We start from the raw sequence: 49555 nt of genomic DNA on the forward strand, positions 1-49555 counted from the left end.
AGCCGCGCCAATGGGATCTGCCGTCCGTCTTCCACTTTGCGGGCTGATCCTCGTCGCGCCGCTGGTTGCAGCGGCGTGGTGCGAGGCCCCCAAGAAGCTGGAGCAAGTCGCCGCTGACGACTTCCATGCCGGCCTCAGCCGCTGGCGGCTGGAGGCCGAGGACACGCGCGCCGTCGTCACCGCCGCGGGCGGTGTGCTGGACATCGCCACACCTGCGGGCCTGAGCTTGTGGTGGCGCGAGCCGCTGTCTGGCGACTACGCCGTGCGCTTCACGGCAGTGGCCCTGCCCGCACCGGCCAGCGCCGGGCCGCACGCGGGCCGCATCTCCGACCTGAACATGTTCTGGAATGCGCTCGAAGCCGACGGCAGCGAGCCCTATCCACGCACCGGCAAGTTCGCTGGCTACGACACGCTGCCCACCTACTACGTGGGCTTCGGCGCTAACGCCAACACCACCACGCGGCTGCGCCACTACACCGGCAGCGAGCGCCGGCTGCTGGCGGGCTTCGCCGACGGTTCAAGCGCCGAGCCCGGCGAACAGCCGATGACGCGCGCGACCCGGTTGCGAACGGCCCAACCGATCAGCATCGAGATTGTTTCGCGTCAACCCACGGCCAGCGACTCCGTTCACCTGCGCTGGCGGGCTGACAGCAACGAACTCTTTACACGCGCCGACGCCAATCCACGCCTGCACGGCCACTTCGCGCTGAGGACAACAGCCAGCCGTTTGCAGATCAGAGATTTCCAAATCCTTCGCTGCCAATGATGAAACATCTGCTCCCCGCCCTCAGCCTCGCGCTCAGTTCCCTGACCCCGATCGCTGCGCAGGCGGTGGAGCCGGTGAAGCTGGACATCCAGGCCGACCAACCTGGCCCCGTCATCGCGCGGCAGATCTACGGCCAGTTCGCCGAGCACCTCGGCAGCGGCATCTACGGCGGCCTGTGGGTAGGCACGGACAGCAAGATCCCCAACGTGCGCGGCTGGCGCAGCGACGTCGTCAACGCGCTGAAGGCCGTCAAGGTGCCGGTGCTGCGCTGGCCCGGCGGCTGCTTCGCCGACGAGTACCACTGGCGCGACGGCATCGGCCCCCAAGCCCAGCGTCCGCCGCGCGTGAACACCAGCTGGGGTGGCGTCATCGAGCCCAACACGGTAGGCACGCACGAATTCATGGACCTGGCCGACCAGCTGGGCACCGAGGTCTACATCAACGCCAACCTGGGCTCCGGCACCGTGCAGGAGATGGCGCAGTGGCTGGAATACCTGACGGCCGAGGGCGACACCGCGCTGGCCCGCGAGCGCCGCGCCAACGGCCGCGACAAGCCCTGGCGCGTGCAGTACTGGGGCATCGGCAACGAAAGCTGGGGCTGTGGCGGCAACATGAAGCCCAGCTACTACGCCGACCTCTACAAGCACTGGGCCACCTTCGCCAAGGCGCCGCGCGGCAACCGCCCCAAGCTCGTCGCCAGCGGCGGCCAGGAGCTGGAGCTGCACTGGACCGAGACGCTCAGTGCCGAGATCAAACAGATGAGCGCCATCACGCACCATCAGTACTCGCTGCCCACGCGTGACTGGAAGAAGAAGGGCGCAGCTGTGGGCTTCCCCGAGGCCGAGTGGATCTCCACGCTGGCCGTGCCCCAGACCATCGACAACTACCTCGCCAAGCACCGCGAGATCCTGGACCGCAACGATCCGGCCAAGAAGTTCGCCATCTACTTCGACGAGTGGGGCAGCTGGTACGACCCCGAGCCCGGCACCGACCCTGGCTTCCTCGTCCAGCGCAACACGCTGCGCGACGCGGTGCTGGCGGCGCTGCACTTCCATGTGTTCCACCGCCATGCTGAGCGCGTGAAGATGGCCAACATGGCCCAGATGGTCAACGTGCTGCAGGCCATGATCGTCACGGACAAGGAACGCATGGTGCTGACGCCGACCTACCACGCGTTCGCGATGCACCTGCCCTTCATGGATGCCACCTCGCTGCCTGTGCAGGTGGCCGGCGTGCCGGAGTACACCTTGGCCAAGCCCGGGCTGCCCAAGGTGCCAGTGCTCACCGGCGTGCCCATCTATAGCCAGGGCGACTACCGCATGCCTGCGCTCAGCGCCAGCGCAGCACGCTCGAGCGACGGCAAGCTCATCCTGAGCCTCGCCAACGTCAACCCGCGCCAGGACCTGCCCGTGCAACTCGCCGTCGGCGGCAAGGGCGTGCGCGCCGTGAGTGGCCAGCTGATGACGGCTGCCGCGATGGACGCCCAGAACTGGTTCGACGCGCCGGACCGCGTCAAGCCCCAGCCCTTCAAGGCCGAAGCGAAGAACGGCACGCTGGCGCTGACGCTGCCGGCCAAGTCGGTGCTGGTCATCGAGGTGCAGCAGTGATCCGCCGCGCCCTCGCGCTGCTGGCGCTGATCGCCTCGCCCGCCTTCGCCGCTGACAACCTGCGCCCGCCGCTGCTCCTGACCGGCCAGCGCGCCGACGTGCAGGACCTCTCCGGCCGCTGGACCTACTCCAAGGACTACTACCGCACCGGCCTCACCGACATCAACGGCTGGGTCGCCAAGAGCCGCATGCAGCGCCACCGTGACGTGGACATCGCGGCCGAGGAGGCCAAGCCCGGCACCGGCTTCTTCGAGTTCGACCTGGACCGCGCGCCTGGCATGCAGATCCCCGGCGCCTGGAACGCCGCCGAGCCCGAGCTGCGCTGGTACGACGGGCTGATCTGGTTCCAGCGGCGCTTTGACGTGAAGCCGCCGCTGGCCGGTGAGCGCAGCTTCCTGCGCTTCGAGGGCGTCAACTACCGCGCCCACGTCTACGTGAACGGCAAGGAAGTCGGCCGGCACGAGGGCGGCTTCACGCCCTTCGTGCTGGAGGTCACCGACGCGCTGCGCGCCAGCGGCAACCGCCTCGTTGTCGGCGTGAACGCCAAGCACGACGCGCAGAGCATCCCCGGCGAGATCACCGACTGGGATCTCTACGGCGGCATCACACGCCCCGTGACGCTGATCCGCGCGCCCGCCACCTTCATCGACGACGCGACGCTGCGCCTCACTGACGCCGGCCGCCTGGTGGGCAGCGTGCAGCTCAACGGCGCACAGGCCGCCGGCCAGGCCGTGAGCCTGCAGATCGCCGCACTGGGCCTGAAGGCGCAGGCGACGACCGGCGCCGACGGCGAGGCGCGCTTTGACCTCCCCGCACCGGCCACGCTGAAGCGCTGGTCGCCGGAGTCGCCGCAGCTGTACGCGGTGCGCTTCGCGGCCGGTACTGACGCCGTGAACGAGCGCATGGGCTTTCGCACGCTGGCCGTCAAGGGCGCTGACATCTTGCTCAATGGCAAGCCCATCACGCTGCGCGGCGTGTCCATCCACGAGGAAGAGCTGGGCGCCAATCCGGCCCGCCGCATGACCGAATCGGCCGCACGCGCGCTGCTGAGCGAGGTGAAGACCGGCTTGAACGGCAACTACGTGCGCCTGTCCCACTACCCGCACAACGAGACCATGCTGCGCGTGGCCGACGAGCTGGGCCTGATCGTCTGGAGCGAGATCCCCGTCTACTGGACCGTGGATTGGGACAACCCCGCCGTGCTGCTGAAGGCCCGCCGCATGCAGGCCGAGACCATCTACCGCGACCGCAACCGCGCAGCACTCGCGCTGTGGAGCGTGGGCAACGAGACGCCGGTGGCCGACAACCGCACGCGCTTCCATGCCGCGCTCGCCGCCACCGTGCGCGCGCTGGACCCCAGCCGCCTCATCAGCGCCGCGCTGCTGGTGGAGCGCGAGGGCGACACGGTGAAGATCGCTGACCCGTTGCTGCCGCATCTGGATGTGATGGCCGTCAACACCTATGCGGGCTGGTATGGCAACGACACGCTGCAAGACCTGGCACGGCTGAAGTGGGCACTGCCGACGGACAAGCCGCTGATCGCCTCCGAGTTCGGCGCCGACGCGCTGGCCGGGCATCACGACGGCAACGCCATGCCGAAGAAGTGGAGCGAAGAATTCCAGGCCGCCTACTACCGCGAGACGCTGAAGATGCTGGCCGGGATTCCCAACCTGCGCGGCCTCTCGCCCTGGGTGCTGAAGGACTTCCAGTCCCCGCGCCGCGAGCACCCCATCTTCCAGAACGGCTGGAACCGCAAGGGGCTGCTCTCCGAGACGGGGCAGCGCAAGCTGGCCTTCGACGTGCTGGCCGAGCACTACCGCAGCCTGAAGTGAAAACCCACCCCGTAGGGCGGGTCGCGACCCGCCGCTGGGTTGAGCAGCACCCCACCACCAAACGGCGGGTCATGACCCGCCCTACACCGTCAAGGTTCCCATGAAGCTGACTCCGTTCTCCCGCCGTGGCTTCCTGCAGACAACGGCCACCGCCTCCCTGGCCTCGTCGCTGCCTGTCTCCCAAGCGGCTACGGCCAACCTGCCCGGAGCGGCCACGCCCGTTGCCGACACCCAGCTGCGCTGGCTGGACGGCCAGGCCCCCGCACGCTTCGAAGGCGCCACCTTCGGCGTGCCCTGGCCGCGCGGTCAGGTGCGCTCGGCCGCTAAGGCGCTGGACTTCAAGCTGGGCACGCACCCGATTCAATCCTGGCCGCTGGCCTACTGGCCCGATGGCTCGCTGAAGTGGACGGCCCACGCGCTCGCCGGCGGCGTACCTGCCGGTGAGCTGAAGCTGGAGAGCGGCAAACCAGCAGCGGGCGGGCTGACCGTCAAACAAACCGCCACGCAGATCATCATCAGCGCCGGTGACCTGAGCTGGACCGTGCCCACAGGCGGCGAGGCGCTGATCGCCGAGGCCACGCGCGCCGGCCGCGTCACGCTGAAGAACATGCGCCTCGTCGCGCTCCGCCAGGATGGCGCCGAGCCCGAGCTGGACGGCAAGACCGCCCGCCAGGCCTTCAGCAGCAAGGTCAACACGGTGACCGTCGAACAGCAGGGCCCCGTGCGCGCCGTCCTCAAGCTGGACGGCACCCACACCAGCAACGGCCGCGACTGGCTGCCCTTCTCCGTACGCCTGTACTTCTACGCCGGCGCCGAGAGCGTGCGCATCGTCCACACCTTCGTCTTCGACGGCGAGCCTGCCAAGGACTTCATCGCCGGCCTGGGCGTGACGGCACAGGTGCCGATGACCAATGCCACCCACGACCGCCACATCCGCTTCTCCGGCGAGGGCGTGGGCGTGTGGGGTGAGGCCGTGCGGCCCATCACGGGCCTGCGCCGCGACCCCGGCAAGGCCTACCGGGACGCGCAGATCGCCGGCCAGGCGCTACCGCCCTTGAGCGGCATGGCCAAGACCGTGCAGGACGGGCTGAAGTGGATTCCAGAATGGAGCGACTTCTCGCTATCGCAGCACGGCGCCGACGGCTTCACGCTGAAAAAGCGCACGGCGCCCGGCCATGCCTGGATCGACAGCAACAGCGGCGGCCGCAGCAAGGGACTGGTCTACGCAGGCGGGGCGGCGGGCGGCGTGGTGCTGGGCTTCAAGGACTTCTGGCAGCGCGCGCCGGTGCGGCTGGACGTGCGCGGCGCGGCCGGTGACATGGCCGACGTGACGGCCTGGCTGTACTCTCCCTCGGCACCGGCGATGGACATGCGCTCCTACCGCTCGGCCGGCGAGATGGACACGCATGCCGAGGAGATCGAAGGCCTCAACATCACGTATGAGGACTACGAGGCCGGCTGGGACACGTCCGTCGGCGTGGCCCGCACCAGCGAGCTGCAGCTGTGGGTGCTGGCTGCCACGCCGTCGCACCAGACGTTCTCCGACATGGCCGAGCAGGTGGCCAACCCGGCACGGCCGGTGCTCACACCGCAGCGCCTGCATGCGGCCGCCGTGTTTGGCGACTGGGACGTGGTGGACACGCGCACGCCGGCACGCAAGCTCATCGAAGACCGCATGACGGTGCAGCTGGACCAGTACCTCAAGGAGATCGAGCAGCACCGCTGGTACGGCTTCTGGCACTACGGCGACGTCATGCACGCCTACGACGCCGACCGCCACATGTGGCGCTACGACATTGGCGGCTACGCCTGGGACAACTCGGAGCTGTCGACCGACCTGTGGCTCTGGTACAGCTATCTGCGCACAGGCCGTGCCGACGTGTTCAAGATGGCCGAGGCCATGACCCGCCACACCGGAGAGGTGGACGTCTATCACCTGGGCCGCTTCAAGGGGTTCGGCACTCGCCATGGCGTGCAGCACTGGTCTGACTCGTCCAAGCAGCCGCGCGTCTCCAACGCCGCCTACCGTCGCATCTACTTCTACCTGACCGCTGATGAGCGCTGCGGCGACCTGATCCGCGAGCTGCTGGAGTCCGACGCCGACATCGACAAGGTCGACATCTCGCGCAAGCTGCCCAAGGACCCCTCGCGCGAGCCGGCACCTGGACAGCCCAACGCGTCCTTCGGCACCACCTGGGGCTCATGGATCGCCGCCTGGTTGACCGAATGGGAGCGCACCGGCGACAAGCGCTGGCGCGACAAGCTGGTCAACGGCATGCAGAGCATCGGTGACCTGAAGCGCCGTTGGTTCGCCGGCGGCGCACCCTACGACGCCAAGACCGGCAAGTTTGCCGGGCCGGGCGACCATGTCTCCATCTCGCACCTGAACGGCGTGTTCGGCGTCATCGAGATGAGTTCCGAGCTGCTGACGCTGGTGGACGTGCCGGCCTACCGCAAGGCCTGGCTGGAGTACTGCCGTTACTACAACGCGCCCCGCACGGAGCTGACCACGCTGCTGGGCAAGGACCCCGGCAAGCTCAACCTGGCCGACACCGGCTCGCGCATGACGGCCTATGCCGCCTTCCACGAGGGTGACCGCGCGCTGGCGCTGCGGGCCTGGCGGGAGTTCTTCTCGTCGAGCGCGCTCAAGGGCGACGGCCGCATCCGGCGCATCGCCGGCGTGAACGTGCTGCGGCCTCTGGACGAGCAGTCGGGCATCAGCACCAACGGCTCGGCGCAATGGGGGCTGGCGGCCATCCAGAACCTGGCGCTGGTGGGCGATTCACTGGACGAGGCGGCCAAGGCGGCCGGTCTGGTGCCATGAAGCTAAGCCGCCGCGCCCTGCTGGCGGCCGGTGCCGCGGCAGCCACCGGCAGCACGCTGGTCGGCTGCGCCGTGCCGGGGGCCCGGCCGCTGGCCACCAAGCGTGTGCCGGTCGGGTCCACGCCCTTCGACATGCCGGCGCTGACGCTGCCGGACTTCACCGGCCGACCGCGCTTCGCGATCACCGATTTCGGCGCCCGCGTCGACAGCCAGGCCGCCACGTCCGCCGCGCTGGCTGCTGCCATTGCCGCCGCGCATGGCGCCGGTGGCGGCACCGTCATCGTGCCGCCCGGTCGCTGGCCCACCGGGCCGGTGCACCTGAAGAGCCGTGTCGAACTGCACCTGCAGCCGGGCGCCACCCTGCGCTTTTCCTCCGACCCGGCCGACTATCTGCCTGCCGTGCAGGCCAGCTGGGAAGGGCTGGAGTGCATGCTGCATTCGCCACTGGTCTACGCCTTCGACTGCGAGGACATCGCCATCACCGGTGCCGGCACGCTGGAAGCCGGCATGGATGTCTGGACGCAGTGGTTCACGCGGCCCAAGTCACACATGGATGCGTTGGTGGCGCTGTACCGCATGTCCGTCGACGGCGTGCCCGCCACCGAGCGGCGCATGACGGACGAGGCCTTCATGCCCGGCGCGCGGCTACGCCCGCCCTTCTTGCACTTCAACCGCTGCAAGCGCGTGCGGCTGGAGGGCGTGAGCATCGTCAACAGTCCGTTCTGGACGGTGCATCCCTTCCTCTGCGAGGACGTGTTGATCCGCGGCATCAGCATCCGCGCCCACGGCCACAACAACGACGGCATCGACCCCGAGATGAGCCAACGCGTGCTGATCGAGGACTGCACGTTCGACCAAGGCGACGACGCCATCTCCGTCAAGTCCGGCCGCGAACGCGACGGCTGGCGGCTGGCCACACCGTCGCGGCACATTGTCGTGCGGCGCTGTCGCGTGCTGAACGGACACCAGCTGATGGCCATCGGCAGCGAGCTGGCGGGTGGCGTGTCGGAGGTGCTGGTGGAGGACTGCGAGGTCGACAACCGCGCCAGCACGCACAAGGTGCAACTGTTCAACCTGCTGTTCGTGAAGACCAACGAGCGCCGCGGCGGGCACGTGCGCAACATCCACCTGCGCCGCGTGAAGGCGCACCGGCTGGTAGGCAGCGTGCTGGACGTGGACATGGACGTGCTCTACCAGTGGCGCACGCTGATGCCAACCCTGGAGAAGCGCCTCACGCCCATCGAGGGCCTGCAGGTGTCGGAGGTCGAGGTGGCCGAGGCCAAGCATGTGAGCCGGCTGCGCGGGGAGGCCGCGCTGCCGGTGCGGGGCGTGACGCTGAAGGGCGTGAAGGTCGAGCGCCTGCTGGCGCAGGCACATGACCATCAGCATGCGGTTGACGTGCGGGTGTCGTGAATCGTTGCGCTTGGATGCGCCCCCATGCCGGGAGTTCGCCCCGGCCTGGGTCTCCCAATAAAACCAAAGCCACGAGACAACCCATGAAGTACCTCCTGCTCATCGCTGCCCTGTTCGCCATGCAAACGGCTGATGCCGCCCGCGAGACCTACAACTTCAACCCCGGCTGGCGCCTGCACGTCGGCGACGCCCCCGGCGCCGAAGCCCCCGCCTTCGACGACAAAGCCTGGAAACCCGTCACCCTCCCCCGCGCCTGGAACGAGGACGACGCCTTCGCCAAGGACATCGTCGACCACAGCACCGGCATCGCCTGGTATCGCAAGCGCTTCACGCTCCCCAGCGACATTGCCAACCGCAAGGTCTTCATCGAGTTCGAGGGTGCAAGACAAGCCGCCGAGGTCTGGGTCAACGGCCAGCGCGTCGGTCTGCACGAGAACGGCGTGACGGCCTTCGGCTTCGACCTGAGCAAGGTCGTGAAACCGGGCGACAACATCATCGCCGTGCGCACCGACAACCGCTGGGACTACCGCGAGCAGGCCACCAACCAGCGCTACCAGTGGGCCGACCGCAACTTCAACGCCAACTACGGCGGCCTGCCCAAGCACCTGCGGCTGCACATCACCGACAAGCTGTACCAGACGCTGCCGCTGTTCTCCAACCTCGGCACCACCGGCGTCTACGTTCACGCGGCGAACTTCGACCACCAGGCGGGCAAGGCGACCATCACCGCCGAGGCGCAGGTGCGCAACGAGAACAGGGCCGCGCAGCGCTTCGGTTTTGACGTGACGCTGCGCGACGCGCAGGGCAAGACTATCGCCACCTTCAAGGCCCCAGCACAAACCGTCGCCGCCGGCGCCACCACCACCGTCTCCGCCAAGGCGCCAGTCAGCGGCCTGCAGTTCTGGAGCTGGGGGCATGGCGCGCTGTACGACGTGCACACCACGCTGACCGTCAACGGCAAACCGACCGACACCGTCGTCACCCGCACCGGCTTTCGCCAGACCGAGTTCGCCAACGGCATGGTCAAGCTCAACGGCCGCGTCATCCAGTTCAAGGGCTATGCACAGCGCACGTCCAACGAGTGGCCGGCCATCGGCCTCTCCGTCCCGGCCTGGCTGAGCGACTACAGCAACGGCCAGATGCTGGCCAGCAACGCCAACCTCGTGCGCTGGATGCACACCGCGCCGTGGAAGCAGGACGTGGATTCTCTGGACCGCGTCGGCCTGATGCAGGCCATGCCGGCGGGCGACTCCGAGGCGGACGTCACCGGCCGGCGCTGGGAGCAGCGCATGGAGGCCATGCGCGACGCCCTCATCTACTTCCGCAACAGCCCCAGCATCGTGATGATTGAGGCCGGCAACCGCGGCGTCAGCGCCGAGCACATGGCCGAGGTCAAGGCCATCCGTGACCGCTACGACCCGCACGGTGGCCGTGCGGCCGGCAGCCGCGAGATGCTGTCCAAGGCGCTGCAGGACGTGGCCGAGTACGGCGGCGAGATGCTCTACATCAACAAGAGCGCGCGCCGCCCGCTGTGGGCCACGGAGTACTCACGCGACGAAGGCGCCCGCAAGTTCTGGGATGAACTCTCCCCGCCCTTCCACAAGAACGGCGACGGCCCGCCGCACAAGGGCCAGCCCGCGCCCAGCTACAACCACAACCAGGACAGCCACGCGCTGGAGAACGTGCGCCGCTGGGTGGATTACTGGCGCGAGCGGCCCGGCACTGGCACGCGCGTGTCGTCCGGTGGCGTCAACATCATCTTCAGCGACAGCAACACCCACCATCGCGGCGCCGAGAACTACCGCCGCAGCGGCGAGGTGGATGCGATGCGCATCCCGAAGGACGGCTTTTTCGCGCATCAGGTGATGTGGGACGGCTGGGTGGACGTGGAGCGACCGCGCGCCCATCTCATTGGCCACTGGAATTACGCGCCCGGCACGGTGAAGACGGTCACGGTGATCTCCAGCGCGGCCCGCGTGCTGCTGACACTGAACGGCAAGCCGCTGGGCGCGGCCGATGCGAGCGAACCCTTCGTCTTCCGCTTCGACGACGTGGCCTTCGAGCCCGGCGAGCTGCGCGCCATCGGCCTGGACAAGGGTGGCCGCAAGGTCTGCGAGGACCTCCGCATCACCGCCGGCACGCCGGCTGCGCTGAAGCTCACCGCGCAGACCCACCCGCAAGGCCTGCAGGCCGACGGTGCCGACCTGGCGCTGGTGCAGGTGGAGGTCGTCGACGCCCAGGGCCGCCGCAACCCCATTGCACTGGACACGGTGACCTTCACGCTGGACGGGCCCGCCGAGTGGCGCGGCGGCATCGCGCAAGGGCCGGGCAACCACGTGCTGGCGCGCGAGCTGCCGGTCGAGGGCGGCGTCAACCGCGTGCTGGTGCGCAGCACCACAGAGGCGGGCGTCGTCCGCCTGAAGGCCGAGGCGCCCGGCCTGGCGCCGGCCCAGCTTGAACTGCCGTCCCGATCGGTGACGGTTCGCAGCGGCCTGTCCACGCGCGCGGCCGATGCGGGCGTGGCGCCGCAGTCCCTGCGCGGCCCCACCCCTGCGACACCGTCGTTCACCGTCAGCCGGGTGGCCGTGCCCGTCACGTCGGCAGCGGCCGCCGGCGGCAACGCAGCCCTGGCATTCGACGACGACGAAACCACCGCGTGGACCAGTGAATCCGGCCAGGGTGCCATCCAGTTCACCCTTGGGCACCCCGCCACGCTGAGCGAGATCACGCTGAAGCTGGGCGGCTGGCGCGAGCGCCAGTACCCGCTGGCCATCCGCGTGGACGGCACGGAAGTCTGGCGCGGCCTGACGCCACGCAGCCTCGGCTACGTCACGTTGCCCCTGAAGGCGCAGCACGGTCAGACGGTCAGCATCGAGCTGACCGGCGACGCCCAGGGCGGCGCCGTCACGGCCAACACCGAGGTGGCCAACCAGAAGATCGTCGACACCGGTGCCAGCCGCCTGGGTCGCGGTGTCTTGTCTATCGTCGAAGCCGAGTTCTACAAGCTGCCATGACCCACATCACTTCGCGTCGCTCCTGGCTCCAGCAACAGCTGATGCAGGCCGGCCTGCTGCGCTTCGGCGCGCCGCTGTTGGCCGCACCGGCTGCGCAAGCGCAGACCGAGACCCCCCAACCGCTGCGCCTCTGGTACCGCCGCCCCGCCGACGAATGGGTGCAGGCGCTGCCGGTAGGCAACGGTCGACTGGGCGCCATGGTGTTCGGCGGCACGCACATGGAGCGGCTGCAACTCAACGAGAACAGCTTCTTCTCCGGCGGCCCCTACGACACCACCAACCCGAAGGCGCGCGAAGGCCTGCCCAAGGTGCGCGAGCTGGTGTTTGCCGGCCGCTACGCCGAGGCCGAAAAGCTGGCCAACGAGACGCTGCTGGGCACGCCCAACCGCCAGATGAGCTACCAGCCGCTGGCTGAGCTGCTGATGGTCTTCCCCGGTCTGGACGGCGTGCGCGACTACGAACGCAGCCTGGACCTGGACGAGGCTGTCGCTACCACGCGTTTTCGTGCTGGCAGCGCGACGTTGACACGCGAGGTCTACGCATCGGCAGCCGACCAGCTCATCGTCGTGCGCCTGTCTGCCGACAAGCCCAAATGGATCACCGCCGACTTCACGCTGACCGCGCCGCACCAGAAGTCCAGTGGCGGTGAAGGCAACCACACCCTGTGGGTGGCCGGCACCAGCCCCACGGTGGGCGGCATCGAAGGCCGGCTGCCATTCGAGTGCCGGCTGCAGGTCATCGCGCGCGGCGGCAAGGTCTCGGCGCGCAACGGCGGCCTGGCCGTGCAAGGGGCCGACGAGGTGTTCATCCTCATCGCCGGCGCCACCGGCTACAAACGCTTCGACGACATCTCCGGCGACCCTGCGGCGCTCAACCAGCAGACATTGGCCGCTGCCGTCGCCCGCGGGCCGCAAGCCATGCGCGACACCCATCGTGACGACCACCAGAAGCTGTTCAAGCGCGTGGCCATCGATCTCGGCAGCGGCCCCAACGGCGCCCTGCCCACCGACGAGCGCATCGCCCGCTTCGCCGAGGGGCGCGACCCCGGCCTGGCCGCGCTTTACCTGCAGTACGGCCGCTACCTGCTGCTGGCCAGCTCGCGCCCGGGCTCGCGCTTCCCGGCCAACCTGCAGGGGCTGTGGAACGAGAAGACCAACCCGTCGTGGGGGTCCAAGTGGACCATCAACATCAACACGGAGATGAACTACTGGCCGGCCGAGCTGTGCAACCTCGGCGAGACCGTGGAGCCGCTGTTCGCGATGGTGGAGGATCTGGCCATCACCGGCGCGGGCGTGGCGCAGAAGATGTTCGGCGCCCCGGGCTGGGTGGCCTTCCACAACACCGACGGCTGGCGCGTGGCCGCACCGACCGACGGCGCCAAGTGGGGCCTGTGGCCCATGGGTGGCGTGTGGTTGGTGAACACGCTGTGGGAGAGCTGGCTGTTCCGGCGTGACCCGGCGCTGCTGCGGCGCCTGTACCCGCTGCTGAAGGGCGCCGCCGAGTTCCAGCTCGCCACACTGGTGAAGGACCCGAAGAGCGGCTTCATGGTCACCAACCCCAGCGTCTCGCCCGAGAACAGCCACCCGCACGGCTCCTCCGTCTGCGCCGGCCCGGCCATGGACAGCCAGTTGCTGCGCGACCTGTTCGCCTACGCCGCCGAGGCCGCGCGCGAGCTACGCACCGACCGGCCCTTCGCCCGCGACTGCCTGGCCATGCGCGACCGCCTGCCGCCCGACCGTGTCGGCCAGGCCGGCCAGTTGCAGGAATGGATGGAGGACTGGGACCTGCAGGCCCCGGAGCTGCAGCACCGCCATGTGTCCCACCTGTATGCGCTGTACCCCTCGACACAGATCACGCCCGAGGACACGCCCGCGCTGGCTGCCGCCGCCCGCAACGTGATGGTGCGCCGCGGTGACGACACCACCGGCTGGGGCATAGGCTGGCGCATCAACCTGTGGGCGCGCCTTCAGGACGGCGAGCAGGCCTACGCGACGCTGAACCGCCTGCTGCACCCCAAGCGCAGCTACCCCAACCTGTTCGACGCGCACCCGCCCTTCCAGATCGACGGCAACTTCGGCGGTGCGGCCGGCATTGCCGAGCTGCTGCTGCAGTCGCACCGGGGGCGCATCAAGCTACTGCCCGCGCTGCCTTCGGCGTGGCCCGGCGGCGCTGTACGAGGCTTGCGCGCGCGCGGTGGCTACGAGCTGGCTTTCGACTGGTGGGGCGGCGAGCTGCAGACACTGAGCATCACCAGCAAGAATGGCGGCAGTACCGAACTGCACTGGCACGGGGGCAAACTGCCCCTGAAACTCGCGGCCGGCCAGACCGCCCGCTTCGAACGCCGCGACGGCCGGCTGCAACGCCTCTGAGACCCATGACCCACGCACTGAACCGACGCCATCTGCTGGCCGCTGCCCTGCTCACGCCTGCCCTGCCCGCGCTCGCGCAGGCGCCCGCCGCGCCCGCCCCGGCCCCCCTGCCCTGGCCCAATCCGTTGTTCACCCAGCGCGCCGACCCGCAGATCCTGCGCCACGACGGCTGGTACTACCTGATGGCCACCGTGCCCGCCTACGACCTGCTGGAACTGCGCCGTGCCCGCAGCATTGCTGGCCTCGCCACGGCCGAAGCCAAGGTCATCTGGCGCAAGCACGACAGCGGCCCCATGAGCCGCCACATCTGGGCGCCTGAGCTGGCCTTCCTGGACGGCCGCTGGTTCATCCACTTCAGCGCCGGTGAAGCGAAGGAGCCCTGGAAGATCCGCCTGTGGACGCTGGAGAACACGTCCGCCGACCCGATGCAAGGCGCGTGGGTGGAGCGTGGCCAGGTCAAGACCGCGTGGGACACGTTCACGCTGGACGCCACCGTCTTCGAACACCGCGGCCAGCGCTACATGGCCTGGGCACAGACCGACCCGGCCAAGAAGAACCACAGCACCGACATCTTCATCTCGCGCATGAAGAGCCCTACCGAGCTCGAAGGGCCACAGGTGCGCCTGACCCAGCCCGAATATGCATGGGAGAAGGTACGCCACCAGGTCAACGAGGCGCCGGCCGTGCTGGTTCGCGGCGGCCGCGTGTTCATGACCTACTCCGCCGCCGGCACAGGCGCCGAGTACTGCCTGGGCCTGCTCTGGGCCGACGCGAACGCCGACCTGATGAACCCGGCGAGCTGGCACAAGTCGCCCGGCCCGGTGTTCGCCACCAGCGACGAGAACAGCCAGTACGGCCCCGGCCACAACAGCTTCCTCGTCGAGCCCGACGGCACGGTGCTCAATGTCTTCCACGCCCGCAACTACCGCGACGTGAAGGGCGACCCGCTGAAGGACACCGGCCGCGCCACCCGCGTGCAGCCGCTCGCGTTCACGGCTGATGGCATGCCCGACTTCGGCCAGCCGCTGAAGGAGACGCAGCGATGAGCGCCGTGATCGCCCTGACCGACGGCATCCCCAATACCTTCGACGGCAGCTCGCCGGACCGCATCTGCCGCCGCCCCACGCGCGCCGAGCTGCACGCCTACCCGTCCCCCACACCACCGCGGGGCCGCGCCCTGGTCTACGCCGGTGGCGGCTACCTGCAGCTGATGCACGACAAGGAAGGCGTGGAGGTCGCGCAGTGGCTGAACACGCTGGGGCTGGACGCCTACGTGCTGGTGCACCGCCTGCCCGGCCAGGACGGCCACCCCTTCGACGTCGCGCTGCAGGACGGCCTGCGCGCGCTGGACGTGCTGGCCGCGCTGCCGCCGCTGCCGCTGCTGCACGTGGGCCTGTCCTCCGGCGGCCACCTGGCCGGCGTGATGGCTTGCCAGCGTGACAGTGCCGGCGCCGTCATTGCCTACGCGCCGCTGAACGCCAACCACCGCGACCACAAGTTCCCGCCAGGCAAGCCCGACTTCCCGCCGCCCGAGAAGCAGGCCTTCTACGACGCCTGGCCCATCGGCATCGCCACCGAGCCTCACGGTCTGCCCAGATGCCCGGTATTCCTGGCCTATGCGCTGCACGACGCAGTAGTGCCGGTGCAACACGCGCTCAACCTCATCGTCGCGGCGCAGCAGCACCAACTGGATGTGGAGGCGCACGTCTTCCCGCAAGCCGAACACGGCTTCGCGCTGCGCGGGCTGGACGGCACGCAGGATCAGTGGCCGGGGCTGGTGGCGCGATGGATGCAGCGCCTGCTGGCAGTCTGAGCAACGACCTCAGCGGCCGAGCGAACCCGTGCACAACTGCTGCTCGCAAGGTACGCCGTCGTGATTGCCGTCCATCTGCGTTCCGGGGCAGTGGTTGATGAACCACGTTGCCTCGGCGCAGGATTTCATCTGCGAGCAGTGGGTGCGCCCATCGCAACGAAAGCCCGCATCCGCAGCGGCCGCCGGTTGGGGCGCCACGCTGGCGAGTTGGTCTTCCAGGTGACGGCGGTGGCTCTGAGCCTCGAACCAGCGATAGCCCCAGGCACCAACCCCGGCCAGCACTGCCAGCCCCAGCACGCCGGACAGCAGCGTGGACAGCCGCCCACTGGAACCACCTCGTGGCCGCCCCCCCAGGCGCCGCGCCGGCGGCGGCGGCGTGCCGACCGCCAGCCGAACCACACGGACAGCGCGCGGACGCCCGTCCTCGCCGCGACCCAACTCGTAGCGCAGCGTCTCACCGACCACCGGCCGACTGCCATCACGCGGCAAGTCACCAATGTGGACAAAGATCTCTGCACCGCCCTGGCTGGGTGCGATGAAGCCGAACCCCTTGTCGTCGTGCCAGGTCCGTAACTTTCCAATCAAAGGCATTGTCTTGAGTCTCCCTGTCCAGACGAACTATGCCCGTGGCGGCGGTGTCCAGCGCCAGACACAGACCGCTGTGTTGATGATGCTGATCGGTCTGTGCCTCGTGCTAACGATGGGCAGCGCAATCGCCGGCGCGGCGACCCTGGGCATCACGCCGGCACCGCAGTCCAACAACGTCAGCCCCGACACCCCGCTGCGCATCCGCTTTGACAGGCCGCCCGCGCTGGGCACGGCCGGTCTGATCCGCATCCACGACGCTGACAGTGGCGCGCTGGTGGACACGCTGGACCTGGCCATCCCGGCCTCGCCCAACCGCCGCATGACGCCTGCCGAGGCCACCGCCGACGCGGCCGTGAACCGCTACCAGTCCACGCGCATTGCCGGACGCGACTGGCACTTCCGGCCGGTCATCGTGCGCGGCCACGTGGCGACGATCACGCCGCACCACGGCGTGCTGACCTACGGCCGGCGCTATCGCGTGACGGTCGATGCCGGCGTCCTGCACGCCGAGCCCATCACCTGGGTCTTCGCCACACGCGCCGCGGCGCCGGCGGCGGACAGCACCCGCCTCGTCGTCGCAGCCGATGGCAGCGGCGACTTCGCCACCGTGCAGGGCGCCGTCGACTTCGTGCCCGACAAGCCGGCAACGCGCACGACGATCTTCATCCGCAACGGTGACTACGAAGAGATCGTGTCGCTCAACGCCAAACGGGACCTCACGCTGCGGGGCGAAAGCCGCGACGGCGTCGTCGTGCACTATGCCAACAGCAGTGCGTTCAACCCGGGCGGGCGTGCGCGATGGGCGTTTTCCATCGTCGACGGGCAGGATCTCCAGCTGTCCGGCTTCACGATCAACAACACCGCCATCGGCCAGGCCGAAGCGCTGATGACGCGCGGCGAGCGCATCGTGCTGAGCGACATGACGCTCAACGGCAGCGGCGACGCGCTGACCACCTACGGCACGCTGTACGTGCAGGACAGCAAGCTCACCGGCCACGGCGACACCATCCTCGGCTACGCGGCGGCCTACTTCCTGCGCACCGAGCTGGTCTCCATCGGCCCCTTCAGCTGGACGCGCACGCCGGCTGGCCAGCATGGCAACGTGTTCGTGGACTGCACGTTCAGGGCCAGCGATGCGCCGCCGCCCTGGACTGCGGCCGCGTCGGCCCCGGTGGCCAACCCGGCGGCGGTGTTCGCCCGCCTGCCGCGCAACAACTCGGCCACGCGCACGGCCACCAACTTCCCGCATGCCGAGATGGTGCTCATCGACTCGCGGCTGCAGGGCATCGCACCCGAGGGCTGGGGCCCGGTGGAAGAGGCGCCCGGCTTCGACAGCTCACAGGTGCGCTTCCTCGAGTTCAACTCGCGCGACCTGCAGGGTCGGCCCGTGGACGTGAGCCGGCGCCACCCGGTGTCGCGCCAGCTGACGATGGACAGAGACGCCGAGACGATTGCCAACTACCGCCGCCCCGCCTTCGTGCTGGGCGGCTGGACCCCGAAGGTGGAGTGATGACGCGACTGCTGCAGACCCTGGGCCTGATCTGGCTGGCCCTGTGCACCGCCCTGGCCGCGGCCGAGCCCGCTGGCACCGAGCGCATCGAGAGCACCGAACAATGGGGAATGCACGAGATCGCGCTGAAAGGCCCGGCCGATGGCAACCCGTTCACCGAAGTGCAGCTCAGCGCCCGCTTCAGCAACGGCAAGCAGACCCTGGACGTGGACGGCTTCTACGACGGTGAAGGCGTCTACCGCGTGCGCTTCATGCCGCCGCACGCCGGCCGCTGGACCTGGGTGACGCACAGCAACCGCTGGCCACTGACCAACAAGCAGGGCGCGTTCACCGCCACGCCACCCAGGCCGGGCAACCATGGCCCGGTGGGCGTGCGCCACCAACACCACTTCGGCTACGCGGACGGCACGCCCTACAAGCCCGTGGGCACCACCATGTACAGCTGGGCCCACCGCGGCGATGCGATGGAGGCGCAGACGCTGAAGGCCCTGGCCGCTGCGCCCTTCAACAAGGTGCGCATGCTGGTGTTCCCCCAGACGGCCGGCATAGAGCGGCATCCGCCGATGTTCTGGCCCTTCGCGAGCCGCAGCGGCACGCCGCCATCCGACCCGGACTACACGCGCTTCAACCCCGCCTTCTTCCGCCACCTGGAGCAACGCGTGGGCCAGCTGCGCGAGCTCGGCATCGAGGCCGACCTCATCCTGCTGCACCCCTACGACGACAAGCGCGCTTGGGGGCTGGACACGATGACGCGCGAGCAGGACGAGCGCTATGTGCGCTACCTCGTCGCGCGGCTGGCGGCCTACCGCAACGTGTGGTGGTCACTGGCCAACGAGTTCGATTTCGTGCGCACCAAGACCGATGCCGACTGGCGGCACCTGGGCGAGCTGCTGCAGCGCATCGACCCCTACGGCCACCTGCGCTCCATCCACAACGGCAAGCGCCTCTACAACCAGACCGAGGACTGGATCACCCACGTCAGCCTGCAGCACGGCATGGCCGCGGCCGAGGCAAGCCGTGCCGTGCTGTTCCGCGAGGCCTGGCGCAAGCCGGTGGTCTTCGACGAGCTGAAGTACGAAGGCCGGCACGACCGCCGGTGGGCGCAGCTGACTGGCCGGCAGATGGTGCATGCCTTCTGGGCCACAACCATCGCCGGCAGCTATGGCGGCCACAGCGAGTTCATCCCGGATGCAGACGGCCTGATCTGGCTGGCGCAAGGCGTGGCGCTGCGCGGCGAGAGCCCGCCGCGGCTGGCCTTCCTGAAGCAAATCCTCGACGCGGCGCCGGCCGAAGGCATCGACCCCATCGACACCTTCGAGGACCTCACCATCGCCGGCCAGCCCGGGCGCTACTACCTCGTCTACTTCGGCCAGCAGGCGCCCAGCGAATGGGCGCCCAAGCTCTACCTGACCGGCCTGCGCGACGGCCAGCGCTTCAAGGCGGAGATCATCGACACCTGGGCGATGACGGTCACGCCGGTGAAGGAAGCCTTGCAGTTCAGGCCGCAGGGCCGCTACGACTTCGTCGCCAGCACACCCATCAAGCTGCCCGGCAAGCCCGGCATCGCCTTGCGCCTGACCGCGCTGGACACACCCGCCGGCCTCGGCGCCCGACCCGCCCAAGACGACTGATACCCGGCTGCCACCTGACGCTCTCAAAGGCTGCATCGACTGCCCGGTGGCTCGCAATGCTTTGGCACTGCGAACCGGGGCTTGCTTGGACGAAGCGCTTGCCTTCCGTCGCTTGATGGCGCCCTAAGATCAGTTCGACGGGTCGCAGTCAAGCCGCTGCGCCGGCCCAGCGAAAATTACGCGGCCGCGACCGACCAACGTCCGAGACGTCGCCCTCCGCTCCTTCCGATCCTGCAAAGGCACACCGCATGTATATCGACAAAATCAAGCTGCACAACCTCAAAGGTTTCGAGCGCTTGGATTTCGATCTTGCGCGCCCTGATGGCACCTATGCCGGCTGGACGGTTTTCACCGGTGACAACGGCGCAGGCAAGAGCACGCTGCTCAAGGCAGTGGCCCTGGGCCTCGTGGGGCGCGAGGTCGCGCGCTCCCTGCAGCCGAATCTGCAGCGCTGGGTGAGAGAAGGGCAGGCCGAGGGCTGCATCACGCTGACGCTGCAGCCCCAGCAGGGGATCGACGAGTACCTAAAAAAGGGGGGGACTTCCTACAAGAAGTTCGATGCTGCGCTGAGCTTGAAGGCACTGGGCGACCACGTTGTCCTTGAAGACGGGCAGAAGACCTCGCCGGCCGCGCGCGGCCCCTGGTCGGGGCAGGCCTCGGGCTGGTTCTCATGCGGCTATGGCCCGTTCCGCCGTGTGTTTGGGGCGTCCTCAGACGCCACCGAGCTGATGGTGGCGCCCATCACCGAGCGCTACGTCACCATGTTTCAGGAGGCCGCGTCGCTGCTGGCCGTCGACAGGTGGTTACGCGATCTCAGTCACAAAAAGCTGGAAAAGCGCGAAGCCGAAACACGGCTGCTGTCCCTCATCATCGACGTGCTTCAGGACGATCTGATGCCCAACCAGATCACGGTGGACGCCGTAGATTCAGGCGGCCTGTGGCTGCGGGATCGCAACGGATTGCGCCTGGCCTGGCCCGATATGAGCGACGGCTATCGATCGGCCCTGGCCTTGCTGGTTGACATTCTGCGACACCTCGTCAAGACCTATGGCTTCGACGGGCTGACCGAACATGATGCGCAAGGAAGGCTGACCGTTGCACGGAGCGGCGTGGTGATGATCGACGAGATCGATGCCCATCTTCACCCGGAGTGGCAACAGAAGATCGGCTTCTGGCTCAAGCGGCACTTTCCGAATATCCAGTTCCTGGTCACCACACACAGCCCGATCATCTGCCAGGCCGCAGATCCGAACGGCTTGTTCGTGCTGCCCGAGCCTGGCAGCAGTGATGCTGCCCGCGCACTGACCAAGGCCGAATACCAGCAGATCATTGCCGCCAGACCGGACGAGATCCTGCGAACACCAGCCTTTGGCCTACAGAACACCCGCTCGCCCAAGGCGGTCGCTGCACGCGCCCAGTACAGCGCGCTGAAGGCCAAACAGAATGCCGGCGCCTCGCTCACCCGCGAAGAGCAGGCCGAGTTCAGCCAGTTGAAACTCTTCGTGACGCCCGAGGAAAAGTGACCGGCCATGCGACGTGTTCAACGCCCCGCGGCCCCCGCCCGCCTCAAGACCTATCTGAGCAAGAAGGAAGCAGTCGTGAAGGCGGCTCAGCAGGCCGGGCGTCTGGACATCGAGAAAACCTGGAAGTCAGCGCGGCAGACCAAATTGCTTGGGACTACCGCATTGAAGCTGCTTCAAGGCGCCATGGGCCAGCGCGAGCGCTGCATGTACTGCCTGGATGCCCACGGCACGGATATCGAGCACTTCTGGCCGAAAGCGCGCTACCCCGCTCGCGCGTTCATCTGGGCCAACTGGCTGCTGTGCTGCACCGAGTGCGGGCGCATCAAGGGCAGCAAATTTCCCCTTGCAGGCAGCGGCCGCCCTCTGCTGGTCAATCCCTGCGCCGAGGATCCCTGGCAACACCTCGATTTCGACGCTGACACGGGCAATCTGATGGCGCGCTACGACAACGCGAGCGGCGCTCCCAGCCCGAAGGGTTTGGCGACCGTCCAGGCGCTTGAACTCGATCAGCGCGAAGCGCTATCTGAAGGGTATCGACGTACCCACAGACGACTGACAGACGTTGTTGAGAACGCGCTCCGGGGGAATCCCGTTGATGGTGCAGCCCTTCTTGCCAAGCTGCTGGAGCTTGATGATCACGGCCTGCTGCCTTGGTGTTTTCATTGGGCGGGGCAGAACGAGCCGACGTTTGTCCGCCTGAAGGTCGATCATCAGGCCGCCTGGCATGTATGCGCCGCTGGGGTGTCGTAGCCACGATCGAGACGGTATTGCCTTGTCGGCGTCGTTGACGCATCTGCCGCCAACTGCCTGCCAAAGCCCTGTCAACCCACAGCCAACAGCATCACCATGCGCAAGATCGCGTCCTTTACCCCAACCGCCGCCGCCTTGCTGCTTGCCGCCTGCGCGAACGCCCCGACCACACCCTCACCATTGCCCTCTGCCTTGCCCGCCTTCCCCGGCGCCGAAGGCGAAGGCGCTGTTTCTCAGGGCGGCCGCGGCGGCCGGGCGATCTACGTGACGACGCTGGCCGACGACGGCCCAGGCTCCCTGCGTGCCGCCGTCGAAGCTGGCGGCCCGCGCACCGTCGTGTTCGCCGTGTCCGGCACCATCGCGCTTAAAAAACCGCTGCGCATCACCGAAGGCCGCATCACCATCGCCGGCCAGACCGCGCCGGGCGACGGCATCACGCTGCGCGACCACCCGCTGATGATCGACGCGGACGATGTCGTCGTGCGCTTCATCCGCTCGCGGCTGGGTGACGAGGCCAACGCGGACGATGACGCGATCAGCGTCGGCTCGGGCCAGCGCATCATCCTGGATCATGTGTCCACCAGTTGGTCCAGCGACGAGTCGCTGTCGGTCTCGGTCGCGCGGTCGGACCTGGGCCGGCCGGCCTACCAGCACGTCACCGTGCAGTGGAGCCTGATCGGCGAATCGCTGAACTGCAACACCGCAAAGAAGGGCGCCTGCCACGGCTTCGGCAGCCTGCTGCGCGGCGCACACGGCACGCGGCTGTCCATGCACCACAACCTCTGGGCCCACCACCAGGACCGCATGCCCCGCCCGGGCAACTACCTCACGCCGGACAAGGACAAGCTGGGCGGCTTCTACGACCTGCGCGCCAACGTCTTCTACAACTGGGGCACCGAGCGCTCGGGCTACAACCTGGACCGCCATGGCGAGCGCGCCAGCTACAACTTCGTCGGCAATGTCTACCTGCGCGGGCCCAGCTCCAAAGGTGCATTCGCGTTCGAGGAGAGCAACCCCGGCGCCCGCGCCTTCTTCGCGTGGAACAGCATGGACGGCCAGTTGCCAGCCGACCCGTGGGCGCTGGTGCGCGCCCACAAGGGCCACCTGCCCGCCGGCCTGCCGCTGGGCTACCAGCAGCCGGGCCCGTTCCGCCTGGCGCCGGTCACCGTCGAGGCCCCCAACCGGACGCTGGCCCGCGTGCTGGACGGCGTGGGCGCCTCGCTGGTGCGTGACGCGGTGGACCTGCGCATCATCGAAGACGTGCGCCAGCGCCGCGGCAAGCTCATCAACAGCCAGACCGAGGTGGGCGGCTGGCCGGTGCTGCAGAGCCGGCCCGCACCGCTGGACAGCGACGGCGACGGCATGCCGGATGCGTGGGAGACAAAGCAAGGCCTGAACCCGCGCGACGCGTCGGACGCCGCACACGTGGACCCCGCCACCGGCTACACGCAGCTGGAGCGCTATCTGAACGGCCTGGTGGCCCACCTGCCCGGCGCCACGGCGGCCGAGCCGCGGCCCGACCTGTCCTTCGTGGCGCAGGAGCCTTTCCGCAAGGCCAAGCAGGCGCTGGACACCTCGTCCATCACGACGGCCCATGAGGCCCGCGTGATCGGCGAAGCCATCACGCCCATCATGCGGTTGCTGGTGGCCGGCAGCTACGTGGATCTGCCGAACAGCGTCAGCCGCGAGGTGCTGACCGAGCACGGCCGCAGCGTGCTGCGCCAGTTGCCAATGAGCAGGCAGAGCCAACGGCTGGGCGTTGCACGCGTTGGCGGCTGGCAGGTCTGCGGCGACGACCGGCTGTCGTTCACGGCCATCCACCACGACCTGTTCCGGCAGAACCCGCAGGCACAAAGCTATCTGTTCAGGAAGGTGGATGGCGCCTGGCGCTTCGACGACCACACGCTGATCGGCGTGGACGAGACCTGCCGCTAGGCGTCGATACGGGTCTCGGCCCAGGCCTCGCCCGTGCGCGCGCCAGGCGCGGGACGGCGCAACCACCACTCCAGCCACAGCGCCTGCGGCAGCCACGACGTCCAGGCCAGGGCCGTGTAGTAGGCCTCGATGGGCAGGCCAGCCAAGTTGCCCGCCACGATCTGCAGCCGCAGCGTGATGCCGCCAGCCGTCAGCACGAAGCTGCGCAGCATCCAGCGCCGGTGCTCGGCCATGTGACGTGCGCGGATGTGAATCAGTGCGACGGTCGTGCTCGCCAGCCACAACAGGCCCAGCAACCCGAAACCCAACTGAGCGATAGGCCCACCGTCAGACTGCAGGGCCAGTGGCAGCGCCGCCAGCCCGCCCAGCAGCACGCTGGCTGCATAGCCCCATCCCAGCGCCCGGTGCAGTGCCGGCCGGCGCGCCCGCAGACGGGCCGAGAACTGCCAGGGCCCCAGCATCAGCGCCAGGCCGCCGGCCACCGCATGCAGCACCAGCAACTCGCGCTGCAGCGTCAGATTGGGCAGCGGCGGCGCGAACGGCTGGCCCGGCAGCGCATAGCGCAGCGCCATCACGCCGGTGAGCACGGACAGCACCAGCAGCAGCGCGTAGGCGGCCAGGCGGACGGGACGAGCAGGTGAGGAGGTCTTCATGCCGCTCAATCTAGGCGGCATGAATGAATCTGGACTTAGGGCAGATGCACCCGGGCGACCAGCCCGGTCTGTCCGTCGTCCCGGGCGCGCAGCTCGATGCGCAGCCCGTGCCGCAAGCCCGCCTGCCGCGCAATCGCCAGGCCCAGGCCGCTGCCGCCGGGCGGTGCGTCGGGCATGCGGAAGAAGCGGTCGAACACGCGCTCGCGCATCGCCTCTGGCAGGCCCGGGCCGCTGTCGACGACGTCCACCCACTGCGGCGTCAGCCGCAGCTCCACGTCGCTGCCCGGCGGCGTGTGGCGCAGCGCGTTGCTGATGAGGTTGTCGAACAGGCTGCGCAGATCGCCCTCCACGGCGTGCAGCACCACGGCGCTGTCGACGGCATCGACGAAGCCCATCTCCACACCGCGCCGGTCGGCTTCTGCCAGGCCCAGCGCGATGCTGGCCCGCAGCAGCTCGCGCAGCTCCAGCGCATGGGGCGGCAGGCTGGGTGCCAGGTCTTGCCGCGACAGGCTGAGCATCTGGTCCACCAGGTGGCTGGCGCGGCGCATGCCCTGCTGCAGCTGCTCGAAGTCGCTACCCGACGCCTGCAGATGCGGGCGCAGGTTCTCCAGCTGCAAGCTGAGCGCCGTCAGCGGCGTGCGCAGCTCGTGGGCGGCGTCCTGCACGAAGCGCCGCTGCGAGGCCAGCGCGCCACGCAGCCGCGCCAGCACGCCCTCGAAGGCCCGCACCAGCGGCTCGATCTCGCAGGGCACCTGCAGCTCAGCCGCCGCGCCGCTGTGTTCATCGCGCTGCGCCAGCTGCTGGGCGGAGCTCTGCAGCCGCTGCGACGCCCGCCCCACCACCCGCGCCAGCACGAACAGCGACACCGGCAACAGCAGCAAGCCCACCAGGCTGGCCAGGAAGGTGCGGCCACCCACCTCCAGCTTGCGGAAGAACAGGCTCTGGGCCACCTGCACACGCACCTCGCCAGCGCCCGCCGGGGCCGTGAACACGCGCCAGTGCTGCCCGTCGTCCGTCAACACCTCGTGCCAGCCCGGCGCGGCCTGCAGCGGCAGGCTCGCAGACGGCAGGCCGCTGGCGTGGCGCGCCAGGTCTTGCGTGCACCAGAGCTGCACGACGAATTCGCCGCCTTCGTGCACCTCCTCAGGCACCTGCGGCGGCATGGACTGGGCCAGGCTGGCGCAGGTGTGCGCCGCGTGGGAGCGCGCCAGCGCCTGCATCTGCCCATCCATGAAATGGAACACCGTCACCGCATAGTTGTCGGCAAACACCCAGGCCAGTCCGCCCGTCATCAGCAGTTGCAGCGGCAGCAGCCACAGCACCAGTTGGCCCCGCAGCGAACGCGGCCGGCGCAGGCGGAACCTCACGACGTGGCCTGCGCCAGCCCAGCCCGCGCACATTGCGAATGGCGTCGGCCCCGAGCTTGCGGCGCATGCCGTGGATGAGCACGTCGATCATGTTGCTGCCCACCTCCTCGCCCCAGCCGTAGATGCGCTGCTCCAGCTGCTCGCGCGACAGGATGGCGCCGGGCCGCTCCAGCAAGGCCCGCAGCAGCGCGAACTCCCGCGCCGTCAGCGCCTCGCGCTGGCCGCCGCGCAGTGCCTCACGGGTGTTGAGGTCCAGCTGAAGCGCGGCGCCCACGCCCAGCAGGGATTGCGCGGCGCCGCTGGCTCGGCGCAGCAGCGCCCGCATGCGCGCCAGCAGCTCGCCCAGCTCGAAGGGCTTCACGAGGTAGTCGTCGGCGCCCAGATCCAGACCGGCGATGCGATCCTCCACGCCGTCGCGCGCGGTCAGCACCAGCACCGGCGTCATCTCGCCGCGCCCGCGCAGCAGGCGCAGCAGGGCCAGGCCGTCCAGCCGCGGCAGGCCCAGGTCCAGCAGCACGCAGGCGTAGCCGCCATCGGCGAGCGCGGCACGAGCCGGTTCGCCGTCACGCACCCAGTCCACCGACCAGCCGGCCCGCGCCAGCGCCTGGGTCAGGCTGTTGCCGATCATCTCGTCGTCTTCCACCAGCAGTGCGCGCATGCGCGGCAGCTTAATCGGGCCGACTTAAGGCTTCGTGAGGATGAACGCCCGGTCCGGCCCGCCACGGGCACGGTGGCTAAGGCATGGCTAAGTCGCGGCTTCTAGCCTGCGCAGCGTTGACTGACTCATTCCTTCAAGGACGCTCCCATGCATGTCTGCGCCTCCCTCCTCGCCACCTCGCTGCTGACGGCCCTGCCGGCGCTGGCCCAAGCCAGCCCGCCCGAGGCCGGGCCGCCCGACTCGGTGACCATTGCCGGCCTGGGCGGCGGCGCGGTGCGCGAGCCCTACCGCGGCATGAAGACCCGCACCCGCGTGCTGCCGCTCTTGATCTACGAGAACCGCTGGGTGTCCGTGGCGCTGCCCACCGTGGACGTGAAGCTGGGCCACACCGGCCCTGTGAGCTGGCGGCTGCGCACGCGCTTCGGCTTCGACGGCTACAAGGCCAAGGACTCGGCCTTCCTCGCCGGCATGGCGCGACGCAAGGAAAGCCTGTGGCTGGGCAGCGCCGCCATCTGGGACGCCGGCCCGCTGGGCGAGCTGTCCGTGGAAGCCGTCGCCGATGCACTGGGCCACAGCAAGGGCCGCGTCTTCGCGTTGCAGTACGAGAAGCGCTTCGAGTTCGGCGACCTCGCCGTCACGCCCCGCGCCGGCCTGCGCGGCGTGGACCAAAAGTACGTGGACTACTACTTCGGCGTACGCCCGACCGAGGCCCTCACGGGCCGGCCTGTCTATGTCGGCGACTCGGCCACGCAGGTCGAAGCCGGCCTGCGCCTGACGTATGCGACGGGCAAGAACGAGATGCTGTTTGCCGACCTGTCGGGCCTGAAGCTGGGCCGACCGGTGGAGAACAGCCCGCTGGTGGAGCGGCGCTACCAGGCAAGTGTGTTTGCGGGGTGGTTGTATCGTTTCTGACCCGCCCAGAACAGTCCGCCATGCCCACCACCTGGCCCGCCCACATCTGTCAAACCAACCACGCCGTGCTCGAACAAGGCCGGCACGAGGCGATTGCCGATTTTTTCGCACCGGGCTATGTGGCGCATGTGTCGGGCCAGACGAGCAAGGGGCATGACGCGGTGTCGGGCGTCATCAACGCGCTGCGCCGCGCGGTGCCCGAGCTGACGGTGAACGTGGAGATCCTGGTCGAGGGCGAGGATCGAATCGCCTGGCTGCGCACCTGCCGAGGCACGCAGTCGGGCCCGTTCAAGGGCTTCCCGGCCAGCGGCAAGACGCTGGTATGGCACGACATGGTGGTCAGCCGCTTCGAGAACGGGTTGATCGCCGAGGAATGGGTGGTGACGGACCTGGCGGAGCGGCTGCTGCTGGCGCGCAAGGGCTGAGCAGCTGTAGCGGGCGGGCGGGCCTCGCCCCGCCGATGTGGCCGGTGTGGTGCTTCACGCCAGCGGCGGGTCATGACCCGCCCTACGGCAGCGCCACCGCCTGACTGGCCCGCGTGTCGACCTGCCGATAGACCGTCATGCGCGCACCCTCAGCGACCGCCCATCCGCGTGGCGAAGTCGCCCACACCTTGCTGCGTCCGCTCCACCTTGCGGATGGTGCCGTCCTCGTTGAAGTGCAGGTACTCGGCCGTCACATGGCGCTGCTTCTTGTTCGCGCAGGCCGCACCGGGCGTGTCCAGCCAGCGGTGATAGAACAGCAGCCACTGGCCCTGGTACTCCACGATGGAGTGGTGGTTGTTGGCGTTGTTCTCCTGCTCCATGAACACGCCGCGATACGTCCACGGGCCGGTGGGCGAGGTGGACGTGTAGTAGGTCAGGATGCGGTTGTGCTCCGGCATCGTGAAGTAGTAGAGGCCCTTGCGCTTGAACACCCACGGCCCCTCCATCGGCGGCTCATAGCCGCCCATGTCCATCGGCTGCAGCTCGGTTTTCAAGCCGCGCATGTCGTCGGCCATCTCGGCCACGAGGTAGTTTTTTCCTGAGGTGCGGCTGTAGAGGTAGGCGCGGCCGTCGTCGTCGATGAACAGCACCGGGTCGTTCGCATAGGGCTTGCGCCACAGCGGCGCGCCGATCATGTCCTTGAAGGGGCCGGCGGGGTTGTCACTCTCGGCGATACCGATGCCCATCCACTTGGTGCTGTTCTTGGGGTTCTGGCGGTCCTTGATGCCGGTGCCGGCCGGGAAGACGAGGTAGTACTTGCCGTTCTTGTAGGCCGCATCGGGCGCCCAGGCGTAGTCGTTGGCCCAGGCCAGGTCCTTCACCGACAGCACGGCGCCGTGGTTCGTCCAGTTCACCAGGTCGGTGGACGAGAAGGCGTACCAGTCCTTCATGTGGAAGTCGGCCTGGCATTCCTCGTCGTATGAGGTGTAGAGCCACAGGCGACCGTCCTTCCACACATGGGCGGACGGGTCGGCGGTGCGCAGGTCTTGGCCGAGCTTGAGCGGGTTCTGGGACTGGGCCGACGTGGCAACCAGCAGCGCAGCGAGGACGACGGACCAGAGCTTCATGGTTCCACTTTCACGATGACGCGGCGGTAGCGCGTGAGGCGCGGTGTGCCGTGATCGGTCACGGCCAGGATGATGTGCATCGTCCCCGTGCCCGGCGGCATGACGCGCTGGGCCGGCACGACGAAGGAGACGTCGCGCTGGTCGAAGCCGCGGATGTCCAGCGGCTGGCCGGAGCGGCCGCTGGAGACGGTGAAGCTGCCGGCCTCGCCGTAATAGAACCATTCGTAGGACAGCGCATCGCCGTCGGGGTCGCTGCTGCCGGCGGCGCTGAGCTTCACGGTATCGCCGCGCCTGACCGTCAGCTCATCGGCGTGCGCGAGCTTGACGACCGGCGGGTGGTTGGCCTTGGCATAGGGCTGGGTCGTCCAGTCCATGCGCGCGGCGAAGTCGTTCTGCACGGCGGCACGCCAGCGCCACAGCGTGGCCTGGTTGCTGGTGTGCCAGCGGCCATCGGCGCCGCGCACTTCGTCCACGGCGTCGGCCCACATCGGGCGGGTCTCGGCGGCCAGATGCCATTTCTGCTTGCGCGGCGTGTAGTGCTCGTAACGCCCACCCCAGCCGCCCCAGTCCGGGTGCTCCGGGCTGTTCAGGCCGTTGTCGATCAAGCCCAGGAAGCTCGGCGTGTCGCCCTCCATCATGAACTCGATGTGCGGGTACTGTGCGCCCAAGGGGCCCTTGTTGCGGCGCAGGTGGCGGTCCACCCAGGCGTTGTCGACCAGCGTGGGATCGGCGCCAACGAAGCGGCCATGGAAGTGGTCACCGCCCATCGCTGACCAGGTGGCGTGGTGGTAAGCGCCGCCGGGGTGAAAGCCAGGGCTGGCAATGTAGAACAGCCCGGGGAAGGTCTTGCGTATCCAGGGCCCGGAGTCGTCCTGGTCGGAAATGGCATAGACACGCAGCTTCGCGACAAAGCGGTCCACCGCCTCGGGCGAGCGCGTGGCGCGCACGGTCCACAGCGCCTGCGCGAGCACGTTGGGGCCGCCCCAGACGGGTACCCACAACGGGCGCGGGTCGGCGCGGTCGACAGCGGCGATCAGCGCCTCGGACCCGGCCGAGTCCAGGCCCTGCCCCACGGCCTGCATGCCATAGTCGGGTCGGCCTTCGCTGACGACGGCCAGCAGCTGTTGTGCCGTCGGGTAGCCCGGCTCGTGCAGCAGCAGGTTGGGCTGAACCTGGCCATAGGCAGTCAGGATCTCGCGGATGCGCCAGGCCGCCGTCTTGCGCGGCTGGTGCACGGACGTGGTGGCCACCAGGCCCTCGATGTCGAACTGGTTGGCGTAGGTCAGCAGGCGCACCAGCGACTGCGCATCGTCGGGTTCGTTCTCGATGTCGGTCAACACGAAGACGCGCAGCTTGCTGCCCTGTGCGGCGGCGGGCACAGCCAGGCTGAAGATCAGCGTGAGGAGCCCAAGCAGGCGCAGCAATGTCATCGGTCGACCTCGTTGAAAAACAGCGCGGCGCGCCGGTGGCTGACGCTACCCCAGCCGGTCACCCGCCTGCGATCACTGCTTTCCCGCAGCCCCCTTGGCCCCGGGCACGACGATCTGCGGCACAGCCGGCTCCTTCATGCCGTGGCCCAGCTGGAAGCTCGGGTAGGGCGGCTGGTTGTAGGCCGTGTTCTGCCACGCGATGGCCACGCGGTACTGCGCGTCATGCATCAGCGTGACCAGACGCCGCTCGGTCGCATGGGGCGTGGTGTAGATGCGCAGGAACTTCTCGTCGGGCGTGCGCCAGACCACCTCCTCGCGCCAGTCGCCCAGCAGGTCGGCCGACACGACCGGCACGTTCTTCGTGCCATTGCTGTGCACCACGCCGCTGGCCTCCAGCAGCGTGGTGGACTTGCCCGCCGTCCAGTCCCACTTGTTGATGCGGTTGCGGTCGAACAGTTCGCGCAGCTCGTCGCCGTCCCACCAGACCAGGAAGCTCTGCTCGCGCGGGCGCTTGACGCCGGGGATGGGCTGGCCTTGCGCGGTGTAGAGCACGTCCTGGTTGGTGGCCCAGGCCTCGGCGCCGGGGAAACGCGGGTCGATGTCGGCGGCCACGCCGCGGCCGGTGTCCTGCGTTGCAGGTGTGCTCCACAGCAGCTTGCCCGTGCGTGCGTCCAGCATGGCGGCGCCGATGCCGCCGTTGTGCCTCACCACCTCGTGCACGCCGAACTTCTCCAGACCAGGGTTGGCGGGGTCGAGATCACCCACGCCCATCGCATCGCCATGCAGCAGGCCGGCACTCCACAGCCCCTTGCCGTTGTCGTCCACGGTCATGGCGCCGTAGATGATCTCGTCGCGGCCGTCACCGTCCACATCGGCCACGCTGAGCTGGTGGTTGCCCTGGCCGCCGAACGCGGCATTGCCTGGCTCGGCGCTGTCGAAAGTCCAGCGCCGGGTCAGCTTGCCGTCACGCCAGTCCCAGGCGGCCAGCGCCGTGCGACCGTAGTAGCCCCGCGCCATGATGATGCTGGGCCGCTCGCCGTCCAGGTAGGCGGTGCCGGCGAGGAAGCGGTCCGAGCGGTTGGCGTAGCCGTCGTCCCAGACCTCCTTCATCTGCGCAGCGGTCGGCGCATCGGTGCGCGGATCGCGGCCTGGCCAATAAGGTTCGCTGGCCAGCGCCTTGCCGGTCAGGCCGTCGAAGACGGTCAAGAACTCCGGGCCTTTCAGGATGCGCCCCTGCAAAGGCGCGACGAAACCGCCTTCGGGCTGCGGCTTGCCGCCAGTGCGGTCGGTCGACGGCACCTCGCCGCCGGCCTCGCGCCAATCTGCGTTCGCATCGCCCAGCACGCGGCCGGTGCCGTCCACCGTGCCGTCGCTGGTGCGTACGGCCAGTTCGGCACGGCCGTCACCGTCGTAGTCATACACCTGGAACTGTGTGTAGTGCGCGCCGGCACGGATGTTCTTGCCGAGGTTGATGCGCCACAGGCGCTGGCCGTCCAGCCGATAGGCATCGAGGATGACCGGCCCGGTGTAGCCGTGGAAGGCGTTGTCCTTGGCGTTGGTCGGGTCCCACTTCAGGACGATCTCGTAGCGACCGTCGCCGTCCAGGTCGGCCACGCTGGCCTCCTGGGCCGAGTAGGTGTAGGCCTCGCCGGACGGCGTGACGCCGCCCTCGGGCTGCTGGATGGGGAGGTTGAGATAGCCCTGCGCCCACACCTTGACCGGTGCGCTTGTCTCGGTTTCCTTACCGTCGACGCGCGTCTTGACGGTGTAGGTCGACTGCGGCGTGCCATCCTTGTCGACGAAGTTGGTGCCGCCACTCAGCGGCTGCGCATTGAGCTTGCTGCCATCACGATAGACGTCGAAGGCAGTCTTCGGCGCATCGTTGGCCAGCAGGCGCCAGCTGACAAGCACGCCGCCGTCAGCGGCGGGCACGGCGACAGCGCCGCGGTCCAGCGCCTCCATCCAGCGCGGCGCGGCGGCGGCGGTCGTGGCGAGGCCAAGGGCTGCCGCGCTCAGCAGCAGGGCATGGGGCAGACGGCGCTTGAATTGCTTGGTCATGTTCAGCTTCATGGTTGGGTCTTGCACGCACCGGGCAGCAGCTCGGCACCGTCAAACATCAGGTCGCGCTGCTGTGCGCGCAGTTGCAGGTTGAGCGGGCCGCTGCGCTCGGGCAGCGTCACCGACGCCGGCAGCCGGTTGTTGAGCACACCCTGGGCCCAGGCGGCGTCCTGCGGGCCGCGCGGCCAGCGCAGCGGCAAGGTCTGGCCGTCCAGCAGTACATCGGCGGCCCAGGCCTCGCCCGGGGTGGCGGTGTAGCTGGGCAGCACGTGCACGCGCAGGCAGTTGGGGCCGGGCGCGGTGCCGGGGGCGGCGATGTCCAACGTGGCGCCCGGCTGGCGGGCGGCCAGCACGCCATTGCCACGACCCAGGCCGGGCACGCGGCGCCAGGCGGCGTTGTCCGTCACGCGCAGCGCAGGTGCGACGGGTTCGAGCAGCGGCAGCGGGGCCAGGTCGGCACTGGCCCGGGTCAACTCGGTCAGCGCGTCAGGCGCCGAGCCCCCGAGGCCAGGTGCGGGCAGCAGCGGCGCGATCTGGCGGTAGCTGGTCCACAGCCCGTCGGCGGGCTCCTCGGCCAGGATACCGGCCCAGCGGCCGGCGTTGTAGCGCGCAGTCAAGGCCTTGAGGCGCTGATCGGCGCGCACGGCTTGCGCGGCGAAGGCGCGGGCACCGGCTGGATCTCGCTCCAGCGTGGCGGCGTAGCGCTCCAATGCGAAGAAGCGCTCGTTGGCCAGTGCCGAGGCGCGCACCGGGTACTCGACGAGCTGGAAGAACGCCGCCTGCTGCGCCGCCGCGACGCGCGGGCGCACTGCGTCCAGCCGAGCCAGCAACGCGGCGAATCGGTTCAGCCGTTCGTGCACCGCAGCCAGCGGCCAGCCGCTGCGCTTCATGCGTTCACCGGCCAGGTGAAACTGCAGGTGCTCGGGGCGGCGCTCGAAGTTGACGCGGTAGTGGCCGTCCCAGATGTCGCTGATGTCAGCCATGCCAAACAGCTGCTGCGCGAGATGGCGCAGGTAGTCACCCTGCCCCTGGGCACGCACGGCAGCCGGGTTCCAGGCCAGGTCGAACCAGTGGCTGAGGTTGACCTCGTGCGGCTTGATATCGCCCGCGTTGACCACCCACAGCTGACGCGCGCCGGCCTCGAAGGCGCGGCCCATCTCCTCGGCCACCAGCGCGGGCGGCGTGGTGTCCAGCCACAGGTAGGACAGCGGCGCGCCGAGGTAGCTCAGGTGGTAGTAGATGCCGGAGCCGCCAGAACGCCTCGATTGAGCGGCATCGGGGAACTGACGGATATAGCCGAAGTTGTCATCGGGCCAGACAAGGGTCACGTCGTCCGGCAGCGCCAGGCCGGGCAGCAGCGGCAGCACTTCCTTGTAGGGCACGAAGATCTGCGGCGTGGTCGTCGGGTCGCCCACGTGCTGGCGGATCAGCTCGCGCTGGTCGGCGATCAGCCCGTTCAGCAGCGCCTGCTTCTCGGCCACCGTGCCGCCGCCCTGCATGCCGGAATCGTGAATGCCGCGCATGCCCAGCGTGAACAGGCTCTCGTAGCGGCCGTTGGTCTTCAGCCGCTCGGCCCAGTAGTCGCGCACTTTCTGCGGGTGGGTGGCGTAGTTGTACTGGTCGTGCGGCGCCTTCCATTCCGACACGTTGTTGCGCAGCATGGGCTCCGCGTGCGAGCTGCCCATGACGATGCCGTAGCGCTGTGCCAACTCGGCGTTCTTCGGGTTGTCGTTGAACGCTCGGGAGACCTGGTGCATGGCCGGCCACAGCGTGTTGGCCTTCAGGCGCAGCAGCAGGCGGAAAACCTGCTCATAGGTCTTGGGCCCGATGTTGCGAGACTCTGGTTCGAAGGTGTTGGCAGCCCAGGGGTGCAGGCCCCAGTCCTCGTCGTTGATGAACAGGCCCCGGTACTTCACGGCAGGACCGTCCTTCAGCGGCTCACTGAGCGACAGGTGCAGCGGGCCACGCTGGCGCGGCGCGAGGTCGGCCCACCACACCCACGGCGACACGCCCAGCGCCTGGCTCAGCGTGTAGACGCCGTAGGCCGTGCCGCGACGGTCGGCGCCCGCGATGACGAGGGCCTGCTTCACGCCCGGCGCCGGGTCGCGCAGCACGGCGATGCGGAAGCACTCCCAGCAGTCCTTCAGGGCGCCGAGGCCGAGCCGCTCGGCCTGCGCATCGATCTGCGCATGGCGGCCCGCGGTGCCGACCCAGATCTGCACAGCGCCTTGGGTGGCCGTGCGCAGGCCCAGGCGCTTCAGGTCGCCGGCCAGGTCTTGCGTGACGAAGGCCTCCAGCGGGTCGGCAGACGGGCTGCCGACGATGACGACGCCGTCCAGCGGCAAGCTACCGGGCGTGGCGCGCGTGGACACGTCCAGCCCGGCCTGGGCAAGGCCGGCCAGCATCAGCAGGTACAGGGACGTCAGCAGCTGGCGCATGGGAGTCACCGGGCCTTGAAGGCCGCGCGCAGGTCAGGCGGCGGCGCGTTGCGGTCGACGTGGAGCCAGCCGTCCTTCAGCGTCAGCTCGGCGGCCTGGATGACGGTGCGCTGGTGCCAGCGGTCGTCGGTCTTCGCCTCGGGCTCGCCGCTCTGGTGCGTGAAGTAGAAGAGGTAAGCCCGGTCGTCCACGACGGTCACGCCGGGGTGTTGACCCTTGGCGCGGTCGGTGGGGTGGTCGCCGATGCCGGCCAGCAGACGCGTGGGTTGCTCCTCCCAGGTCTGTGCGTCATCGGAGCGCAGCACCAGCAGGCCCTTCCACAGGTCGGCCACCAGCCACCACTTGCCGCCGAACCGGAACACCGTCGGGCCTTCGCCCGGCAGGTGGCTGACGGGGCCGCGCACGGTCCAGGTCTTGAGGTCGGGGCTGTCGGCCACCTTGAGCTTGCTGCCGGCCTGCTCGTCCTTGAACCACATGCGCCAGCCGCCCTGCGGCGCGCGGATGACGGACGCGTCGATGACCTTGGGCGAGCCCAGGTCCACGCGGCCGGCGCAGGTCCAGGTGCGCAGGTCGGTGCTGGTGAGGTGCTCGATGCGGCGCTCGCCCGTCCAGCTCTTGTGGATGCCAGGCACGATGGTGAGCCACAGGTGGTAGAGCCCGTCAAACTCCTGGATCTCGGGGGCCCACAGCGTGACGCCAGTGCATTCGGCAGGGAACTTCGCCTCGCTGTCGAAGGTCCAGCGGTTGCCATCCTGCGTGGTGGCGATGCCGATGGGCGTGGCGTGCACCCAGCTGACATCCTTGGGGTCGTCCAGCCGCAGCGTGGCGCGGCGGTTCGTGTAGAACATTTCCCAGCGCTTCAAGCCCCGGTTGAAGACGAGGGACACGTCGGCCGCGCCGTCCAGGGTGGGGTCGCGGTAGAGCGGGCGCGGCGCGGGTTCAGGGGCGCTGGCGCAGCCTGCCAGCGCAGCCAGCAGCGTGAGCGTGGCGATGAGCTTCATGGCGTGACCTTGATAGGCAGGGGGCGGGGCGTCTTCATCGCCGCGCCGAGGTGGTAGCTGGTGTGCGGCGGCTGGTTGTAGCCGGCGTTCTGCGCTGCCACCTGCACGCGGTATTGCGGGTCGTGCATCAGCGTGACGAGACGGTGCTCGCTCGGGAGGCCGGTGGAGAACACCAGCAGCGCCGTGCTGTCCTCGTTGCGCCAGACGACCTCCTCGCGCCAGTCGCCCAGCAGGTCGGCTGACAGCACCGGATTGCCCTTGGTGCCGTTGTTGGACGCGGCGCCGAAGGCCTTGCCGCTCAGCAACGGCTCGAACTTGAAGCTGGCCGGGTTCCACTTGTCGATGGCGACATGGTCCAGCGACTCGCGCAGCAGGTCGCCGTCCCACCAGGCAGCGAAGTTGTAGCGGTTGGGGTGCTTGTCGCTGATGAGCTTGCCGCTGGCGTTCATCAGGCCACCCACATTGCCCCAGCACTCGGCGCCCGGGTGCGCGGGATCGATGTCGAAGCACACGCCGCGGCCCACGTCGGTGTTGTTGCCGGACATGCTCCATAGCACCCGGCCGGTCGCGCCGTCGTGCATCTCCAGGCCATGCGCGCCGTAGCAGCGCGGGCTCTCGTGCACCATGAAGACCTGCTGACCCTCGCGATCCGGGTCGTGATTGCTGACGTGCAGCGCGTCGCCATGGCACAGACCGGTGCCGTAGAGCAGCTGGCCGGTGCTGGCAATGGTGGCGGCGCCGTAGATGATGTCCTGCCGGCCGTCGCCATCCACATCGGCCACCGAGAACCAGTGTGCGCCCTGCCCGGCCGCGGGCTTGCTGGCGGCATCACGGTCGCTGTCGAACACCCAGCGTTGGGTGAGCTGGCCGCCACGCCAGTCCCAGGCCGCAATGACGGCCCGCGTGTAGTAGCCCCGCGCGAACACGGCGCTGGGCCGCTGGCCGTCCAGATAGGCCACGCCGGCGGTGAAGCGGTCCACGCGGTTGCCATAGCGGTCGCCCCAGGCGCCCACGTCGCCGCGCGGCGGCGTGTAGTCGGTGCTCGCCATTGCGGCCCCGGTCTGGCCGTTGAAGACGGTCAGGAACTCCGGCCCGGACAACACATAGCCGCCCTCGTTGCGAAAGTCGGCCTTGGCATCGCCGATCACCCGACCGGTGCCGTCCACCGTGCCGTCGGCCGTCTTCATCATGACCTCGGCACGGCCGTCGCCATCGAAGTCGTAGGCGACGAAGCTGGTGTAGTGCGCTCCGGCGCGGATGTTGGGGCCAAGGTCGATGCGCCACAGCCGCGTGCCGTCCAGCCGGTAGGCGTCGAGCAGCGTGTGGCCGGTGTGGCCGCGGTGCGAGTTGTCCTTGGCGTTGGTGGGCTGCCACTTGACGATGAGCTCGTACTGGCCATCGCCGTCGACGTCGGCTGGCGAGCCGTCGTTGAGCTGGTAGGTGTAGGCCACGCCATCGGGCGTGGTGCCGCCCTCGGGCTTGTGCACCGGCACGCGCAGGTAGGGCTGGGCCCAGGGTGCGGTGGCTGCCGAGGCCGGCTGCTCGCGGCCGTCGATGACGGCGCGCACCGTGTAGAGGCTGTCGGCTCGGCCCTGCACGTCCGTGAAGTTGGTCAGCGCCTGCGGTGCGCCGTTGAGCCGCCTGCCATCGCGGTAGACGTTGAAGCGCACGCTGGCCGGCTCGTTGCCCAGCAGCCGCCAGCTGACGAACACGCCCGACGGCGCGCTCAGCGCGACCACGCCGCGGTCGAGCTTCTCGACCTGCAGCGCATCGGCATGCGCCAGGCCAGCCACAGCCAACAACAGGCCGCAGGCCAGCTTGGAGATCGGTGAACGCATCGTCATGTCTATGTTCCTTCCATCGTCACGCAGCCGTCGTGCCAGTGCAGGTGCTCAGGCCGCCCAGACCGCCCGCGTCCAGCGGGGCGGTCTGGGCGAGGGGCACCATCCATAAAAAAACGGCCTCTTGCGAGGCCGGGCACCTGATGAACAGGCGCAACAGGATTGGCCGCTCAGGCCAGGCCCGGAGATCAGAGCTTGTAGCCCAGCGTGACGTAGTAGCGACGGCCCGACCACGCCAGCTCGTTGGGGCGCGACAGGTCGCCCGCGTAGGTCAGCTCGGCCTGGTCGGTGAGGTTCTTGCCCTCGACCGACAGCGTCAGGTTCTTGGTGGCCTTCCACTGCAGCTTGGCGTCCAGGTAGCCCGTCTTGTCGCGGAAGTTCGGATTGCCCGACACGTCGTTGCCACCGGTGTAGTACTTGTCGCGATGGTGGTAGGCCAGGCGCGCGTTGAACTCACCGTCGTCAAACCACAGGCCCAGGTTGTAGGCCAGCTTGGACATGCCCGGGTAGGGCAGCACAGTGTTGTCCAGCGGGCTGATCAACTCGTTGCCCTGCGCGTAGCTGAAGCTCATGCGCGTGACGTTGGCATCGACACCAAAACCACTGAGCCAGCCTGGCAGGAAGGACAGCGCGGTGCGACCAGCCAACTCGATGCCCTGCGTCTTGGCACCCTTGCCGTTGATGGACTGGGTCACATCGAACAGACGGCCGTCACCGAAGTAGTCGACGCCCCGGATCACAACATTGCGGCGGATGTAGGTGTCGATGTCGGTACGGAAGGTCGCCAGACTGACCTGGGTGTCGCGGCTGGGGTAGTACTCCAAGCTCAGGTCGTACTTGGTGGCGCGATAAGGCTTCAGATCAGGGTTGCCGGCCGAGCAATCATCCGTGCCATCGCCACCACGCGATGAAAGGCCACTGCCCGTCGTACAAGTCACGTTAGGCGCCAGCAGGTCGATCGCAGGACGCGACATGACCTTGGCCCAGCCGCCGCGCACCAACAACTGGCCGTTGAGCAACTGCAAGGTGCCGTTCAAGCTAGGCAACACGTCGTTGTAGCTGCCGCTGGCCGCCACGACTGCGTTGCTGTTGACAAGTGCCGAGCAACTCGTCAGGGCGGTGGGGTTGCAGGTGCGATCGGTGCGCACGCCAATGGCGGAGAAGTCCGTGCGCGCGTAGCGCAGGCCGACATTGCCGTCCAACGGCAGCCCTGCGATTTCGGTACCCCAATCCAAGCGGACATACGCGGCCTTGACCTTCTCGCTGACATCAAACAGCGGGTTCTGCGCGTAGGTCTTGCCGTCGCTGCCAGGCGTCTGATAGAGATTCTGGTGGTTGAACGCGCTGGTATCGAAGAAGCCCGACTGCACAGCGGCGCTGTAGCTCGGCGACATCCAGCCCGCGGGCAGGCCAGCGGCGTCGCCATACCCGCCAAAGAAGGTGCCAGGCGAGCTGCTGCGCAGCGCGTTGATGACCTCCTGCATGCGCGCGCCGTTCACATATGAGGTCCTGTTGCCGCCGTTGATGAAGGTCTGCGTGTCATTCGGGCGCTGAGCGGTACCGGCATACAGCGGGTCGAAGATGAGGGTCTGGTTGACGTTGGCCGAGCGGGTGCTGATGTCCCCCACCTCGTCGGTGTTGGTCAGGGAGCCCTCGTTCTTCACGACGAAACCACCGCCAGTGAAACGACGCGCACTCGCGTCAGTCGCCTGCCCGCCGAACCACACGCTCTGGAAGAAGCTGTGATCGAGGTTGTATTGGAAGTCCAGCTTGGCCTGGCGCTCACGGTTGAGCGTCGCCTCCGGACGGTACTGCAGCTGCGCCTGCACATACGAGGTCGCGCTGTCCGGGCTGTAGCCTGTCGGGAACGTGAACTGCGGCAGGCGGTTTCCATCCAGCTTCACCACCAGGCCAGGCGCGTTCTGCGTCAGCACGATGTTGTTGCTCTCGCTCTTGTAGTCGGACTTGGAATCACCCAGCAGCCCCTCGACACGCCAGCGGTCATTGCGGAACTTGAAACCTGCGGTCGTGTACTTGGACTCGATGTCCAGCGCGAAGTCACGGGCCGAGGTGCCGAAGGCCCCCTGGCCACCCTGGCCAGCCGCGTTCAGGCAGTTGCCCACCGTGTACTGCGTGACATGATGGTTTTCCACCACCATGCCCGCCGGCGTGCCTGCAGCCACCGACCCACAGGTACCCGCCGTCTGTACCGTGCCGTCAGCACGATAGACAGGCGCCGCGCCACCACTTGCCAGCCGGTTGACGGCTGAAAAGTCAGTGCCGAAGTTCATGTCGTTGAGCTTCTGCGCCTGGGTGTTGACCTGGTGGCTCACATAGGCGTCGAAGTCCTTACTGAAGCGGTACTGCGCCGTCACCTCCGCAGTGCTGCGCTTGTGGTCTCGCGCCCAGATGCCGTAGCGCGAGATGCGCGGCGAGTAGTCGAACCACTGCGCGTTGCAGGGCGCTCGGTCGGCCGCCGCCAGTGAGGCACAGCCACCAGGCGTCGTCACCGCCGCTGCATTGGCATTCAGGCTGGTCACCGTCTTCTCGGCGGAGCCATCCCAGTCGCGCAGGAAGCTCCACGAGGTATTGCGGGCAAAGTCGCCACGCGTGTGGACGTTGTCGTAGACCAGGTTGGCCATCACGCCCAGCTTGCCGTCCAGGAACTTGTCGGCAAGCAGCAGCGAGGCCCGCGGCTGCGCGCCACCGCGCAGACTGCCCTGCTCGGCAGACAGCGAGGCCGCGACTGTGCGCTTCGTGAAATCCAGCGGCTTGCGCGTGTTGATGCGCACCGTGCCACCCACGCTGCCCTCGGCGACGTCGGCGGTCGAGCCTTTCACCACGTCGATGGACGCAATCAACTCTGACGCCAGCTCGCGCAGTTCAGCACCGCGGCCGGCGCCGCCGTTTGAGCCCAGCACGCGCATGCCGTTGATCTCGACGCGATTCAGGTCAGGCTCGACACCCCGGATGGACACCTGCGAGCCTTCGCCGAACTCGCGGCTGAGCTGCACGCCCGTGATGCGCGACAGCGCCTCGCCGACGTTCTTGTCGGGGAACTGGTCAATGTCTTCCGCAATGATGCTGTCCTGCACCGTGGACGCGTTCTTCTTGCGATCGATGGCGCTCTGAATGGAGCGGCGAATGCCGGTCACAACGACGGTTTCGAGCTGGTTGGCGTCGGTCTTGGCGGGCGAGGCCGATGCCGCGGCGGCAGGCGCTGCGACCTGCTGAGCCTGGGCCTGGCCAGCCAAGGCGGCCGAGATGGCGATGGCAAGGGGAGACCAGCGCATCACCGGCGCGTGGCGGGAATTCAACTTCAGCATTGGGTACTTCTCCTGAAACTCATCGAGGCGGCACTGGATGCCTTGTTATTTATGCCCCTGCGATCAAGTCTAGGCGGCGAGATTCCCGAGCCCTCAGGCACGCACCAAAGAATCACAGCACTGATTGCTTGACCTCGTAAAAACCCTGATTCGGTGCGTGGATCGCTCAAATCCTTGCGCAATCAAGCACTTTGCTGCGCGACAGCACGCACCGAGGCGGTGCGATCACGACAGCAACGACACCCTCAGCGAATATCGGAAATACACCACGAATATTCCCGAATATTCAAATTCGCGCGACCGCATTCGTGGTCGCCATTGAATTGATGTTTATTTCCTGTCCAGCCAAGATTGCGGCACCGGCACGATGCAGATACTCATCTCGCGGCCATCAGCAGCCAGCATCGCCGACTGGATCTGGAACTTCTTGCCGTCCGGACTGAAGGTGGGGTGGGGGTGGTCCCGCGCCGTGTCCTTGTGGCCGGTGGTCAGCATCACCATCTCGCGCGTGCGGCGGTCGATCAGATAGAGGCTGCGACTGAAGTCGTCGCCGACGGCGAAGCGCCCGTCCGGCGAGCCATGCACATGCCACAGCCCACTGCCCGAGGGCGTCTGGCCAGCGATGGTCATCTCGCGCGTGCGCAGGTTGATGATGGCCAGGCCCGTGGGCTTCTCGCGCGTGCCGGTGTTGCCCCAGCCGTCTTCCTGGCCGGGGTTGGCGCCTTCCACCGCCGTGCCCGGCGCACGCTTGGGGTCCTGCACGCCGGGAATGGGCCGGTGGCCCATGATGGCCAGTGCCACCTCATCCTTGCCAATGAAGGCCTCGTGCGTGACCCACTCGTACGGCGCCTCGGGGTAGAGCGGGCGCAGGCCGCTGCCGTCGCCCTTGACCGTCCAGGTGCGCTGCGGCGACTTTCCACCGGTCTCCCAGCTGAACACCAGCTCGCCCGGGTTCCAGCTGTTGCTCTGGATGTGGCCGATCTGAAACGGCACCGAGACGACGTGTTGCACCTCGCCCGTCTTCACGTTGATCTTGCCAATGGCATGCGGGCCGGCACCCATCTTGCGCGGGCCGAACGCCGGCTCGGGCTTGGTGCCCGCCGGCAACCGGGCGCCGGCATAGGCTTTGCCCTGGATGCGGAAGTAGAACCACTGGCCGTCGGCGTCCAACGCGTTGTCGCCATAGGCTTCCAGCTCGGCAGGCAGCGTCGCGAAGATGCGCTGGTAGGCGCCGGCCGGCTTCATCGTTCCGGCCTTGCTGTCGGCGAACACGCGGTCCAGATCCACCTCGACGGCCTGGCGGATCTTGTCGTTGCCGCCGGCCGGATCCTTGCGCAGGAAGTACAGCCGGTTGCCGCCCGACTGCGCGAGGTTGAGCATGCCTTCGTAGCCGCCTTCGGTGACCTGCACCATCTCGCCGCTGGCCTCGTTGACGGCGATGGCCTCGCCCTTCACGCGGTTGGAGCGAAACACCAGCCACTGACCGTCGGCCGTCCACTGCGGGTGGCTGGGGTAGATCTTGGCGTCGCCGCGCGGCTGCGTCGTCAGGAAGGTCAGCGGCGTGCCGGTGACGGGGTCGTTGACGACCTTCTTCTCCGACGGGAAGCGCTGGCCGATCTGGGCCCAGGCGGGCGCCACAGCGATCAGGACGGCCAGCAGCAGGGAGGTCTTGCGAAAGGACATGGTGAATTCCCAGTTCAAGGTGGCGGCACTCTAGGAGCCGCCACGTTGCTGCATGTTGCTGGCCGCCAATCGCTCAAGAACTTGCGTCATCGCAGCCGGCGCGTGGAGCCCGGCTGCTCCTAGCATGCGCGCCATGACCGCCCTGCCCACCCAGCGCCTGACCCGCCGCCTGCTGGCGTCGCTGCTGTTCACCCTGCCCCTGGCCCCGCTCCAGGCCCAGGAATTCACCGCCACCACCGACCCGGCCCGCGCGCAGGTGACGCTGCCGGAGCCGGCCAACCCGGCCCTGCCCTCGCTCATCCTGATCGGCGACTCCACCGTGCGCAACGGCCGCGACGACGGTCAGGGCAAGGGGGCCGAAGGCCAGTGGGGCTGGGGCACCCCCATCGCCCATTACCTCGACACCAGCAAGATCAACGTCGTCAACCGCGCCGTGGGCGGCCTCTCCAGCCGCACCTACCGCAGCAGCGGCCACTGGGAGCGCACCAAGCCCTTCATCAAGCGCGGCGACTGGGTCGTCATGCAGTTCGGCCACAACGACGCCAGCCCGGTGAACGACAACAGCCGTGCGCGCGGCGTGCTGCGCGGCACCGGGCCTGAGAAGGAAGACATCAACAACCTGCTGACCGGCAAGCCCGAGACGGTGTTCACCTACGGCGCCTACCTGCGCGGCTACATCGCCGAGATCCGCGCCGCAGGTGCCACGCCGGTGGTCGCGTCGCCCGTCATCCGCAAGCGCTGGGAGGCCGACGGCGTGACCGTCACGCGCGCCGGCGGCAACTTCGCCGGCTGGGCCGCCGAGGTCGCCAAGCAGGAGGGCGTGGCCTTCATCGACTTGAACGAGTGGGGCGCCAAGCGCTACGAAGGCCTGGGCAAGGCCGTGGTCGCCACCCTCTTCCCTCCCGACCCAGAGACCGTTCACACCAACTGGCTGGGCGCGGCGGTGAACGCCCAGCTCGTGATCGCCGGGCTGCTGCAGAACAAGGTGCTGCCGGAAGACGTCTACAAGCAGCGCTTCGCGCCGGACGGCAGCGACGACCGGCCGGTCGTGGATGCCCGCAAGGTCAAGGTCGAGGCCCCGCGCGACGCCAAGCTGCCCAGCATCGTGCTGATCGGCGACTCCACAGTGCGCAGCGGCGGCCAGAACGGCGCCATCGGCTGGGGCGAGCGGCTGGCGCCGCTGTTTGACACGCAGCGCGTCAACATCGTCAACAACGCCATCGGCGGCCGCAGCAGCCGCACCTTCTTCACCGAAGGCCGCTGGGCTTCGGTGCTGGAGCAGCTGAAAGCCGGTGACTGGCTGCTGGTCCAGTTCGGCCACAACGACGGCGCCCGCATCGGCGACCCTGCCGGCAAGAACCGCGGCTCGGTGCCCGGCCTCGGCGACGAGACCGTGGAAGACACCCGCCCCGACGGCAGCAAGGAAGCCGTGCACAGCTTTGGCTGGTACCTCAAGCGCTACATCACCGACGCCCAGGCCAAGGGTGCCAAAGTCGTCGTGCTGTCGCCCATCCCGCACAAGGACCGCTGGAAGCCCGAGCAGCCGCGCGACTTTGAGAACTACGCCGCCTGGGGCGAACAGGTCGCCCGGGCCCAGGGCGCGCACTTCATCGACCTGACGCTGCTGGTCGCCCAGGCCTACCGCGCGGTTGGCGCCGAACGCGTCGACGGCTTCTTCTCCGACGCCCGCACGCACACCAACGACGTCGGCGCCCGCTTCAACGCCGAGCGCGTCGTGGAAGGCCTGAAACGCCTGCCCGACAACTTTTTTCAGAACCTTCTTGTCAGACCCTGAAAACTGCGCTTAGAATAGCGGGCTTAGGCGCTTTAGCTCAGCCGGTTAGAGCGACGGAATCATAATCCGCAGGTCCGGGGTTCGAATCCCTGAAGCGCCACCAAAATGTCGAGAAGCCCCGTGAGTCAAGCACTTGCGGGGATTTTTTCGTTGGCCGGGTATCCACTTGAGGTATCCACCTTTGGCCGCAAAAACCTCCCGCCTCGCAAAGAATCGCCACGGCACCTACTGCCTGCGATGGATTGTTCCCGCCGGCATGCGGGCCGATGGCTCGCCGCGCGAGATTCGATTCTCGCTGCGCACGACCGATCCCGGTGAAGCGCGCATCCTGGCGCTCGAATTCAATCTGCTGCTGGAGCGCGTGCGTGCAGCGACACGCGCCAAGCAGCGCAGCGCCGGCATGAAGGCGCCGCTGACCGTCACCATCGGCGAAACGCAATGGAACATCCGGGATGGCCAGGGCAGACACCAGTTCGACCAGCTGCTGCGTGACAGACCGGAACTCCGCCAGGCCCTGCTGGCGACGGTCGAGGACGGCGTGGCTCCCGTCGAGGCCGCCGCAGCCCTGGTGCAGCAAGCCACACCGGCCATCATGTCGGCGGCCCACCCCGCCAATCCGGTCCTGCTGAAGACGGCGATCGAGCTCTTCGAACAATCTCGCCCCACGCTCAATGGCAATCGCCGCGGCACCGCCAGCGAGAAGCGTCGGACGATGGATCTGCTGCAGGTTCATCTCATCGCCCGCCGACGCCCATCGCAGTTGATCTACGTTCACGACATCCGCCGTGACGAGCTGATCGACTTCGTGACCGAATATGCCCAACGCCCGGCGAAGGCCTGCAGCGATGGCGCAGCTTCGAAAACGAAACCCTTCGCGCACGACGCCAACGGCAACGATGGCTTCGAGACCCTGTCTCCGCGCACCGTGATCAAAGCCATCGGCCACCTCGAGAATTTCTATGCCTACGCCGTCGGCAAGAGCTGGGTAGCGGCCAACCCGATGGACGCGGCCTTCCACGGCGCAACAGAAGGGCTGCGCAAGGGTGCTGCCAGCGCCAAGCGCAGCAACAGCTACCAGTCCTTCACCGATGCCGAGCTGGCCCTGATCTTCGATCCGGTCCGTTACCTGGAAAACATGCGCGCCGCTGATGACTTCTGGTCGCCCTTGATCGGCGCCTACCTCGGGGCCCGGCTGGCGGAGATCGTGACGCGGCAGGCCTCCGACATCCGCTTCTCGCCCGAGCACGGCGTCTATCTGCTGAGCGTGAACGACGACGCCGGCGCGGAAGGCGGACCGCGCGCCAGGGCCAAGAACAGCAACTCGGTGCGCCATGTCCCGCTTCCGCAGGCGCTGATCGACCTCGGCCTGATCGACTATGTCGATCACGTGAAGGCACTCGGCGCCACGGCGCTGTTCCCGCACCGCGAGCTCAACGACACGCGGCAGAACGACCCATCCAAGCACGTCAGCCGGACCTTCGGCGAGCATCTGGATTCCATCGGCATCACCTCGCCGGACAAGGTCTTCCACAGCTTCCGGCACACGGTCATCACCCGGCTGCACGTGCACGGAACGCCAGTCGGCGACGCCGAGCTCATCGTCGGCCACGCTGCGCAAGACGCGCACGTGCGACTGAGCAGCGCCTCGGGCCAGTTCGGAGGGCAGTCGTCCACGCACCTGAAGACCTATGTCAGCGCAGGCTCATATGCCCAGGGCTCGCTGCACGCTCGCCTCAAGGCGCATCAGGAAAACAGCCTGCACTACCCGCTGGATTTCGAGCGGCTGCGCGAGGCAGCCCGCATTGTTCAAGCGCTGACCATCAAGAAGCGCGATGGCAGCTTCGTGTCGGGCTGGCACACCAACAACCGCGTGGTCGGCCAAGCCATGCTGGATCGGCTCGCGGCAACTCCGAGGAACGCGGTGAACCGATCTGCCGCTCCTCAGCCCGGCCTGCGCGGCCACACCCCATGAAGAGCCTTGAAATTCCCATCCATGCAAGGAAGCCGACGATCGTCGGACTCATCCCGCCCAGGCGCTGCCGGGCCAGCAACAGTGATGACATGGCGACGTGCCTTCATGTCATCACGTCACCAAAGGAGCAGTCATGCTGACCATCGCCGTGTTCTCTCAGAAAGGCGGCGCGGGCAAGTCGACCCTGGCCGTGCATCTGGCCGTCGCCGCCAGCCGGTCGATGAAGGTCATCCTGGTCGATGCCGATCAGCAAGCCACCGTGGCCAACTGGGCGGCCGACCGCAAGCAGCCCTCCCCCTTCATCGCCCGCGCGGAGCCGAGCTCCATCGAGCAGTTGCTGGCGGCTGCGCGGGATGAGGGCTTCGACCTCGCGGTCATCGACTGTCCGCCCCATGCCGCACCAGGAACGGCAGCGCTGCTGCGCGCCGCCGACCACATCGTGATCCCGAGCCAGCCCACCATGCCGGACCTGGCAGCGACCGCTCGATCGGTGGCGCTGGCGCGTGCCACGGGCAAGCCGCATTCCTTCGTCATCAACCGTGCACCGACCCGGGCGCCAGAGGTCGCCCAGACCATCGCCGCGCTGAGCACTGGCGGCGTGGTGTCACCGATCGTGATCGGCGACCGATGCGCGTTCTCGCGCGCCCTTGCCGATGGGATCGCAGTCACCGAATGCGCCTCCGGCAGCTCGAAGGCGGCCGCCGAGATCACCGACTACTGGACCTGGTTGTCCGAGCACATGAGGAAGGAAGAAACATGGCAAACCCAGCAAGCAGCGGCCTGAGCAAGTTCGCGGTCAAGCCCGCGTCCGATGTCACGGCCTCATCTGACACCGCCTTCGTGCCTACCCGCGGCAAGAATGAACGCGTCGGCATCGCCGTGCGCCTGAGCCGGGCCGACTGGCACAGCGCGACCGAGCTCGCAATGAGGGAGAAGACGTCGCTCCAGCGCCTGCTCGTGGCCGGCCTCAGCGAACTGCTCAAGCAGCGCGGTCTGCCGCCACTGAAGGGAGATTGAGCTCGGCAGCCAATGTGATGACATGGTGACACGGTGGCATGCCACCACATCGTCATGTCATCACCGCAGGAGCGCAGGCAGCGCGCTGCCTGCGATTGCACGCTCGGCGCGACAAATCTCCTTCGACTCGCCAGACTGTCCTCTCTCGAAGCCCGCCCCAACCCCATGACCGAAGCAGCAGACCCAAGCAGCGCCATCGCGTCACCATCAGCTGGCGCGCCAGCCACGGCCGCCAGCGCAGGCCTGGCCCCGCGTCGTCCAGGCACGCGACTGGAACAAGCCGTGCGCGGTGCCGCTCGCTCAGCGATCAAGCGGGGTGAGGCAATCGTCCAGATCCGGACCACGATCAAGCTCGGCAAGGCCCGATCGGCACCCAAGCACTCGCCCATCGAGCATCAACCCGTGCTGCGTCTCGACCCCGCACAGATCGTGCTGTCCCGCTGGGCGCCTAGACAGGAGCAGAGCTTCAACAACAGCGAATTTCTGAAACTGAAGGAGAGTATTCGACATGACGGCGAAAACCAGATCCCCATCCTTGTCCGCCCCCTGCCCTCGATCGCCAGCGCTGCAGGCCTGCTCCACTTTGAGCTCGCCTACGGCCATCGCCGCCTGCGCGCCTGCCGGGAGCTCGAGCTTCCCGTCCGGGCCATCGTCGAGGAGCTCACCGAAGGCCGGCTGGTAGAGCGCATGCACGCGGAAAACCGCGAGCGCGCCAAGCTGTCGGCCTACGAGGCCGGCTTGTTCTACAAGCGCTTGCTGGAAGCCAAGTTGTACGCGAGCCAGCGAAAGATGGCCCAGGCCCTGGGCATCGACCAGGCAGATGCCACACGGAAGATCTGGCTCGCCTCCTTGCCGGCGGACTTCATTCAGGTCTTCAAGTCGCCGCTGGAGATCAGCTGCGACGACATCAGGCGGCTCCAAACGGCATGGAGACATGATGCTGCGGGCTTGCAGGCTCAGGCGCTGAAGGTTCTTGACGTTGAGGGGCCTCTGCCGGCAAGACAGGCCGTCGGGCGACTTCTCTGCGGCGCGGGACCACCAGTCGGTGATGGAGGCTCCATCACCAGCGGCTTCTGCCCATCACCCAGCCTGAGTGTTGATAGCCGCGCCGTCGTCGAGATTAGGGAAGCCGGACCTGATGGCGTGACGTTCAGAGTCAATGCACGCTTTGCAAGAACCGACCTCGAGGATCTGATGCTACAGGTCGAGGAGTTCGTGCAGTCGATGCGCTGCGTCTGATACTACCCGTCACTGGTTCGAAGACCGCCGCCCGACAGACAGAGATGCGTTTTCGCCCATCGGCAGCCGCGGCCTATCCCCCCGCCGACGGCCTACCGATCATTAATTAATTTGGCACAACCCCGCGCCAGCCGAAGACGTCCATGCCTGCCTTCATCAACCCTATGGAGAGGCCGTCCCGACTCGATGTGCACTTCGGGTATCAACGTATATCCCAGCGACGGATGGCCGATGACAGTCCTCTCAACTAGAAAAAGGGAGAACAGCCATGGTTACGCGCGGAGTATTTCGTTCGAACTTCCTCATAGTGATGCTGGCCGGGGGAGCCTACACGCAGGCGCTCGCCCAGAGCAGCACCGGCACGCCGGCCACGCCGAGTACAGAATCCTCAACGGCGGCGGCCTACCAACGGTTGAAGGCGAACCTTTACGAGGCCAAGAAAGCTTTGTTCAAAGCAGAGGAAGTTGTGTCTCCAAAAGCAAACTCGCTGCGGCAGGAGATGCAAATCCTGTTCAAAGAGTTCGATTGCCAGCTGCCGGCCGCAGTCCAGGAAAGGATTAAGGCGACAAACCCCTCCGGCTACATTCCCCCGGACCTGGACAGCAAGCTGTTCCCTCCACACGTCGAGCAGCTAAAGTACACCGCGATCAACGGTCAGTCTGCCGCTGCAGCTCTGGCCTCGGTGCAGTTCGCCCCAACCGCCCCAGCAATGCTGCCAACCAGCGTTCGGCTGAAAAGCTCGAGTATCTATGCCAAGCTCAACCCCTTCGGGCTAATCGACAAGAGCTCCGATGCGGTCATCTACACCATGGATTGCTCGGGCTATCTGACTTCCACCTTCAACTTAGGGCTACGCTGATTAAGGTCCGCCTTCCGGGTTGATCTGGTGGCAATGCTGGCACCACTTCGAGATCATGCTGGCATGAAGCAAGCAACCTTGGCAGCGGCAGCCGATCAAGGCGCGGAGTTCGAACGATTCCGCAGGCCGACGCGGCGCGACGTGTTCCTGCAGACGATGGACACCATCGTGCCGTGGGCC

The 49555-nt window shown here is 68.0% G+C and carries 34 protein-coding genes, 1 tRNA gene and 2 pseudogenes (1 of these 37 only partly in view); 25 read left to right on the plus strand and 12 right to left on the minus strand.

Annotated elements, in window-relative coordinates; genetic code table 11:
* From ACG0Z3_RS19980 to ACG0Z3_RS20025, 10 genes are all read left to right on the plus strand, one after another.
* Positions 1-47 carry the final stretch of an L-rhamnose mutarotase gene (locus ACG0Z3_RS19980; protein WP_268165124.1) on the plus strand. Its footprint begins 277 nt before the window's first position, so only the last 47 of its 324 coding nucleotides appear in the window; the start codon falls outside the window, past its left edge; it ends in the stop codon at positions 45-47.
* Positions 11-766, plus strand: coding sequence for a DUF6250 domain-containing protein (locus ACG0Z3_RS19985; RefSeq protein ID WP_394400869.1), 756 nt, complete (start codon positions 11-13; stop codon positions 764-766). Before ACG0Z3_RS19980 ends, ACG0Z3_RS19985 begins: the two co-directional genes overlap by 37 nt.
* The gene (locus ACG0Z3_RS19990) at positions 766-2373 is read left to right on the plus strand and encodes an alpha-N-arabinofuranosidase (RefSeq protein WP_394400872.1); all 1608 of its coding nucleotides are present in this window, start codon (positions 766-768) and stop codon (positions 2371-2373) included. Before ACG0Z3_RS19985 ends, ACG0Z3_RS19990 begins: the two co-directional genes overlap by 1 nt.
* Entirely contained in the window at positions 2370-4205 is a 1836-nt protein-coding gene (locus ACG0Z3_RS19995) for a glycoside hydrolase family 2 protein (RefSeq protein WP_394400874.1), read from the plus strand. Before ACG0Z3_RS19990 ends, ACG0Z3_RS19995 begins: the two co-directional genes overlap by 4 nt.
* 100 nt (positions 4206-4305) lie before the next feature.
* Entirely contained in the window at positions 4306-7029 is a 2724-nt protein-coding gene (locus ACG0Z3_RS20000; RefSeq protein ID WP_394400877.1) for an exo-rhamnogalacturonan lyase family protein, read from the plus strand.
* Positions 7026-8441, plus strand: coding sequence for a glycoside hydrolase family 28 protein (locus ACG0Z3_RS20005; protein ID WP_394400880.1), 1416 nt, complete (start codon positions 7026-7028; stop codon positions 8439-8441). The genes ACG0Z3_RS20000 and ACG0Z3_RS20005 overlap by 4 nt, the downstream gene beginning before the upstream one ends.
* An 83-nt stretch (positions 8442-8524) precedes the next feature.
* The gene (locus ACG0Z3_RS20010) at positions 8525-11455 is read left to right on the plus strand and encodes a glycoside hydrolase family 2 protein (protein ID WP_394400883.1); all 2931 of its coding nucleotides are present in this window, start codon (positions 8525-8527) and stop codon (positions 11453-11455) included.
* Positions 11452-13824 carry a glycoside hydrolase family 95 protein gene (locus tag ACG0Z3_RS20015; protein WP_394400886.1) on the plus strand — a complete coding sequence of 791 codons (2373 nt, stop codon included), beginning with the start codon at positions 11452-11454 and terminating at the stop codon, positions 13822-13824. The genes ACG0Z3_RS20010 and ACG0Z3_RS20015 overlap by 4 nt, the downstream gene beginning before the upstream one ends.
* 5 nt (positions 13825-13829) lie before the next feature.
* On the plus strand, positions 13830-14870 hold the full coding sequence (locus tag ACG0Z3_RS20020; protein WP_394400889.1) for a glycoside hydrolase family 43 protein: 1041 nt from the start codon (positions 13830-13832) through the stop codon (positions 14868-14870).
* Positions 14867-15637, plus strand: a complete 771-nt coding sequence (locus ACG0Z3_RS20025) for an alpha/beta hydrolase (RefSeq protein ID WP_394400892.1) — start codon at positions 14867-14869, stop codon at positions 15635-15637. Before ACG0Z3_RS20020 ends, ACG0Z3_RS20025 begins: the two co-directional genes overlap by 4 nt.
* Positions 15638-15646: 9 nt before the next feature.
* Here ACG0Z3_RS20025 and ACG0Z3_RS20030 read toward each other — a convergent pair whose 3' ends face one another.
* Positions 15647-16228, minus strand: a complete 582-nt coding sequence (locus ACG0Z3_RS20030) for an excalibur calcium-binding domain-containing protein (protein ID WP_394400895.1) — start codon at positions 16226-16228, stop codon at positions 15647-15649.
* Positions 16229-16232: 4 nt separating this feature from the next.
* On the opposite strand from ACG0Z3_RS20030, the gene ACG0Z3_RS20035 reads away from it, so the two are divergent.
* The 5 genes from ACG0Z3_RS20035 (at position 16233) to ACG0Z3_RS20055 (ending at position 23574) form a co-directional block, all read left to right on the plus strand.
* A complete protein-coding gene (locus ACG0Z3_RS20035) occupies positions 16233-17735 on the plus strand; it encodes a pectinesterase family protein (protein ID WP_394400898.1) in 1503 nt (500 codons plus the stop codon).
* Positions 17735-19366 (plus strand): DUF5060 domain-containing protein, encoded by a 1632-nt coding sequence (locus ACG0Z3_RS20040; protein ID WP_394400900.1) that lies wholly within the window; start codon positions 17735-17737, stop codon positions 19364-19366. The genes ACG0Z3_RS20035 and ACG0Z3_RS20040 overlap by 1 nt, the downstream gene beginning before the upstream one ends.
* 248 nt (positions 19367-19614) lie before the next feature.
* Entirely contained in the window at positions 19615-20889 is a 1275-nt protein-coding gene (locus tag ACG0Z3_RS20045; protein WP_394400902.1) for an AAA family ATPase, read from the plus strand.
* Positions 20890-20895: 6 nt separating this feature from the next.
* Positions 20896-21639 carry an HNH endonuclease family protein gene (locus tag ACG0Z3_RS20050; RefSeq protein ID WP_394400904.1) on the plus strand — a complete coding sequence of 248 codons (744 nt, stop codon included), beginning with the start codon at positions 20896-20898 and terminating at the stop codon, positions 21637-21639.
* Between the two features lie 192 nt (positions 21640-21831).
* Positions 21832-23574, plus strand: a complete 1743-nt coding sequence (locus ACG0Z3_RS20055; RefSeq protein ID WP_394400906.1) for a pectate lyase family protein — start codon at positions 21832-21834, stop codon at positions 23572-23574.
* Here the strand turns inward: ACG0Z3_RS20055 and ACG0Z3_RS20060 are convergent.
* From ACG0Z3_RS20060 to ACG0Z3_RS20070, 3 genes and pseudogenes are all read right to left on the minus strand, one after another.
* Complete coding sequence (locus tag ACG0Z3_RS20060; RefSeq protein ID WP_394400909.1) at positions 23571-24227, minus strand: DUF2306 domain-containing protein; 657 nt, start codon at positions 24225-24227, stop codon at positions 23571-23573. The genes ACG0Z3_RS20055 and ACG0Z3_RS20060 overlap by 4 nt on opposite strands.
* A 35-nt stretch (positions 24228-24262) precedes the next feature.
* A complete protein-coding gene (locus ACG0Z3_RS20065; protein ID WP_394400912.1) occupies positions 24263-25549 on the minus strand; it encodes a sensor histidine kinase in 1287 nt (428 codons plus the stop codon).
* A gap of 55 nt (positions 25550-25604) precedes the next feature.
* A pseudogene (locus tag ACG0Z3_RS20070) lies at positions 25605-26252 on the minus strand (response regulator); the annotation flags it as partial.
* Positions 26253-26399: 147 nt separating this feature from the next.
* Between ACG0Z3_RS20070 and ACG0Z3_RS20075 the strand changes: the two are divergent.
* On the plus strand, positions 26400-27164 hold the full coding sequence (locus tag ACG0Z3_RS20075; RefSeq protein ID WP_394400915.1) for a MipA/OmpV family protein: 765 nt from the start codon (positions 26400-26402) through the stop codon (positions 27162-27164).
* A gap of 20 nt (positions 27165-27184) precedes the next feature.
* A complete protein-coding gene (locus ACG0Z3_RS20080) occupies positions 27185-27589 on the plus strand; it encodes an ester cyclase (protein WP_394400918.1) in 405 nt (134 codons plus the stop codon).
* Positions 27590-27738: 149 nt separating this feature from the next.
* Here ACG0Z3_RS20080 and ACG0Z3_RS20085 read toward each other — a convergent pair whose 3' ends face one another.
* From ACG0Z3_RS20085 to ACG0Z3_RS20120, 8 genes are all read right to left on the minus strand, one after another.
* Positions 27739-28716, minus strand: a complete 978-nt coding sequence (locus ACG0Z3_RS20085; RefSeq protein ID WP_394400921.1) for a family 43 glycosylhydrolase — start codon at positions 28714-28716, stop codon at positions 27739-27741.
* Positions 28713-30146, minus strand: a complete 1434-nt coding sequence (locus ACG0Z3_RS20090) for a nucleoside hydrolase-like domain-containing protein (protein ID WP_394400924.1) — start codon at positions 30144-30146, stop codon at positions 28713-28715. Before ACG0Z3_RS20090 ends, ACG0Z3_RS20085 begins: the two co-directional genes overlap by 4 nt.
* A 72-nt stretch (positions 30147-30218) precedes the next feature.
* The gene (locus tag ACG0Z3_RS20095) at positions 30219-32204 is read right to left on the minus strand and encodes a rhamnogalacturonan lyase (RefSeq protein WP_394400926.1); all 1986 of its coding nucleotides are present in this window, start codon (positions 32202-32204) and stop codon (positions 30219-30221) included.
* Between the two features lie 8 nt (positions 32205-32212).
* On the minus strand, positions 32213-34642 hold the full coding sequence (locus ACG0Z3_RS20100; protein ID WP_394400928.1) for a glycosyl hydrolase 115 family protein: 2430 nt from the start codon (positions 34640-34642) through the stop codon (positions 32213-32215).
* A 5-nt stretch (positions 34643-34647) separates the two neighbouring features.
* Positions 34648-35643 (minus strand): glycoside hydrolase family protein, encoded by a 996-nt coding sequence (locus ACG0Z3_RS20105; RefSeq protein WP_394400931.1) that lies wholly within the window; start codon positions 35641-35643, stop codon positions 34648-34650.
* Complete coding sequence (locus ACG0Z3_RS20110; RefSeq protein ID WP_394400934.1) at positions 35640-37487, minus strand: rhamnogalacturonan lyase; 1848 nt, start codon at positions 37485-37487, stop codon at positions 35640-35642. The genes ACG0Z3_RS20105 and ACG0Z3_RS20110 overlap by 4 nt, the downstream gene beginning before the upstream one ends.
* Before the next feature lie 185 nt (positions 37488-37672).
* Complete coding sequence (locus ACG0Z3_RS20115) at positions 37673-40810, minus strand: TonB-dependent receptor (protein ID WP_394400937.1); 3138 nt, start codon at positions 40808-40810, stop codon at positions 37673-37675.
* 330 nt (positions 40811-41140) lie between these two features.
* Positions 41141-42493, minus strand: a complete 1353-nt coding sequence (locus tag ACG0Z3_RS20120) for a TolB-like translocation protein (RefSeq protein WP_394400939.1) — start codon at positions 42491-42493, stop codon at positions 41141-41143.
* Positions 42494-42626: 133 nt separating this feature from the next.
* On the opposite strand from ACG0Z3_RS20120, the gene ACG0Z3_RS20125 reads away from it, so the two are divergent.
* The 8 genes and pseudogenes from ACG0Z3_RS20125 to ACG0Z3_RS23415 form a co-directional block, all read left to right on the plus strand.
* Positions 42627-44288, plus strand: coding sequence for a rhamnogalacturonan acetylesterase (locus ACG0Z3_RS20125; RefSeq protein ID WP_394400942.1), 1662 nt, complete (start codon positions 42627-42629; stop codon positions 44286-44288).
* 26 nt (positions 44289-44314) lie between these two features.
* Positions 44315-44391 (plus strand) — tRNA-Met (locus ACG0Z3_RS20130).
* A 78-nt stretch (positions 44392-44469) separates the two neighbouring features.
* Positions 44470-46260, plus strand: coding sequence for a DUF6538 domain-containing protein (locus ACG0Z3_RS20135; protein ID WP_394400945.1), 1791 nt, complete (start codon positions 44470-44472; stop codon positions 46258-46260).
* A gap of 133 nt (positions 46261-46393) precedes the next feature.
* Positions 46394-47044, plus strand: coding sequence for an AAA family ATPase (locus tag ACG0Z3_RS20140; protein ID WP_394400948.1), 651 nt, complete (start codon positions 46394-46396; stop codon positions 47042-47044).
* Positions 47017-47277 carry a hypothetical protein gene (locus tag ACG0Z3_RS20145; RefSeq protein ID WP_394400951.1) on the plus strand — a complete coding sequence of 87 codons (261 nt, stop codon included), beginning with the start codon at positions 47017-47019 and terminating at the stop codon, positions 47275-47277. The genes ACG0Z3_RS20140 and ACG0Z3_RS20145 overlap by 28 nt, the downstream gene beginning before the upstream one ends.
* A gap of 165 nt (positions 47278-47442) precedes the next feature.
* Positions 47443-48516 carry a ParB/RepB/Spo0J family partition protein gene (locus tag ACG0Z3_RS20150; protein ID WP_394400953.1) on the plus strand — a complete coding sequence of 358 codons (1074 nt, stop codon included), beginning with the start codon at positions 47443-47445 and terminating at the stop codon, positions 48514-48516.
* Positions 48517-48784: 268 nt separating this feature from the next.
* The gene (locus ACG0Z3_RS20155; protein WP_394400956.1) at positions 48785-49375 is read left to right on the plus strand and encodes a hypothetical protein; all 591 of its coding nucleotides are present in this window, start codon (positions 48785-48787) and stop codon (positions 49373-49375) included.
* 63 nt (positions 49376-49438) lie between these two features.
* Positions 49439-49555, plus strand: a pseudogene (locus ACG0Z3_RS23415) (IS5/IS1182 family transposase); the annotation flags it as partial.

The organism is Pelomonas margarita, from assembly GCF_043555875.1.
Lineage (GTDB): Bacteria > Pseudomonadota > Gammaproteobacteria > Burkholderiales > Burkholderiaceae_C > Pelomonas > Pelomonas margarita.

Coding starts and splice junctions, on each gene's coding strand:
- ACG0Z3_RS20060 (WP_394400909.1), bottom strand. CDS start 24,227: ATGAAGACCTCCTCACCTGCTCGTCCCGTCCGCCTGGCCGCCTACGCG.
- ACG0Z3_RS20110 (WP_394400934.1), bottom strand. CDS start 37,487: ATGACGATGCGTTCACCGATCTCCAAGCTGGCCTGCGGCCTGTTGTTG.
- ACG0Z3_RS20140 (WP_394400948.1), top strand. CDS start 46,394: ATGCTGACCATCGCCGTGTTCTCTCAGAAAGGCGGCGCGGGCAAGTCG.
- ACG0Z3_RS20050 (WP_394400904.1), top strand. CDS start 20,896: ATGCGACGTGTTCAACGCCCCGCGGCCCCCGCCCGCCTCAAGACCTAT.
- ACG0Z3_RS20120 (WP_394400939.1), bottom strand. CDS start 42,493: ATGTCCTTTCGCAAGACCTCCCTGCTGCTGGCCGTCCTGATCGCTGTG.
- ACG0Z3_RS20075 (WP_394400915.1), top strand. CDS start 26,400: ATGCATGTCTGCGCCTCCCTCCTCGCCACCTCGCTGCTGACGGCCCTG.
- ACG0Z3_RS20095 (WP_394400926.1), bottom strand. CDS start 32,204: ATGACCAAGCAATTCAAGCGCCGTCTGCCCCATGCCCTGCTGCTGAGC.
- ACG0Z3_RS20080 (WP_394400918.1), top strand. CDS start 27,185: ATGCCCACCACCTGGCCCGCCCACATCTGTCAAACCAACCACGCCGTG.
- ACG0Z3_RS20150 (WP_394400953.1), top strand. CDS start 47,443: ATGACCGAAGCAGCAGACCCAAGCAGCGCCATCGCGTCACCATCAGCT.
- ACG0Z3_RS20100 (WP_394400928.1), bottom strand. CDS start 34,642: ATGCGCCAGCTGCTGACGTCCCTGTACCTGCTGATGCTGGCCGGCCTT.
- ACG0Z3_RS20020 (WP_394400889.1), top strand. CDS start 13,830: ATGACCCACGCACTGAACCGACGCCATCTGCTGGCCGCTGCCCTGCTC.
- ACG0Z3_RS19985 (WP_394400869.1), top strand. CDS start 11: ATGGGATCTGCCGTCCGTCTTCCACTTTGCGGGCTGATCCTCGTCGCG.
- ACG0Z3_RS20085 (WP_394400921.1), bottom strand. CDS start 28,716: ATGAAGCTCTGGTCCGTCGTCCTCGCTGCGCTGCTGGTTGCCACGTCG.
- ACG0Z3_RS19990 (WP_394400872.1), top strand. CDS start 766: ATGAAACATCTGCTCCCCGCCCTCAGCCTCGCGCTCAGTTCCCTGACC.
- ACG0Z3_RS20015 (WP_394400886.1), top strand. CDS start 11,452: ATGACCCACATCACTTCGCGTCGCTCCTGGCTCCAGCAACAGCTGATG.
- ACG0Z3_RS20125 (WP_394400942.1), top strand. CDS start 42,627: ATGACCGCCCTGCCCACCCAGCGCCTGACCCGCCGCCTGCTGGCGTCG.
- ACG0Z3_RS20000 (WP_394400877.1), top strand. CDS start 4,306: ATGAAGCTGACTCCGTTCTCCCGCCGTGGCTTCCTGCAGACAACGGCC.
- ACG0Z3_RS20005 (WP_394400880.1), top strand. CDS start 7,026: ATGAAGCTAAGCCGCCGCGCCCTGCTGGCGGCCGGTGCCGCGGCAGCC.
- ACG0Z3_RS20145 (WP_394400951.1), top strand. CDS start 47,017: ATGGCAAACCCAGCAAGCAGCGGCCTGAGCAAGTTCGCGGTCAAGCCC.
- ACG0Z3_RS20040 (WP_394400900.1), top strand. CDS start 17,735: ATGACGCGACTGCTGCAGACCCTGGGCCTGATCTGGCTGGCCCTGTGC.
- ACG0Z3_RS20155 (WP_394400956.1), top strand. CDS start 48,785: ATGGTTACGCGCGGAGTATTTCGTTCGAACTTCCTCATAGTGATGCTG.
- ACG0Z3_RS20090 (WP_394400924.1), bottom strand. CDS start 30,146: ATGACATTGCTGCGCCTGCTTGGGCTCCTCACGCTGATCTTCAGCCTG.
- ACG0Z3_RS20025 (WP_394400892.1), top strand. CDS start 14,867: ATGAGCGCCGTGATCGCCCTGACCGACGGCATCCCCAATACCTTCGAC.
- ACG0Z3_RS20045 (WP_394400902.1), top strand. CDS start 19,615: ATGTATATCGACAAAATCAAGCTGCACAACCTCAAAGGTTTCGAGCGC.
- ACG0Z3_RS20105 (WP_394400931.1), bottom strand. CDS start 35,643: ATGAAGCTCATCGCCACGCTCACGCTGCTGGCTGCGCTGGCAGGCTGC.
- ACG0Z3_RS20115 (WP_394400937.1), bottom strand. CDS start 40,810: ATGCTGAAGTTGAATTCCCGCCACGCGCCGGTGATGCGCTGGTCTCCC.
- ACG0Z3_RS20030 (WP_394400895.1), bottom strand. CDS start 16,228: ATGCCTTTGATTGGAAAGTTACGGACCTGGCACGACGACAAGGGGTTC.
- ACG0Z3_RS20010 (WP_394400883.1), top strand. CDS start 8,525: ATGAAGTACCTCCTGCTCATCGCTGCCCTGTTCGCCATGCAAACGGCT.